We start from the raw sequence: 57,671 nt of genomic DNA on the forward strand, positions 1-57,671 counted from the left end.
AAAGGCGCGTTTCAGGCCATCCGGTGCGGGCAGGCCAAAACCGCCCTGCGACATTTTTGCACATTATACATTAGACTAAAGTCATAATCCGAAAGCATCGCTCTTATTGGGGTTAATTTTCTGTCACTCTGACATCACGCGCATTGCAGCCGTAAGGTTTGCCCGGAGGAGAGAGATGGGCTCCGCAATGCGCCGATTGGGACATCTGTGGAGGACAGACAATGGCAAATGTTGCAGCCGTAAGCGGCGCAGCCCGTCCGATGACGGGTGAAGAGAAGAAGGTGATTTTCGCCTCTTCTCTCGGAACAGTCTTCGAATGGTACGATTTTTATCTGTACGGCTCGCTCGCGATCTATATCGGCGCGAACTTCTTCAGCCAATATCCGGAAACGACACGTAACATCTTCGCGCTTCTGGCTTTTGCCGCCGGCTTCCTCGTGCGCCCCTTCGGCGCGCTGGTATTCGGGCGTCTGGGCGATATCGTCGGCCGCAAATATACCTTTCTGGTCACGATCCTCATCATGGGCGTCTCGACCTTCCTCGTCGGCGTGCTGCCCAGCGCATCGCAGATCGGCATTGCCGCTCCGATCATCCTGATCGCGCTGCGCATGCTGCAGGGTCTGGCGCTTGGCGGCGAATATGGTGGTGCCGCAACTTACGTGGCTGAACACGCGCCGAACGGCCGCAGGGGTTATTACACCTCGTGGATCCAGACGACGGCGACGCTCGGCCTGTTCCTGTCGCTGGTCGTCATTCTCGGCGTGCAATTCGCACTCGGCAAGGAAGCCTTCGCCGCCTGGGGCTGGCGCATTCCCTTCCTCGTATCGGTCCTGCTGCTCGGCGTATCGGTCTGGATTCGTCTGAAAATGAACGAATCCCCCGCCTTCAAGAAGATGAAGGAAGAGGGCAAGACCTCCAAGGCCCCGCTCAGCGAAGCCTTCGGCCAGTGGAAAAACGCCAAGATCGCCCTGCTTGCGCTCGTCGGCGCCGTCATCGGTCAGGCCGTCGTCTGGTACACCGGCCAGTTCTACGCACTGTTCTTCCTCCAGAGCATTCTGAAGGTGGACGGGCAATCGGCCAACATCATGGTCGCGGCAGCGCTCATCCTCGGCACCAGCTTCTTCGTGATCTTCGGCTGGCTTTCGGACAAGATCGGCCGCAAGCCGATCATCATGGCCGGCCTGGTTCTCGCCATGCTGACCTACTTCCCGCTGTTCAAAGCGCTCACATGGGCGGGTAACCCGGCGCTTGCGCAAGCGCAGGCCAGCGTTCGCGCCACCGTGACTGCGGCTCCCGGCGACTGCAAGTTCCAGTTCAACCCGACGGGTACTGCGAAATTCACCACATCCTGCGATATCGCCGCCTCGTTCCTGACGCGCAACTCCGTTCCCTATGACGTGGTTGCCGGAGCGGCCGGCGAACCGGCGAGCGTCAAGATCGGCGACGCCACCATTGCCAGCTACGACGCCATCGCAGCCGGCGCAGATGCATCTGCAAAGGACAAGGCCTTCCAGAAGCAGGTCAATACCGCGTTGCACAACGGCGGCTACCCGCTGGTGCGCGGTGCGGCACAGGTGCCGGATGCGAAACTGGACGCCTTCATCGCAGCCAACCCGGAACTCAACCTCAATGCGGTAGCCGTTCGTGCCGCCGACAAGAAGATGGTCGCAACCGACAAGCTGGTGGCGGACAAGCTGCTGACGCCGGCCGAGACCGCCGGAGCGACTGAGATGGCCGTCTACACCATTGCCGGCGGCGGCGCCTTCGCCATGGTGGCCGATCCGGCCGCCGTGAACTGGGTCGTCATCATCGCGGTCCTGACCGTGCTCGTCATCTATGTGACGATGGTCTATGGCCCGATCGCGGCCCTGCTGGTCGAACTGTTCCCGACCCGCATCCGCTACTCCGGCATGTCGCTGCCCTATCACATCGGCAACGGCTGGTTTGGCGGCCTTCTGCCTGCCACCGCCTTCGCGATGAGCGCGGCGAAAGGCGACATCTATTACGGCCTCTGGTATCCGATCGTTTTCGCAGGCATCACGCTCGTCGTCGGCCTGCTGTTCCTGCCGGAAACCAAGGATCGCGACATCCACACCATGGATTGAGCCACATCCTCACGGACATTTTCGGAACCCGGCGCGCAGGCGCCGGGTTCTTTTATTGCGCCACGAGCCGCAATATCGAACGAACTGTCGCAGGGGGCTGTCATTCCGTCGCAGGCAAGACAAAATCAATATGGAGACAAAGCCCCCCTGAATGGGTTATGACCCCCCCTGTATTTTCAGGCAGAGGGAGAGCCATTTTGAAGATCGGGACGCCTAAGGAATTATATGAGGGCGAAGCGCGCGTCGGCATGACGCCCGACAGCGCCCAGGCATTGCAGAAACTCGGATATGATTGCATCCTCGAAACCGGTGCAGGCAAGGCGGCGGGATTTTCCGACGACGCCTATCGCGCAGCCGGTGTGACAATCGTCGACAGCGCCGATGCGCTTTACGCCGGCGCTGATATCATCGCCAAGGTTCGTCCGCCGGAAACGTCGGAGATTGATCGCCTGTCTTCGGACAAGACGCTGATCTCGTTCTTCTATCCCGCCCAGAACAAGGACCTTCTGGAGCAGGCCAAGGAAAAGGGCGCAAATGTCATCGCCATGGACATGGTGCCGCGCATTTCCCGCGCCCAGAAGATGGACGCCCTGTCCTCCATGGCCAACATCGCCGGTTATCGCGCGGTCATCGAGGCCGGCAATAATTTCGGCCGCTTCTTCACCGGTCAGGTGACCGCCGCCGGCAAGGTGCCGCCCGCCAAGGTGCTGGTCATCGGCGCTGGCGTTGCCGGTCTTGCCGCCATCGGCACGGCCACCTCGCTCGGCGCCATCACCTATGCCTTCGACGTTCGCCCTGAGGTAGCCGAACAGATCGAATCCATGGGCGCCGAATTCGTCTATCTCGATTTCGCCGAACAGCAGGATGGTGCCGCCACCGGCGGTTATGCCGCCCCCTCCTCGCCGGAATTCCGCGAGAAGCAGCTCGAAAAGTTCCGCGAACTCGCTCCGCAGATCGATATCGTCATCACCACCGCGCTCATTCCGGGCCGCGACGCCCCGAAACTGTGGCTCGCCGATATGGTAGCGATGATGAAGCCGGGTTCGGTCATCATTGACCTCGCGGCAGAACGCGGCGGCAATTGCGACCTGACGGTTCCCGACCAGCGCGTCGTCTCCGACAACGGCGTCATCGTCATCGGCTATACGGATTTCCCGAGCCGCATGGCGACGCAGGCCTCGACGCTCTATTCCACCAACATCCGTCACATGATGACCGACCTGACGCCCGCAAAGGACGGCAAACCGGTTCACAACATGGAAGACGACGTCATCCGCGGCGCGACCGTCACCTATCAGGGCGAGATCACTTTCCCGCCGCCGCCGCCGAAGATCCAGGCCATTGCCGCGCAGAAACCCAAGGAAAGAGCAAAAGAGCTTACGCCTGAGGAAAAGCACGCCAAGGAGCGGGCCGAGTTCAAGGCGCAGACGAAAAGTCAGGTCGGGCTGCTGGTCGCTGGCACGGCGGTTCTGCTTCTCGTCGGTCTTTATGCCCCAGCAAGCTTCATGAGCCATTTCATCGTCTTCGTGCTCGCCTGCTTTATCGGCTTCTCTGTCATCTGGAATGTCAGCCATTCGCTGCACACGCCGTTGATGGCGGTGACAAACGCGATTTCCGGCATCGTCATTATCGGCGCGCTGCTGCAGATCGGTTCCGGCAACTGGCTGGTGGTGCTCCTTGCCTCGCTTTCCGTCCTGATCGCGACGATCAACATCGTCGGCGGTTTCCTCGTGACACGGCGCATGCTCGCCATGTTCCAGAAGTCCTGAGCCGTGTAGGGGACACTTTATGACCATTGGTATCGTTTCCGCGGCCTATGTTGCCGCAGCCGTTCTTTTCATCCTTTCCCTCGGCGGCCTTTCCGGACAGGAAAGCGCCAAACGCGCCGTGTGGTACGGCATAACAGGCATGGGTCTTGCCATTGTCGCCACGGTCTTCGGACCTGATGTCGGCAACTGGTTCATCGTACTTCTGATGCTGGCGGGTGGTTCCGTTCTCGGCTACTTCGTCGCAAACCGCGTGCAGATGACCGAGATGCCGCAGCTTGTTGCCGCACTCCACTCCTTCGTCGGTCTTGCCGCCGTCTTCATCGGCTTCAATGCCCATATCGAGGAAGCGCATGTCGCTTCGCTCGATGAGACGGCGCGTTCCCTGTTGACAGGCTTTTCCGCCCTCCTCGCCCACAAGACGCCGGTAGAACTGGCAATCATGAAGGTCGAGGTCTTCCTCGGCGTCTTCATCGGCGCCGTCACCTTCACCGGTTCCGTCGTCGCCTTCGGCAAGCTTGCCGGCAAGGTGGACGGCAAGGCGAAGAAGCTTCCGGGCGGACACGTCCTCAATGCCGGTGCCGCGATCCTGTCGCTCGTCCTGCTCATCATGTATTGCAACGGTGCTGGCGCATGGACGCTGGTGCTGATGACGCTTGCCGCCTTCTTCATCGGTTATCACCTGATCATGGGTATCGGCGGTGCAGACATGCCTGTCGTCGTCTCGATGCTGAACAGCTATTCCGGCTGGGCGGCGGCCGCCATCGGCTTCACGCTCGGCAACGATCTCCTGATCGTGACAGGTGCGCTTGTCGGCTCCTCGGGTGCGATCCTGTCCTACATCATGTGCAAGGCCATGAACCGCTCCTTCATCTCGGTCATCCTCGGCGGCTTCGGCGGCACGACGGGTCCGGCGATGGAAATCGAGGGCGAGCAGGTGGCGATCGACGCCGAAGGCGTTGCTTCGGCGCTGAACGATGCCGACAGCGTCATTATCGTGCCCGGTTACGGCATGGCGGTGGCACAGGCACAGAGCGCGGTCTCCGAACTGACCCGCAAGCTGCGCGCTGACGGCAAGACCGTGCGTTTCGCCATCCACCCGGTGGCGGGCCGCCTTCCCGGCCACATGAACGTGCTGCTGGCCGAAGCCAAGGTGCCTTACGACATCGTGCTGGAAATGGACGAGATCAACGACGACTTCCCCAATACCGACGTCGTCATCGTCATCGGCTCCAACGACATCGTCAACCCGGCGGCACAGGACGATCCGAACTCACCCATCGCCGGCATGCCGGTTCTGGAAGTGTGGAAATCCAAGCTGGTCATCGTCTCCAAGCGCGGTCAGGGAACGGGTTATTCCGGCATCGAGAACCCGCTGTTCTACAAGGACAATACCCGCATGTTCTACGGCGACGCCAAGAAGTCGATCAACGATCTTCTGCCGCTGATCAAGTAACGGAAAGGGCGTTTCCGGGAGACCGGAAACGTCCTTTTACTGACAGGGACGCCAGCATTCCTTCCGTCATGCCGGACTTGATCCGGCATCCAGCCACGGCGCGTCTGCGCCGTGAGAAGACTCTTACGCGATCAAGGACTTGATCGCACTGGACCCCGGATCTAGTCCGGGGTGACGGTGTGCGGATGATACGTCTTCGCGAATAGTAGGCTGCTCAAAGCACCCGGTAGCGCCGGTTGAAATACAGCAGCGCTTCTTCGCCCTCATTGATCTTCATATCGACGACATCGCAGATCAGGATATCGTGCGTGCCGCCATCATGCGCCTCGCGGATGCGGCAATCGAAGGAAACGAGCGCGTCTTCCAGAACCGGAGCGCCGGTTTCGAGCACACCCCAAGTACCGGCGGCGAAACGCTCTTCCGCCGGCGTCTTGCCGCCGAAAAGCGTGCTCAGCACCTCGTGATGGGCGGCAAGTGTGTTAACACAGACAACGCCATTAGCCTTCACCACCTTGTAGGCGGAAGAATTGCGGTTGAGGCAGACGAGAAGCGTGGGCGGATTGTCGGAAACGCTGCAAACGGCCGTCGCTGCAAAACCCGCACGTCCAGCCACCCCGTCAGTGGTGACGATGTTAACCGCCGCACCGAGCCGCGCCATGGCGTTTCTGTATTCGAGGCTGCGCTGCTCAGCAGTCTTCGTCTCCATTTCCGCTTCCTTTTCAAGAGACATCATCCGCATCTAACCCATCCTTCCTTAACAGGCCATCAAGCCAGTACACAGGCGTCTTCAAAGCCAAGGCGTGGCAGGCGGCCAAAGAGCTTGGACGGATCGCCGTAACCGAGATTGATCAGGAAGTTGGACTTCCACGTCGTGCCTGCGAAAAACGCCGCATCCACCTTGCCTTTGTCAAAACCGGACATCGCCCCGGTATCCAGTCCCAACGAGCGGGCCGCAATAATGAGATAACCCGCCTGCAAAGTGGCATTGCGGAAGGCCGTTTCCTCGGCAACGGCCGGGCTGGAGGTAAACCACGAACGCGCGTCGGCATGTGGAAACAGCACCGGCAGTTTCTCGTAAAATTCGCGGTCGATAGCAGCGATCACCGTCACCGGTGCAGCCATGGTCTTTTCGAGATTGCCCGAAGAAAGCGCGGGCCTCAGCTTTTCCTTGGCTTCCGGGCTGCGCACGAACACGAAACGCGCCGGCGAGCAATTGGCCGAGGTCGGCCCCATCTTCGTCAGATCGTAAAGTGCTCTCAGTGTCTCGTCGCCGACCGGCTTGTCAGCCCAGCCATTATGGGTGCGTGCCGCGGTGAAAAGTGCTGCAAGTGCCTTGTCGTCGAGTGCTGTCGTCATTGTCTTAAAAATCCTGTCAGAATGGCCGTGTTGCCGGCAGCAGAAACCGCAAAAGCCGCGCGTTGAAAAGGTCAGTCTCGGTGATATTGACCGCATGCGCCCCGAAATCGAGGAGGCAAAGTTCGCTTTGCGGCAAACCCTCCGCAAGACGCAGCGACCGGGTATAGGGCACCAGAAGATCGTCTTTCGTCGCCACCAACAGCACCGGATTGTCGATCTCGCCAAGATGGGTATCGATATCGAAGGCCCTGAGCGCCGCGATGCGCCGAAGCACATTTGCCTTGCCCTGAAAATGCGCGACACCATGCGCGTCGTCCCGCGCCAGCCTCTCCTGATGGTCCGACATCCACGCCGCCGGATAAAGAAACAGCGGCTGGGCTTTCACGAAAGCCTCGACGCCGGATTTTTCCAGAAGCTCGATCCGCACATCGAAACAACGCCCCGAATGCGGATCGGCCTTGCTCCATGAATTGATAAGAACAAGCCTGTCGATGAGGCCGGGCTGGCGCAGCGCGATATCGAGGCCGATCAGACCGCCAAGCGCATGGCCCATGAAGTGAAATTTTTCGAGGTTCAGCGCCGAGACGATCTCCAGCACATCATCCGCCATCGCCGATATGCCGCCATCCGCCGGCACCTCGCCGCCGGTCCTGCCGGTTCCGCGATGGTCGTAGGTAACGATCCGGAAATTACCGGAAAGAGCCTCGATCTGCGGCGCCCAATAGGCGCCAGATCCGCCCAACCCCGATGATAGCAGGATGGTGGGTGCCTCAGGATCGGTGCGACCATGAACCTCGAAATGCATCATCTTGCCGTGTCGTCCCTATTTGCCGATATGGGCGACGGTGGCGATTTCCACCAGCGCGTCAGGCTTTACGAGGCCGCACTGGATGCAATAGCGCGCCGGCTTGTCGCCGGGGAAATATTCGGCGTAGACAATGTTGACGGCCTGGTAGTTCGCCCAGTCGGTGATGAAGATGTGGTTCATCGTCACGTCCTCCATCGTGCCGCCAGCGGTTTCGATGACTGACTTGATGGTTTCGAGAACATGACGGGTCTGCGCGCTGGCATCGCCCACATGCACGACATTATTGTCCTTGTCGAAGGGCAGCGTGCCGGAAACGTAAACCACGCCATCGGCAAGGGTTCCCGGCGAAAAGGGAGCGATGGGTTTGCTGGTACCGGCAGGCACCACGATCTTCTTCGGCATTTCATTCTCCTCTTTGTGTTTCTCAATCAATCGGTGACGGGTGCGGCCTGCGAAATCACGCCGCAGAAATCATTGACGGTTGCCACCCAGCCGAAAAATTTCTCGACATTGTAGACCGTCGCCTGCTGGATATAGTCCGGCCCCAGATGATGCGTGGCATCCTCCAGCATCACCCCGAAATATTCGAGATGGAAGGCGTCGCGCAGCGAGCTTTCGACGCAGACATTGGTGGCGATGCCGACGAACACCAGATTGCGGATGCCGCGGGCACGCAGGACGCTGTCCATATTGGTGTTGAAGAAACCGCTGTAACGTGTCTTCGGCACCAGAATATCGCCGGGCTGCGGCTGCAACTCATCGACGATGGCATAGTCCCACGTTCCCTTGGCCAGCAGCTGGCCCTGCAGTTCCGGCCTTTTGCGCATCGTCTTCAGCGCATTGGACTTGTGCCAGTTGGGCGAACCCGGCCCGCCCGCCTCGACATAATCCTTGTCCCAGCCGTTCTGGAAATAAATGACCTGAACGCCCGCCGCCCGCGCCGCATCCAGCGTCTTCTTGATGTTGGCGATGGTGCCCTTGGCCCCGGAAATATCGAACCCGGCAAGGTCGACATAACCGCCCTCGGTCGAATAGGCGTTCTGCATGTCGACCACGACAACGGCGGTCTCGCTGGGCTTCAGGGTAATCGGCTCAGGCCTTGCGGGAAGCGTCACGCTTTCCGAACGGCTTTCCGGCCCCTTGTAACCCGCCACGACGGCTTCGCTCATTCCGCAGCCTCCAGTTCGGCCTGAACATGCGCCCGGCTCTTCATCAGCGGCTGCACATATTTGCCGAATTTTTCGACGCCTTCGAGGAAGTCGTCAAAGGTCAGCATCACGCCGCCCGTTCCCGGCACCTCGCTCATTTCATCCAGCATGGCTGCCACTTCCTCATAGGAGCCGATCAGCGTTCCCATGTTGATGTTGACCGCCGAGACGGGATTGGACATGTGCCGGACATTGGTATCCGAGCCGGATTTGGTGTCGACAGAACTCTGCAGGCCGAGCCACTTGATCGCCTCCTTATCCGCGCCCGCCTTGTAGTGCTCCCACTTCGCCCAGGCATCCTCGGATTTTTCCTCGGCAAGGATCATGGTCAGCACAACGGATTTAACATCCCGGCCGGTCTTTTCCGTTGCCGCCAGCAGCCGCTCATTGGTGGGCGCGAAGGCCTTGGGCGTGTTGACGCCAACACCGAAGCAGAAGCTGTAGTCGGCGAACTTGGCCGAGAACGCCATGCCGGAATTGGAGGAACCGGCGCAGATGAGCTTCACGTCACCCTGCGGCACTGGCTTCATGCGGCAATCCTCCATCTTGAAGAACTTGCCGTTGAAATCCGATTGGCCGTCGGCCAGAAGCTCTTTCAGAACGGTGGTGTACTCGCCGAGATATTCATAGCGATCACCGAAATAATCATCGCCCGGCCAAAGCCCCATCTGGCTGTATTCAGGACGCTGCCAGCCGGTAATCAGGTTGATGCCGAAGCGGCCGCCGGAGATGGAGTCGATGGTTGTCGCCATGCGCGCGACGATGGCCGGCGGCATGACCAACGTCGCGGCCGTGCCGAACAGCTTGATCTTGGAGGTGACGGCAGCGAGGCCCGCCATCAGCGTGAAGGATTCCAGATTATAGTCCCAGAATTCGGTCTTGCCGCCGAAGCCGCGCAGCTTGATCATCGATAGCGCGAAGTCGAAACCATATTGCTCCGCCTTCAGCGTGATCGCCTTGTTCAAGTCGAAGCTCGGCTTGTATTGCGGCGCGTTTTCGGAGAGGAGCCACCCATTGTTTCCGATCGGTATAAAAACACCAACTTCCATTTTGCTGTTCCCTTTTTAGCGTCAGGTGTCTCCTGACTTGACAAAAGAGTAGCAGGTTCTGTGCCAGACCAAATAAAATAATTTTATCAAATGGATAAAATTTTGGGACACATTGAGCCTTGACCAAAAGATAAAAAATTTATCATTTGGTCAAAATATTTGCCTGTTTATTCGGCAGTTATAAATAGAAAAAGGACGGCCCTCGAGCCGTCCCCAATATACGCGACGAAAAAGGTCCAACCTCTCCGCCGTCATCCTCGGGCTTGACCCGAGGATCCATAACCCACTGAAATCAATGGATCCCCGGGTCAAGCCCGAGGATGACGTCGAATGCTGAGCGAGTTCTGTCGGCAAATTTTAGCTAACCTACCGGCCGCCATTTTCAATCACGGAGCTATGCCAAAACCTCAGACGAGACGCTGCTGCGCATAGGCATGCACGGCGCGGAAGGCAGCCTCGGCGCCTGCGACAACACGCTCTTCCTCTTCGACCGTCAGCGAAATTTCATCGAGCGCGGCGGTGAAGGTGCGCCAGTGTAGGCCACGCCCTTCCGGAGCGCCGGCCAGATGGCGCGCGCCGAATTCTTCGCTGAGGCCAAGCTTCGCCGCATCTTTCAGGAGGAAAGCCGCACCGAGATTGGAACCTTCGACCACGTAAAGCCAGCCCATGGCCTCCGGCAGATCGAACGGCGTTTCGTCAGTAAAGCGTGGGGCTTCCGTTTCGGGAATAGCGTGACCGAGATCGGCAAGGTCCTGCTCGATCATGGAGAGACGGCGGCGGCCTTTGAGATCGGGCAGCAGGCCATCAAGCGTTTCATTGGAGAAAAACGCATCGAGGTCGCGATGGAAAAGATATTGCGTTTCCACGAATTTGCCGAAGTTCTCCCGGCTCTCGAACGGCTTCGCTGCCATGATGAAGGTATCGAGACCACCATGCGCGCCACGCGTTGCAGCCCTCAGGCGCTTCACGCGGCTCTGCTCGATCTCTTCCACAGGCGCTGATGGCTCCACAATGGTCATGACGCTTCCCTTTATCCCATATTCAGATTGCCTGATAAAAATCTTTACTTAAACAGTCAAATTTATTTTAGCATTTTTCCTGTGCATCGCTAAAAAATGGCATTCGCGTAAACCGGTGTAAACATTCCATGCCCCACCGGACGCAACACCGATCCTGAGGCAGCTTTAGAAGCCAATTCCCCCCATTCCAGCCTCCCGAACAATCATTCTGTAATTACCGCTTTACAACTAACATGTCAGTGTGCCATCAATCTGCAGCCATCTTGGAGGAGCATCTTAATTGACCCAGAAATTCGGCCTTTCGGCAGCACTGACGACCCCTTTCAAAACTGACGGAACCGTCGATACAGACGCCATGATCGCGCATGCCCGCCGTTGCCTTGCAAATGGTTGCGACAGCGTGACACTCTTCGGCACCACCGGCGAGGGATGCTCCGTCGGCAGCCGCGAACGGCAGGTCATTCTCTCCCGCTTCATTGAGGCAGGCATTGCGCCTTCCCGTCTGGTCACCGGCGTTCTCGTGGATTCCATCGAGGATGCAGCCGACCAGTCCGCCGAGGCCCTGAACGCAGGTGCCCGCAATATTCTTCTCGCCCCACCATCCTATTTCAAGAATGTCAGCGATGACGGCCTGTTTGCCTGGTTCTCGGCGGTTTTCGAAAAGATCGGCAAGGGCGCGCGCGACATTCTCGTCTATAACATCCCTTCCGTGACCATGGTAACACTGTCGGTCGAACTGGTGGGGCGGCTGAGACAAGCGTTTCCGGGCATCGTCACCGGCGTGAAGGACTCCTCAGGCAACTGGAGCCACACAGAGCGCCTGCTGAAAGAACACGGCGATCTCGCCATTCTGATCGGCGATGAGCGTGATCTGGCCAAGGGTGTTCGCCTGGGCGGTCAGGGAGCCATCTCCGGCGTTGCCAATTTCCTGACGCAGGAAGTCCGCGCCATGGCCGTTGACGGCAAGGACGATGCGCGCATCGTCGATCTTGTTGCGGAACTTCTGAAATTTCCGGTTACGCCCGCCGTCAAGGTGCTGGTATCACACACGACAGGGGAAAATATCTGGTCTGACGTGCGCGCGCCGCTCGTTGCCATTTCACCGGAGGGCCGGCGGCAGATCGAAGGCGCATTCGACGCGCTGTTTCGCAAACAGGCCGCCTGAACAGACCTTGAAAGGTTGAGCATGGACGATACCGGCGAACAGACATTGCGGGAACGGGCGTATGAAAGCTTTACGCATCACCTTCTCTCGCGCGACGTTCGCCCTGGCCAATTCATCTCGCAACGCCGCCTCGTGGAATTGACGGGTCTGCCGCTGGGCGCGATCCGGGAAGCAATTCCACGGCTGGAGGCGGAAGGTCTGATCAAGACCGTGCCGCAGCGGGGATTGCAGGTCGCCCATATCGACATCAACCTCATCCGCGAGGCGTTCCAGTTCCGGATCTTTCTCGAGAAGGAGGCCGTGGCGCTCTTTACGCGTTCGGCCTCGGACGAGACCATCGCCAAGCTGTTGAAACAGCACCGCGATATCGTCGAGGCGACGGAAAACGGTGGGGAATCGCCAGAGCTGGACCAGCACGCGCAGCAGGTGGACTGGGGCATGCACGACGCCTTCATCGATAGTCTCGGCAATTCGATCATCTCGAACGCCTACAGGGTCAATTCCATCAAGATGCGCCTCATCAATCAGGAGCGCTTTCGCATCGCAGGCCATGTCAAATCGGTGATGAAAGAACACCTCGCCATTCTCGAAGCCATTGAGAAGCGATCCGTCGAAGACGCCGTGGAGCGGCTGACCGCCCATATCCGCAACGCAAGGGACAGGGCGCTGGCAGTATAGGGCAATTCCGGTAGGGCAGAAGAAAGGTCCTGCCCGGAATTGCATGAAAATAAGCAACAAGCCGGAGGTGAGGAGAATTTCCGGCTAACTGGAGGAGAACTGACATGACGCATTCATTGCTCAACCCAACGCGTCGCGCCTTTCTGGCAGGCACGGCAGCGATCGGTGGCAGCGCGGTGCTCGGCATCCGCCCCGCATCGGCGGCGGTGAACTGGAAAAAACACGCCGGCACCACGCTTGAAGTCAACCTGGTCAAAAGCCCGCGCAGCGAAACGCTGATCAAATATCTGAGCGAATTCGAGGAACTGACCGGCATCAAGGTCAATGCCGAAGCAACGCCTGAACAGCAGCAGCGCCAGAAGGTGGTAATCGAGCTTTCCTCCGGCAAGCCGAGCTTCGACGTCGTTCATCTGAGCTACCACGTGCAGAAGAGACAGTTCGAAAAGGGCAAGTGGCTGGCCGATATCAGCGGCTTCCTGAAGGACCCGTCGCTGACCGATCCGTCCCTCGTCGAAAAGGATTTTGCCGAAGCCGGCATGCTGTTTGCCAAGGATAGCGACGGCGTGCTGCGCTCGCTGCCATTCTCGGTGGATTACTGGATCGTCTACTGGAACAAGGAACTCTTCGAAGCCAAGGGCCTGAAATACCCTGAGACCTTCGAGGAACTGGTGACGGCAGCGGAAAAGATCACCGATCCCGCAACCAACACCTACGGTTTCGTCGCCCGCGGCCTGAAGAACGCCAACACCCCGGTCTGGACTTCGTTGATGCTGGGTTACGGCGCAAAGCCGATCGGCGCGGACGGAAAGGTCGACACCGAATCCAAGGAAGCGGTCGAGGCAGCGAAACTCTATCAACGCTTGATGACCAAAGCCGCCCCTCCCGGCGTTTCCGGCTTCAACTGGGCCGAAGCGCAGTCTGCCTTCCTTCAGGGCAAGATCGGCATGTGGTTCGATGGCGTCGGTTTTGCACCGCCGATCGAAAACCCGGAAAAATCCCGCGTTGTCGGCAAGGTCGGTTACGGTGTCATGCCGAAGGGCCCGGCAGCACAGGCGGCCGGCACCTTCGGCGATGGCCTCGGTGTCGTCGAAGCCAGCAGCAAGAAGGAAGCGGCCTACCTCTTCTGCCAATGGGCGATTTCGCACGACATGGGTGCGCGCCTGCTGCAGGCAGGTGCGGGTGTTCCATTCCGCCAGTCCATCCTCGAAGACCAGAAGGTGCGGGAAGGCGTGAAGATGCCGGCCGCCTGGCTGGATGCGGTCGTCGGTTCCGGCAAGGTCTCGCAGCTTGCCCTGCCGGTCATCATTCCGGTCACGGAATTCCGCGACATCTACGGCGTCGGCCTCACCAACATGATCGGCGGCGCGGACCCGGCAGCTGAGCTGAAAAAAGCGACGGAACAGTTCGCACCCGTTCTGGCGCGTAGCGAGGGATAATGGCCTCCGTGAGCATCGAAAACACCAAAACAAGCGTCAGCCGGAAAGAAGGGAGCAGGCCCGCAAGGCTTGCTCCCAACTACTGGCCTTTCGTCATACCGGCACTTGTCGTCATCTCGGCGGTGATCGTTTTTCCGTGGGTCTTCACCCTGTGGATGAGCGTCCATCGCTGGACGCTCGGACAGGAGCAGAGCTTTATCGGTTTCGATAACTATATAAGGCTCGCAAGCGACGTGAGGTTCTGGGAATCGCTCTGGCACACCCTCATCTATACCGTGCTGTCGGTCGTCGCTCCGCTGTTTCTGGGAACATTGGCGGCGCTGGTTTTCGATGCGCAGTTTCCGCTGCGCGGTTTTCTGCGCGGCGTGTTCGTGATGCCGATGATGGCGACCCCGGTCGCCATCGCGCTCGTCTGGACCATGATGTTCCACCCGCAGCTCGGCGTTCTGAACTATCTCTTGTCCTTCATCCATATCGGACCGCTGGAATGGATCTACAACCAGTCCACCGTCATCCCCTCGCTGGTGCTGGTGGAAACCTGGCAATGGACGCCGCTCGTCATGCTGATCGTGCTCGGCGGACTGGCTGCAGTACCCCGCGAACCCTATGAGAGCGCCGAAATCGATGGTGCCAACGCCTGGCAGAAGTTTCGTTACCTGACCATGCCGATGATCGCGCCGTTCCTGATGATCGCCGTCATCATCCGTTCCATCGATGCCGTCAAAAGCTTCGACATCATCTACGCGATGACGCAGGGCGGCCCTGGCACGGCCTCGGAAACCATCAACATCTACCTCTACAACACGGCGTTTTCCTACTACGACATCGGTTACGGCTCGGCCATGGCCGTCGTCTTCTTCATCATCATCGTGGCGCTGTCCTTTGTGCTTTTGATGGTGCGCCAGAGTGCGCAATGGAACGAGATGGAGGATCGCTGATGGCTCGCCAATTGCTCAAACGTAAAAACCTCGACCGCATCGGCCTGTTTTTCGTGGCGCTTGTGATGATTTCGCCTGTTATCCTGTTCTTCATCTGGATGATCTCGCTGTCGCTGAAATATGAAATCGACAACGGCGCCTATCCACCGATCCTCATCCCCGAGCGTTTCGCATGGTCGAACTATGTGAAGGTGTTCGAGGAGAATAATTTCTTCCTCTATTTCTGGAATTCGGTGCTCGTCACCGGTGCGGCCACTATTCTGGCGCTGGTGATCGGCGTGCCTGCCGGTTACGGCATCGCCCGGCTGAAGGCGGAAAAGTCGGCTGTCGTCATCATGATCGCCCGCATGACGCCCGGCCTCTCCTTCCTCATTCCGCTGTTCCTGCTGTTCCAATGGCTGAACCTGCTCGGCACACTCTGGCCGCAGATCATCATCCATCTCGTGGTGACGGTTCCGATCGTGGTCTGGATCATGATCGGTTATTTCGAAACCACGCCGAAGGAACTGGAAGAAGCGGCAAGCATCGATGGCGCATCCTCCTGGCAGGTGTTCCGGCTGGTGGCGCTGCCGATCGCCAAGCCCGGCATCGTCGTCTCCTTCATTCTGGCGGTCATCTTCTCGTGGAACAACTTCGTCTTCGGCATCGTGCTGGCCAGCCGTGAAACGCGTACCCTGCCGGTGGCGGTCTACAACATGCTGTCCTTCGAACAGGTGAGCTGGGGACCGCTTGCCGCAGCCGCGCTGATCGTGACGCTGCCGGTGCTGCTGCTCACCATGTTCGCGCAGAAACAGATCGTGGCGGGCCTGACCGCCGGCGCCGTCAAGGGCGGCTGAATCAACCAATTAAAAATACGGGAACCAAAAACATGGCACCGGTCAATATTCTAAACGTCCAGAAGCGCTTCGGCGCGGTCAACATCATCCATGGCATCGATATCGATATCAAGGATGGCGAATTCGTCGTGCTGGTCGGCCCTTCCGGCTGCGGCAAATCCACCCTGCTGCGCATGATTGCGGGGCTTGAGGAAGTCAGCGACGGCGAAATCCACATCGGCGCGCGTGAGGTGAGCAACCTGCCCGCCCGCGACCGCGATATCGCCATGGTCTTCCAGAACTACGCCCTTTATCCGCACATGACGGTGAAGGATAATATGGGCTTCGCGCTGAAGCTGAAGAAGGTGAGCGCCGACGAAACCAAGGCCAAGGTCGACAAGGCTGCCGCCATTCTGGGGCTGGACAAGCTGCTGGACCGTTATCCGCGCCAGCTTTCCGGCGGCCAGCGCCAGCGTGTAGCCATGGGACGCGCGCTGGTGCGCGATCCGCAGGTCTTCCTGTTTGACGAACCGCTGTCAAACCTCGACGCCAAGCTGCGCGTGCAGATGCGCGGCGAGATAAAGGCCATGCACCAGCGCATCGGCACCACCACCATCTACGTCACCCACGACCAGGTGGAAGCCATGACCATGGCCGACAAGATCGTGGTGCTGCATGACGGCGTGATCGAGCAGATCGGCGCGCCGCTCGAGCTTTACGACCGCCCGGCCAACCTCTTCGTTGCCGGTTTCATCGGTTCGCCTGCGATGAACTTCATTCGTGGACGCGTCGAAGAAGGCGTGTTCCGCACCGTGAAGGGCTTAAGCCTTCCCCTGCCCGCCAACAGCGACATTGCCGCACTGGGCGGCCGCGACCTCGTCTACGGCGTGCGCCCGGAACATATCCGTGCAGCAAGCGGCGGTATCGAAGGCCGGGTCGAACTGGTCGAAGGCACCGGTTCGGAAATCTATGCCAAGCTGAACTGCAAGGGCGACGAGATCGCCTGCCTGTTCCGCGAGCGGCTGGACGTGCGGTTCGGCGATACGATCCATATCGCCATCGACCCGGAAATGGTTCACCTTTTCGACAAGGCAACCGGCAAGCGCATCTAAGGCGCATGCCGAGTAAAATTGCGTAAGACAAAGACATAGGGTGACGGGCATGGACAGCCAACACGAGAGCCGCAAACATGTGCTGTGCGTGGGTGCAGCCGTGCTCGACACCCTGTTTCGCGTCCATGACATGCCAAAGGGCGAAGGCAAGGTCCTGCCCTACGAAATGTTGCAGATCGCCGAGGGCATGGCATCCAGCGCAGCCTATGCGGTGCACCGCATGGGCGGGCGCGCCAGCCTTTGGGGTGCGGTGGGCGACGACGAGACCGGAACCCGCATCCTGCGCGATCTCGCCGAAAGCGGCATCGACACCACAGGCATGACAGTCGCCGCCGGCGCACGCTCCGCACTCTCCACGATCATTATCGATGATCGCGGCGAGCGGCTGATCGTGCCTTTTTATGATCACAGGCTGCATGAGAAGAAGCGCTCCTGCACACCAGCGGACCTCGCCGCTTACGACGCCGTGCTGGTGGATGTGCGCTGGCCGGAACTGGCGCTCGATGTTCTTGATGTGGCACGCGCACTCGGCAAACACGCCATTCTCGACGGCGACGTCGCGCCGGTCGAAACCCTCGAAAAGCTCGCACCCGCCGCAACCCACATCGTTTTTTCCGAACCCGCCGCCGCCCGGCTGACGGGGCTTGAGACGGTAGAGGACATGCTGCCGGTGCTGCACGCCCGCTACCCGCAAACCTTCATCGCCGTCACCGCCGGACCGGCAGGCTGCTGGTGGACGGAAGCTGGCGATCCAACTGTCTATTTTCAGGAAACGATGCAGGTCAAGGCGGTGGATACGCTGGCGGCAGGCGACATTTTCCACGGCACCTTTGCGCTTGCCATAGCCGAAGGCATGGAAAGCCGCGCCGCCATCCGGCTCTCCTCCGTTGCCGCTGCGCTCAAATGCACGGTCTTCGGCGGCCGCATCGGCGCACCCACACGCGAAGAGACCGAAGACGCGATGCGGCAATGGCTGGAGCGTGAACGGGGACCGGCGCTACGCGCCTTCTGAGCGCATCCATTGCCCGCATAAAACTATTCCATTTTTGCGATGCCGTTTCCCGGCGAACTAGGCTAACGTCAAGTCAGAGCAAAGCTTTTCGCAAGCCGCGCTTGTTCCACCTTGAGCCTGCATTCCGCAAAAGTGATCGCCCGATGCATCAGACGACCCGCCCGAGACTGCGCGATATCGGCTTGCCGCCCGGCCATTTCGAGACCGGCCCGCTCAATGCCATCACCGATGTCGAAGGCGTGACGATCGGCCATTCGACCGTCATCGAAGGCGACACGATCCGCACCGGCGCAACCGCGATCCTGCCGCATGGCGGCAATCTTTTTCAGGACAAGGTGCCTGCGGGTTTTGCGGTCTATAACGGCTTTGGCAAATTTGCCGGCTCGACCCAGATCGAGGAACTCGGCGAACTCGAAACGCCTGTCATCCTCACCAATACGCTTGCAACCGGCCGGGCAATCGAGGCGATCAACCGCCATACGCTGTCGCAGCCAGGCAATGAGAAAGTGGTATCCATCAATGCGGTCGTTGGAGAGACCAACGATTCCCGGCTCAACGACATCCGCGCCGGTCGCCCGGCCGTCGAAGAAATTTCGGCCGCGCTGAAAAACGCTGCCACAGGCCCGGTGGCCGAGGGCGGCGTTGGAGCCGGAACCGGCACGGTGGCTTTCGGCATGAAGGGCGGCATCGGAACTGCATCCCGCATCGTCACCATCGCCGGGGAGGCCTACACGCTCGGCGTTCTCGTGCAATCCAATTACGGCGGCCATCTGCTGGTCTGCGGCAAGCCCTATGTCAGCCCTGATCATAAAGACAAGGACGGCTCCATCGTCATCGTGGTTGCAACCGATGCGCCGCTGTCGTCACGCAATCTGAAGCGCCTGGCCGCCAGAAGCTTTGGTGGGCTGGCCCGCACCGGCGCAGCACTCAGCAACGGCTCCGGCGATTATGCCCTGGCATTTTCCACCGACGAGCGCCTTCGCCGCACGCCCGCACGCCGCAAGGCCGTCACAGACTATCCCGAGCTTTCCAACGATGCGATCTCGCCGCTCTTCGAAGCCACAATAGAGGCAACCGAGGAGGCGATCCTCAACTCGCTCTGCACGGCCACAACGACATCAGGTTTCAATCCCGGCGCCGGCAAGGCCGCAACGGTCGAGGCCATTTGCATCGATACCCTTAAAACCCTTCTTTCAGCCTGACTTTTCCAGACGGAGTTTTCATGACTAGCCCATCCGGTCGCATCGTTTACGTCAACGGCGAATTCCTGCCCGAAGCGGACGCCCGCCTTTCCATCTTCGACCGCGGTTTCCTGTTCGGCGACGGCATTTATGAAGTCACCTCGGTTCTCGAAGGCAAGCTGATCGACAGCGACCTGCACATGGCCCGGCTGGAACGCAGCGCCCGCGAAATCGACGTGGCCCTGCCGGTTACCACGAAAGAGATCGTCGAGGCCGAACGCCGCCTGATCGCCGACAACAACCTCGTTGAAGGCATGATCTACCTGCAGCTGACGCGTGGCGCCGAAGACCGCAACTTCCTGTTCTCCGCTGATCTGAAGCCAACGCTTGTCATGTTCACCCAGGCGAAAAAGCTGATCGGCACCCCGGTCGAGGAAGCCGGCATCGCCGTCAAATCGGTGCCCGACCAGCGCTGGGAACGCCGCGATATCAAGACCGTCTGCCTGCTGCCGCAGGTCATGGCAAAACGCATCGCCAAGGCAGAAGGCTGTGACGAGGCGTGGATGATCGAGGATGGTTTCGTGACCGAAGGCGCTTCCTCGACCGCTTACATCGTCACCGCCGATAAAAAGATCATCACCCGCGGCAACAGCAACAAGACCCTGCCCGGCTGCACCCGCCTCGCCGCCCTGCAACTGGCCAAGGAAGCCGGCTTCACGCTGGAAGAGCGGCCCTTCACGCTGGAAGAAGCGCTGAACGCTGACGAGGCCTGCCTGACCAGCGCCTCCAACTTCGTGGTTTCCGTGACGAAGATCGACGGCAAGCCGGTGGGTAACGGCAAGCCCGGCCCGATGGTGAGCCGCCTGCGCGCCCTCTACCTCGAAAACGCCCGCCGCACGGCGATCTGATCGAAAGCGTTTGTTTGTCGCATTTCCGGACGGAAAACCGGGGTCCACTTTTCCTGGAAATGCTCTAACCCTCAAGAACCGCCCATATGCGCTCGACAACGGGCCGGCGGTTCTCCTTCGAACGATAGAGCCTGATATCGACGGCGATATCGAAGGTGGGATCGGCGGCGCGAACCAGCGTGCCGGTATCCAGCTCGTGCCGCATCAGGCTTTCCGGCACCCAGGCGACACCCCAGCCGGCCATCGCCATGGCTTTCAGCCCCACCGACATGCTGCCTTCATGCACCCGCTCGAATTGCGGCAGGCGCGCGCTCAGGAGATCGCGCAGCAAAGGCCCGAAGAACGAGGCCTTTTCATAATCGAGATAGGCGAAGGGTTTTCGCGCATTTTCCACCAGCGCATGCAACGGCGAACCATCTTTCGCCGGCGCGGAAACGGGAATGATGTTTTCCGCGCCGAGCACGCGGAACTCGAAGGTCTGCGCATCGAGCAACATCGGCACTTCGGGGTGCGCATAGGTCAGAAGAAAATCGCTTTGCCCGTCCACCAGCGAATTGAGGTTTTCCTCCATGCTGCCGGAATCGGGGCGCAATACTGAAAATAGCGGCCCGGCCGTCTCGTTCACCCGTTTCAGCCAGTCGGGAAAGAAAGTGAAGGACAGGGTATGAAGGGCCGTCAGCCGAACAGTCCTGGCATCGGCCCCTTCTTCCTGCAGCAGGGTGCGCCGCGCATGATAAAGCTGCTTCAGCGTTTCCTGCGCCACTGGCACGAACTTCACGCCCGCCTCGGTCAGCCGCGACGGATAGGAGGCGCGATCGACCAACGTCGCGCCTACCCAGGCTTCAAGCTGCTTGATACGCCGGCTGAAGGCGGATTGCGTGACATGCCGCTCCTCCGCCGCTTTCGAGAAATTGAGCGTTCCGGCCAGCGCCAGGAAATCCTCGAGCCATTTGACTTCCAAGGGCCTGTTCTCCCACAAAGATGTCGTCCCGGCCTTCAACCGGAACATGGGGTCTTTATTAGGAGCAATAAGGGCTGATTGAAACCCTTTTAGGAAGGCCGAAAATGCGGATAAACGGCCACGAAACTCTCTTCCGTCATCCTCGGGGATGACCTGAGGATCCACAACCACGCGCGACAATGGATCCTCGGGTCAGGCCCGAGGATGACGTCAAGTTTGCGGGACGCGATGGGGATCGGTTTCAGACCGTTAGCGGCCTCTGGAATATTCGATCATCCGCGCGCGGCTGGAAACCAGCTCGATCCGATTATCGCCCAGACGATTGAGACAGACACGCTTCGTCCATGGCCCGTCAATCAGCGTGAAAAGGAAACGGCCATTGCCGAGCGCCTTCAGAGGCATGCTGCGACGCGTCGGGCCGATGCCCATGGTCAGCGAGGAACCGTTGATCGTGAATTCGGCTCCCTCATCCGAGCACCACGACCCCGACAGATCATCGGGCACGGCGTGGTTGCCCACCGGCAGGAAACGGCGGGCGGCGTGGCCTGCCTCACCGACGATCGCATCGCCTTCGAGCTTGAGACGCATTGGCGAAGATGCGGAGCGCGACGACACCCAGCCATCGGCATCTTCATAAAGCGTGTCGTCGCCATCGATGAAAGTCGACGTGCTGCCTTTGATCTCCAGCCACCACGGTCCGCTTTCGGTAACATAGAGGCCTTCCGGCAGGCTGGCGGCGGGTTTGGGCAGCGGCAGGCCGGTCAAAGCCGCCATGCTTTCCAGCGCGATCTTGAAGCCGTTGGTATCCTCGCGATTGGACACCACAACGAAGCCTGTACCGTTTTCCGGATCGAGCAGGAAGTAAGTCTTATATCCCGGATGCGAACCGCCGTGACCGATGAAGCGCCGTTCGCCGAGGTGGGACCAGCGCAGGCCGAGGCCATATTCGCTCATCCGTCCATCGGCGAGTGGCCGCTCAGTGGAAAGTCCGTCCAGAACACCCGCAAAGCTGCCCTCGCCGCGCATCAGCCCCTGCAGCCACCGGGTCAGTGCTTCCGCACTACCGGCAAGATTGCCGGAAGCGGAAATATGCAGGCCGGCCGCCGAAAGCTGCCAGCTGCTTTCCGCCTTCCAGTAGCCGGGTACCAATCCATCGACCGGATCGTTCCAGACATCCGGCGCCTTCAGGAAAACGCCGAACGGGCGGGCAATTTGCGCCTGCACGAAATCGTCGAAACGGAAACCGTGGCGCTCCAGCGCCGCTTCCACCAGACGATAGCCGGTATTCGAATAGGAAACCTCGCTGCCGGCATCGAAGTTCAGCCGGGTCAGCCGCGCCAGATAGTCGAGAAGCGGACCGGCCTTTGTTTCGGTGTAGACGGAAAGGCCAAGCAGAGAGAGGCATTCGCGCGTGTCCGGCAGGCCGCCGCTCATATCCAGCGCCTGCCCCACTGTGACGTCGCGGAGCGGCGATTGCAGCTCCGGCAGATGCTTGCCGAGCAGATCGTCAAGCCCGATCAGATCGGAATGGGCAAGCACCATGGCGCAGAAGGCATGTTTGGTGACGGAGGCATAACGCACCACGCTTTTCGGCGTGAATGGCGCAAAGGTCGAGAGGCTCTCGACACCGCCGGCATGGGCGAAACGGATGCCACCGAGATCGAAACCAATCACCGCCCCGCCCGGCTCGTTGCCCGCCCATTGCGAGACGAAGCTCTCGGCAAGCGTTGAAGCGGCGTTCCAGTCGAGTTGCTGTGACATTGTTCGGTCTCGTGTCTTTGTTTCGACGCCGATAACCTCGACGTCACCGCTTGTTTCTTCTCCCCGCCGGGGAGAAGGTGGCCCGAAGGGTCGGATGAGGGGGCGACGTTGCCGGATTTCGGAGAGCTTGCCCCCTCATCCCGCTGCCGCGACCTTCTCCCCGGCGGGGAGAAGAAGCGAGCCGCGCCCGCTCGATCTATGCGCAACGCAGGCTAGGGGCTGGCCCTCAGGCCGGCTCTTCCAGTCGGATGCTCAGGCTGCGCAGCTCTTCCGTATGCGGATGTTTGATACGGCCCTCGCGCAGATCGCCCGCGCTCAGCTGCTCGACCATTTCACCGTTCAGCATCACGCCCACCTGCGGGCAAAGATGCGCAATGACCGCGAGATTGTGGCTGACGAGGATATAGGTGAGATTGCGCGCCGCACGCAAATCCTGCAACAGGTTCAGGATTTCCGCCTGCACCGAAACGTCGAGCGCCGAGGTCGGCTCATCGAGCAGCAGCACCTGCGGATCGGCGATCAGGGCGCGCGCGATGGCGACACGCTGGCGCTGGCCGCCGGAGAGCTGGTGTGGAAACCGGAAGCGCACCGCCTGCGGCAAGGCCACGTCAGACAAAGCCTGCTGGATGCGTTTTTCGATATTGTCCATGCCATGAACCAACGGCAATTCGCTGAGGATACGGTCGATGGTCTGGCGCGGATGCAGCGAACCATAGGGGTCCTGAAACACCATCTGCACCTGCCGGAAGAATTCCGGCGTGCGCTTCAGCGGCGCATCCTTGCCGGCAAAGGCGATGCGGCCTTCCCAGCTTTCATTAAGGCCAGCCATAGCGCGCAGGATGGTGGACTTGCCCGAGCCGCTTTCGCCAACGATGCCGAAGCTGCCGCCCTTTTCGACCGAAAAGGACACGCCCTTCACCACTTCACGGTCGCCGAACTTGATACGGAGATTTTCGACGTCGATCATAGGCTGGACCACGCTGCATCACGGTTGAGAACGGGAAGACGCTCGCGCGGATGCGTCAGCGAGGGAATGCAGTTCAAGAGACCCTGTGTGTAAGGATGCTGGGCTTTCAGGAGTTCGGAAGCCTTCAGTTCCTCCATCACCCGGCCGGAATACATGACAGCCACGCGGTCGCAGAAATGCGAGACTAGCGGCAGGTCGTGGCTGATGAGGATGAGACCCATGCCGCGTTCCGATACCAGCTCCTCGATCAGCCGCAGGATTTCCGCCTGCACCGTGGCATCGAGAGCACTCGTCGGTTCGTCGGCGATCAGAAGCTCGGGATCGGGCGCCAGCATCATGGCGATCATGACACGCTGGCCCATGCCGCCGGAAACCTCGTGAGCGTAGGACGAAGCGACCTGGCGCGGATTGCGGATCTTCACCTGATCGAGCAGAGCGATTGCCGCCTCCATGGCCGCACGCTTGCTTCCGCCCTTGTGGGCGCGCCAGGCTTCCGCGATCTGTGCACCCATGGTCTTGACCGGGTTCAGCGAATATTTCGGATCCTGAAGGATGAAACCTGCCCGTTTTCCCCGGATCTGGCGCATCTGCTTTTCACTGGCGGAAAGCACGTCGATACCGTCAAAGGAGAGCTTGTCGGCCCTGATATCGGCATTGGAGGGCAGAAGCTTCATCAGCGCGCGCGCCGTGAGGCTCTTGCCCGAACCGGATTCACCGACGATGCCGAGCTTTTCTGTTCCGAGCTTCATGGAAACACCGCGCACCGCCTCGAAGCGGCTGGTGCGGGTCTGGAACGCGATCTTCAGATTTTCGATTTCGACCAGCATGGCTCAATGTCCCTTCGGGTCGAGCACGTCGCGCAGACCATCGCCAAGGAAGTTAAAGGCGAGCGAGACGAGGAAAATGGCGATGCCCGGAATGGTGGCGACCCACCATTGTTCGAAGATGAAGCGCTTGGCCGTCGCAATCATCGCACCCCATTCCGGCGAAGGCGGCTGCGCGCCCATGCCGAGGAAGCCGAGGCTTGCGGCGGTGATGATGATCGAGCTCATGTCGAGCGTGATGCGCACGATGAGGCTCGGCACGCAGAGCGGCGCGATGTGACGGGCGATGATGCGCCAGGCGGAAGCGCCTGTCAGCCGGTAGGCCGCAACGAAATCGCTGCCGCGAACCGTCATGGTTTCGGCGCGAGCGAGACGCGCATAGGGCGGCCAGGCGGTGAGCGCGATGGCGAGAATGGCGCTTTCGACGCCAGGCTTCAGCGCCGCGACGAAGGCAAGCGCCAGGATGAGGCGCGGGAAGGCCAGGAACACATCGGTCACCCGCATCAGCACCGTATCGACGATACCGCCGAAATAACCGGCGATGCAGCCGATGGCGAGACCGATCGGCGCAACGAGAACGACGACGGCAATGACCATGCCGAGCGTGACGCGACCACCATAAAGAATGCGGGAAAGAATGTCGCGACCCAGCTCATCCGTGCCGAACCAGTGCTCGGCACTCGGGAAGGCAAGGCGGTTGCCGAGGTTCTGCGCGGCCGGATCGTAAGGCGCAATGAACGGCGCCAGCAGCGACAGCGCAATGAAGACGATAATGATCGTGAGACCGACCACCGCCAGCGGATTAGACTTGAGGTTCAGCCAGATGCGGTACCGGTTTCCCCAGGCAGCCTGCCTGCGGGAATGCGGCGTCTCATCCAGAGCCCAGTTTCTGAAAGTTGCTAACATCATCGAACGCGGGGATCCATTACTCGGTAAAGTACGTCTGCGAGCAGGTTGAGGCCGACATAGATCAGGCCGATCAACAGGGTCGCTCCGACGACAGGGTTCATGTCCGCGTTCATGAGCGAGACGGTGAGATATTGGCCAAGGCCCGGCCAGCTGAAGACGGTTTCCGTCACCACGGCACCTTCCAGAAGGCCGGCATAGGTGAGTGCGAGAACCGTGACGAGCTGTACGGCAACCGTCGGGAAGGCGTGCCCCCAGATAACGGTCATTGCCGAAAGCCCCTTGGCACGGGCGGTAATGACATATTCGCCCTTCAGCGCATCGATCATGAAGGCGCGTGTCATGCGGGTGATATAGGCCATGCTGAAATAGGCAAGGATGCAGACGGGCTGCACCATATGGGCGATGGCGTCGTAAAACGCGTCCCAGTCGCCGGCAAGCAGCGTATCGACCGTCATCAGGCCGGTGACCGGCGAGATCATGCCGTCATAGATAATGTCCTGCCTGCCCGGTCCGGGTGCGACGCCAAGCGTGGCGTAAAATACCAGCAGCGAAATCAGCGCCAGCATGAAGACGGGCACGGAATGGCCGGCAAGGCAGACGACGCGGATGATCTGGTCCGTCAACTTACCCTGCTTCACGGCGGCCCATACGCCGAGCGGAATGCCGATCAGCGCAGCGAGAATGAGTGCTGCCGTAGCAAGCTCGAAGGTGGCGGGGAAAACGCGCTTGATATCGATCCAAACCGGGTTGCGGGTCAAGATGGAATTGCCGAAATCACCGTGCAGCACCTGCGACACATAGTGGAAAAACTGAACGACTAGTGGCTGGTCCAAGCCCATTTCGGCCCGAACCCGCACAATGACGTCTTCAGGCGCGTTGTCGCCGACTGCCGCAATGACGGGATCGACAGGCATGACGCGCCCGATCAGGAAGGTGATGATCATCAAACCGAACAGCGTCAGGATGACGCTGCCCAGTATCGACGATATGCTTTTAACGCGCTTGTTCAATGTCACGCTTTCTTCGCATCGTGGTAGGAATTGCCCTCGGAGAGAACGCCGAGTTCGAAACCGGAAACACCCTTGCGGAAGGCCGCCGTCTTGGTGGTCTGGAACATGAACACGAAGGGGCTGTTTTCCATGTGCTCGCGCTGCAGGGCTTCATAAAGCTCCACGCGCTTTGCCGGGTCCTTCTCGTCACGGGCGGCTTCCGCCTTGGCGGCGAAATCGTCGTTCTTGAAACGCGAACGCCACAGGAAGGGCTTCGACTTGGCGTCGTCGCCATTGTCCTTGTTGATGTTGAAGACATCGGCGTTGGAATGCGGATCGAAATAATCCGTGCCCCATGCGGAAAGCGCCATCTGGTGTTCGCGGGCACGCATCTTGGTCAGGACCTGACGGTTCTCAGCAGACTGCAGACGCACCTTAATGCCGATATCGGCAAGGTTCGCCTGAATGGCCTGCGCCAGATCCGGGTAAGGCTGGGCGGAATAATGATCCATGGTGATCTCGAAACCATCGGCAAGGCCGGCTTCCGCCATCAGCGCCTTGGCCTTTTCGACATCGCGCTGGAACGGCGTGTCATCGACGGCGCCGGGGAAACCTTCCGGCTCGAAGCTCTGGTGGACCTTATGGGACAGCGGCACGATGTTTTCCTGCATACCCTTGTAGTCCAGCGCCCACTTGATCGCCTGCCAGACCTGCGGCTTGGCAAGGTTCTCATTGCCCTGATTGAGCGAGATCAGCACCAGCGAGGCAATGCTCTTGCGCTCCAGCTCAATGTTCGCATCTTTCTGGGCGCTGCGCAGCTGTTCCGAGGTGAGGTCGCGGGCAATGTCGATATCGCCCTTCTGCAGCATGAGAAGCTGGGAAGACGGATCTGTGACGTGGCGCAGGATGACGCGCTTGATGTTGCCCTTGTAGGGGCCGTTCGGGTTGACGGTGAGTGCTACGCTTTCGCTAGGCTTCCAGGCCTGCAGTACGAAATCGCCGGAACCGGCACTGTTCTTCTGCAGCCAGCCATTGCCGAGGTCTTCGCCCGAAGCATTGGCGAGAACCGCCTTCTTTTCGACGATCGCGCCGATATTGGCAGACAGGCAATAGAGCAGGAAGGAGATGGCGGTCGGCTTTGCCGTCGTCAGCTTCACCGTCTTGTCGTCGGCGGCAACGATGGTCGTCTCGGCATTTTCAGGCGTGAAACCGAACTGGCTGATGATGAAGGCCGGGCTCTTGTTCATCTTGATGGCGCGCTGCAGCGAGAAGGCAACGTCTTCCGCCGTGACTTTCGCACCGCTCGAGAAGGTCGCCTCGTCACCGATCACGAAGGTGAAGACCTTGCTGTCCGCATCGGCTTCCCAGGATTTCGCGATGACGGGATCGACCTTGGTGGAGTCTTCGCGGTTTGCACGCACCAGCTTCTGGTACATGTTGGAGATGATTTCACCGCCCACGGCTTCGAAACCTTCATGCGGATCAAGGCTCGTCATATTGTCCAGCTGCTGGGCGACCACCAGAATATCCTTGGGCGTCGCGGCAAAGGCCGGAATGCGCGCATAGGACAGGAACGGAACGGCAGCGCCGGCAATCAGCAGGTTGCGTCTTGAAATCATCGAAAATCCCCTTTCGGACCTTATTTTTCGGAAACGGTGTGGGTTTGCCCCAATCCAGTCATTTTTTTTATGTTTTCCCGCGATTACCACGAGCAAACGAGGCCCGACCAATTCCAAATTTGGCAGAGCCTATGCACGGATTGCATTTGCTCCCGCCTTGACCTTTCCTCTACCAATTCTCAAAACTCTGAATAGGTGCGCGCCCGCGCCCTCCCCCTATCCGAAGGTGAATGACCATGACCGATCAAAAACCCGTACCCGTCTTCGACGGCCACAACGACGTGCTTCTGCGGTTATGGCGATCGGGCAATGCCTCTCCCGAAACGCTCCTCATCGAAGGGGATACCGTCGGCCACATCGATCTTCCGCGCGCGAAGAAAGGCGGCCTCGCCGGCGGCCTCTGCGCCGCCTATGTGCCCTCACCCAGCATGGACAAGGACGCTAACGGCGACTATCCGACACCCACCGAGGCGGACGCGCTGAAGGTGACGCTCGCCATGGCCGGCCTTTTGTTCCGCGCCGAGAAACAATCAGCAGGCGCGCTCAAGGTCTGCCGCACAGCCGCCGATATCCGCGACGCCATGGCGAAAGGCGTTTTCGCCTCCGTCTTCCATATCGAGGGCGCGGAAGCGATCGGCGCTGATCTGGATGCGCTTTACGTTCTCTACGAAGCGGGCCTTCGCACGCTTGGACCGGTCTGGAGCCGCCCGAACATCTTCGCTTACGGCGTGCCCTTCCGTTTCCCCTCGACGCCGGATATCGGCCCCGGCCTGACGGAGGCCGGCAAGCGGCTGATAAAGACCTGCAACGAACTGAAAATCATGGTCGACCTGTCGCACATGAACGAGCAGGGTTTCTGGGATATCGCCAAGATATCGGATGCGCCGCTGGTGGCATCCCATTCCAACGCCTATGCGCTCTGCAATCACAGCCGTAACCTGACGGATCGTCAGCTGGACGCCATCCGTGACACGGGCGGTCTCGCCGGCATCAATTTCGGCGTTCTGTTCCTGCGCCAGGACGGCGTGAAGAACCCGAATACCGATCTGAACGAGCTGGTGCGCCACGTAGACTACATCGTCAACCGTATCGGCATCGATCATGTCGCACTCGGCTCGGATTTCGACGGCACCACCATTCCCGCCGCCATGAAGGATGCAGCCGACCTGCAATTGCTGGTCCAGGCCTTGCGAAACGGTGGTTACGACGACGAGGCGCTTGCCAAGATCTGCCACGGCAACTGGATCCGCGTGCTCGAAAAAACCTGGGGCGCGTGAGGCGTAAATTGCAATTCGTCTCCGGCGCTGAGCGCCGGAGACAGGAAGCGGCAGGCCCTTAAGCCTTTGCCGCTTTTTTCTTGCCGCTCGCCCGGAAAGCCAGAAGCCCGGCGACAACACCGATCATCGCCCATTTCATCGGCAGCACATCCGCCGTCTCGCTGCGGATCGGCAAAACGGTCACGGTGCCCGGACGGGATTCATAACCCATCTGCCCTTTCGCCTTGGCCTCCGCAATCTGCTGCGGCGAAACGACCCATTCGGCACCGCGCATCTTGTCCACCGCCATGTATCCGCCACCGGCCACGAGGGCGACGACGAGTGAAACAACTATTCTTGTGGGCATGTTCATTGGCATCTCCTTCAATCGAAAGGAGCGTGTAATCGCATCAAACGGCACCACCAAGCAACCACAACGGTCAATTTGCCGCCTTTCGGAACAATCCCGCAAACCATGCATTCTATAGTTGCATTTCTCACTCCAGACTTGTTGAAATTCGCGCATGATCGGACACAAACTTCACATCGACACTTCATGCTTTTCTGCTAATCACATTTCCGCAACAGAAACGAATTAGCGACACAATCCTATGGTTCGCCAACAGGAACGGGCGCTGGGCAAAGTAAATGGCAGACAAGAGCGAAATTACACAAACCGATGTTACTGAATCCGCGGTTGAAAGCTTTTTTGCCAGAAACCGTCCTTATCTGACCGCGATTGCCATCACGCTGGTCTTCGTGATGATGACCTTCGCCATCTATCACCTGACCTCCGAAGTCCGTTATGACGACGTCATCGATGCGCTGACGCAGACCTCGGCTTCGGCGGTGCTGCTCGCCATCGTTTTCACCGCGCTCAGCTTTCTGGCGCTGATATTCTATGATGCCAATGCGATCGAATATATCGGCCGCAAGCTGCCCTTTCCGCCCATGGCGGCAACAGCCTTTGCGGCCTATGCCATCGGCAATACCGCCGGTTTCGGCCCTTTGAGCGGTGGCGCCATCCGCTTTCGCGCCTATTCCCGGCTGGGCCTGTCGCCCGGCGAAATCGCCCGCGTCATCGCCTTCGTCACGCTGTCCTTCGGGCTTGGCCTGCTTTCGGTCAGCGCCCTCTCCACCTTCATCGTTGCACCGCGCATCGCCGCCATTATCGGCGTTGATGCCGTCATCCTCAGAGGTGCGGCGCTCGCCATCATCGCGGTTCTCGTGGTGGCGGCCTATGTCGGGCGTAACGGGCACGCGATCCGGCTCGGCAAATGGCGGCTGCGCCTCCCGGACAGCCGGACATCGTCGCGCCAGTTCCTCGTCTCCGCCTTCGATATCGCCGCCTCCGCCTCCGTGCTTTATGTCCTCCTGCCCGACACGCATCTCGGCTGGCCGACATTCTTCGCAATCTACGCCACCGCGGTCGGCCTCGGCGTCCTCAGCCATGTGCCGGCCGGTCTTGGCGTCTTCGAAACCGTGATGGTCGCAGGGCTTGGCAATGCCATCAGCGTCGACCAGCTGCTCGGAAGCCTCGTTCTCTACCGCGTGATCTATCACGTCCTGCCGCTGGTGGTGGCCATTCTGGTCATGCTCGTCTCGGAGATGAAGCAGTTCGCGGCAAAGCCTGTTGTCTCCGATATCAGCCAGCTTGCCGTGCGGCTCGCGCCGCCGCTGTTATCAACCTTCGCGATGATCCTCGGCACCATGCTGATCTTCTCAAGCGTGACGCCGACACCCGACAGCAATCTGGATTTCCTGTCCAATTTCGTGCCGCTGCCGATCGTTGAGGCGGCGCATTTTCTGACCAGCATTCTCGGCCTCGTGCTTGTCGTCGCCTCGCGCGGCCTCGGGCAGCGGCTGGATGGCGCCTGGTGGATTGCGCTGGTCGCCGCCTCGCTGGCGCTGGTTCTCTCCCTCCTCAAGGCCATTGCCGTGTTCGAAGCCGCCATTCTCGGCGTCTTCATTGCGGCACTTTCCGTCAATATGCGCAGCTTCAACCGTCATGCCTCGCTGGTGAAACAGGCGCTGGGCCCAAGCTGGCTCGCCGCCATGGCCGTCATCATTGCCGGCGCAGCGACAATCCTGCTCTTCGTTTACCGCGACACGGATTACAGCCAGACATTATGGTGGCAGTTCGAATTCTCAGAGGAAGCGCCGCGCGGATTGCGCGCCCTTTTAGGCCTCGTGCTTGCGTCCTCCACCATCGCCATTTTCAGCCTGATGCGGCCGGTGGCCTTCCGGCCGGACGCCATCAAGGCCGACGACGTCACGAGTGCAACCGGCATCGTCATGACACAGGATGCGGCCGACGCCAATCTGGTGCGCATGGGCGACAAGCATGTGATGTTTTCCGAAAGCGGCAACGCCTTCATCATGTACGGCATTCAGGGCCGCTCCTGGATCGCGTTTGCCGATCCGGTCGGCGATGAGGATGATTTCCCGGATCTGGTCTGGCAATTTGTGGAAGCCGCCCGCGCTGCCGGTGCACGCGCCGCCTTCTATCAGATTTCACCTTTCCTCCTCTCCCATTGCGCCGATGCGGGCCTGCGCGCCTTCAAGCTGGGCGAACTGGCGCTGGTCGATCTCACCGCATTCGAGCTGAAGGGCGGCAAGCTCGCCAATCTTCGCCAGTCGCTGAGCCGCGGCGCGCGCGACGGACTGACCTTCGAGGTGATCGAGCAAGCGCAGGTGGCGGATATTATGGATGAGCTGAAACAGGTCTCCGACGGCTGGCTCGCCCACCACAATACCCGGGAAAAGCGCTTCTCGCTCGGCGCTTTCGAGCCGGATTACATCCTGTCGCAACCCGTCGCCGTGCTGCGCAAGGATGGAAAGATCACCGCTTTCGCCAATCTGATGGTGACCGCCACGAAAAAGGAAGCCACCGTCGATCTCATGCGTTTTTCGCCGGATGCGCCACGCGGCTCGATGGATTTTCTCTTCGTCAGCATCATGCAATATCTGCGCGAGGCCGGCTATGAGAGCTTCAATCTCGGCATGGCTCCGATGTCCGGCATGTCGAAGCGCGATGCGGCACCCGTCTGGGACCGCATCGGCAGCACGCTTTTCGAACACGGCGAACGTTTCTACAACTTCAAGGGACTTCGCGCCTTCAAGGCAAAGTTCCACCCGAAATGGGAACCGCGTTACCTTGCCGTGCAGAACGGCGCAGACGCCGCTCTGGCGCTGATGGACGCGACGGTTCTGATTAGCGGCGGCGTCAGAGGAGTGATCGGAAAATGAGAAAATCCAGCATGTTGAAAGCGGTCCTTGCCGCCTCCGCCCTGTTTGCCTCCACCGCAGTTTTTGCTGAGGACAAGCCCGCTTACGAAACCGGCATGATCCCCGCCGAGCACATCATGGTGCCGGATGGCGAAATTCTCGCCAGCGTCTTCCTGATTTCCGACGCGGACGGATGGACGAGCACCGACGAGACCCGCGCCAAGGCGCTGGTGGAAAAAGGCGCCGCCGTGGTCGGCATCGACTTCAGGGAATATCTGAAGGCGCTCGAGGCCGATGAAGACGAATGCATCTATATGATCTCGGACATCGAGTCGCTGTCGCAGCAGATCCAGCGCACCGCCGGCACCAGCAGCTATCGCCAGCCCATTCTCACCGGCATCGGCAAGGGCGGAACGCTGGCGCTGGCGATGATTGCGCAGAGCCCGGTCTCGACCATCAGGGAAGCCATAGCCGTCGACCCCAAGGCCGGCCTGCCGCTGGAAAAGATCCTCTGCACCCCCGCCACCAAGGACAAGGCGGATGGCGAAACGGTCTATGGCCTGACCGATGGCCCGCTGCCCGCCCCCGTGAGCGTGCTGTTCACGCCGGCTGCGGACCAGAAGGGCCGCGATCACGTCAACGCACTCGTCAGGCTGCATCCCGATATCGACGTGACGGATGTGGATGACAAGGCGGACGAGGTTCTGACCCAGACCCTGTCCGACCACATCGACGCCGCAGGCGACACCGACAGCCCGCTCGGCCTGCCGATCAAGGTTCTGGAAACCAGCCCGGTGATGGACACCATGGCGGTGATCTATTCCGGCGACGGCGGCTGGCGCGATCTCGATGAAGAGGTGGGCGGCGCATTGCAGAAGCAGGGTATTCCCGTGATCGGCGTCGATGCGCTGCGTTATTTCTGGAAAGAAAAACAGCCGCAGGAAGTGGCGGGCGACCTTGCACGCATCATCGACACCTATCGCAAGGAATGGAAGGTTCGCAACGTCGTGCTGATCGGCTATTCCTTCGGTGCCGACATCATTCCCGCCACCTATAACCTCCTGCCGGAACGGGCGAAATCACATGTCGTGCAGCTCACTCTCATGGGCCTGTCCACGGAAGTGGATTTCGAAATTTCCGTTCAGGGCTGGCTCGGCGTTGCCGGAGAGGGCAAGGGCGGCAAGACCGTGGATGATATCGCCAAGATCGATCCGAAACTGGTGCAGTGCATCTATGGTACGGAGGAAGAGGATGAAGACCCCTGCCCCGGCCTGAAGGCGAAGGGCGTGGAAACGCTCGGCATCGAAGGCGGCCATCATTTCGACGAGGATTACGAGGCGCTTGCCAACAAGATCGTGGCAGCGCTGAAGACCCGACTGCCGAAGTAAGCCGGCCAATCGCGGCAGGCTTGGCAGACATTCCGAAGCCGGCTGAATAATGCCGCTGGATTTTACCGGTATGAACCATGGAAGCCGGCAGCATTTTCCAGCTTCCTGGGCGAGCGACGCCGCTCGGAAACCGTTTCCCATATTTTCCTAAATCACCGCCATGCTTGCGGAATCGGTCAAACTATTATTCAAAAGAAATCGGCCTGCGGCGAATGTTCATCATATTCCCGCAACCATGCTGTTGTTGATCGCCAAAGATGGATTTTATATTTCCCGACCGGTTCAGGGAGCCGCCGCATGCCCGCCTTAAAACGAAAAACAAAAACACCGGTCCTCGTCGAACGCATCGATCAATTCGTTGGTAAGGTCAGGGAGGCGATGAAAAGCGATGAGACGCTGCGAAACAGAAAAATCCGTGATCTGTGGGATGCCGAGGTCCGCTATCATTTCGACAATGGCCGCACCGAAAAGACGCTCGAACTCTACATCATGAAATACCGCTATGCCCTGAAGGCTGAATTCGGCCCAAAGAGCACCCCGCTTGCCATCTGCAACATGAAGAAGCTGCGCGAGCGGCTGAAAACCTATATCGAACGGGCCGACTATCCGAAAAACGGCGTCGCGACATCGATTGTCGAAAAAATCGAGCGGGCGGAATTCAATACCGCCGGCCGCAAGCCGACCGTTCTTCTGCGCATCGCGGATTTCATTTCGGCGATGAATGGCATGGGAACGAAAGACGAGATGCAGACCCTGTGGAATGCTGAAATCAGCACCATGAAGGGCAGAGCCCAGACCACGATTATCTCCTATATCACCAAATATCGTAACGCCATCCGCGAGGCCTTCGGCGACGATCACCCGATGTTGAAGATCGCCACCGGCGATGCCGCGATGTATGACGATGCACGCCGGGTGAAGATGGAGAAGATCGCCAGAAAGCACGGCGCACTGATCACCTTCGAGAATTATCGGCAGGTTCTGAAGATTTGCGCCGATAAACTCCTGTCCGCCGATCCCCTGATGATCGGCATCGGCCTGATCGGCATGACCGGACGCCGCCCCTATGAGGTCTTTACCCAGGCGGAATTTTCACCTGCCCCCTATGGCAAGGGCGTTTCCAAATGGAGCCTCCTGTTCAACGGCCAGGCCAAGACGAAGCAGGGTGAGGGAACGAAATTCGGGGTGACCTATGAAATCCCGGTGCTTGCCCGCTCGGAAACCATTCTGGCTGCCTATAAGCGCCTGCGCGAAAGCGGGCAGGGAAAATTGTGGCATGGCATGTCGATAGATGATTTTTCGTCGGAAACCCGCCTGCTGCTCAGGGATACGGTTTTTAACCTGTTCGAGGATCTCTGGCCGAAGGAGGAGCTTCCCAAGCCGTATGGCCTCCGGCATCTCTATGCCGAGGTGGCCTTTCACAATTTCGCGCCGCCGCATGTGACCAAGAACAGCTATTTCGCCGCCATTCTCGGACACAACAATAACGACCTCGAAACGTCGCTTTCCTATATGACCTATACGCTGCCGGAAGATCGCGACGATGCGCTGGCACGGGCCAAACGCACGAACGAACGGACGTTGCAGCAGATGGCGACGATCGCACCGGTTTCCCGTAAGGCATGATGAGTTAGAGTTTTCTAGTATTCTCCGGGCGTAAAACCGCTCCGCAGCTTTGCCGGAAATGCTCCGGCCGCGGATTTCAGTCCTCCGCGGCCAGCCGTTTCATTCATCAAACCCGCGCGTCACCGGAGGTGCGGTAAAGCAGGGTCAACACCGTCAGCATCAGCCCCACGAGTGCGACCGACCCGAAAATGTAGAAATTCCATTCGGGCGCCAGACCACGCTGCAGCACGAGGCCGCCGATCATCGGGCCGGCAATGCCGCCGAGCCGACCGACCGCCAGCGAAAAGCCGAGACCCGTACCGCGAATATGGACGGGATAAAGCCGCCCGACCAGAACATTGGCGAGAATCTGCGTTCCGATGGTGCCCGCTCCCGCAAGGGCGACGAAGGCATAAAGAAGCGGACCCTTGTTCACCGTCAGGGCAAAGATCGAGGCGGCGCCGATGGCAAACAGGATCGCCACGACCACCTTGACGTTGCCCTTATCAGCAAATCGCCCGCCGATGAGGATGCCGATCGCGGCCCCGACATTGAGCATGACGGAAAAGCTGAGCGCCGAACTGATGTCATAACCCATCCTGTTCATGATGGTGGGCAACCAGTTGACCATGCCGAAGGTGAGAAGCAGCGAGCAGAAGTGGATGCCCCAGGCATTCAGCGTCGAGAGCAGCCGGCCTTCCGAGAACAGCGCGCCGACACCGCCCTTTTGAATTTTCGCATGCGGCGCGATGCGTTGCAGACCGTAGCTGTCGCAAATGCCGTCAGCTTCCGCCTGCCGGCCCTTGCTTGCCAGCCATTCCGGCGATTCCGGCAGAAACCGCATGAAGATCGGCAGAAGAACAAGCGGCAGACCGCCTATCAGCATCAAAGGCCGCCAGCCATAGGTCTCCAGAAGGAGGATGCCCATGACGCCGGAGATGATGCCGCCGATAAGATAACCGAGGAAGGACAGGGAATTGGCCTGCGCCCTGCGCTGCGGCGGCGAAAATTCCAGCACCAGCGCGGTAACCGTCGGCAACAGCGCGCCCAGCCCGAGACCGGCGAAGAAGCGCGTGATTTCGAAGGCGAGAAAATTCGGCGTCATGGCCGAGGCGATCATCATCGCCGAAAAACCGGCGAGGCTGAGAAGAACCACCTTCCGGCGGCCGATGCGATCGGCCATGGTACCGGCAAAAAGCGCGCCCAGCAGCATGCCCACCAGCGTCAGCGCGGCGGCGCGCCCGACCATGGCGGGGTTGAGCGCCCATGCGCTTTCTTTCAAGAGCGCCGGTGCGACCGCGCCATAAACGACGAGATCGTAACCGTCAAACATGATCATCAGGCCGCATGTCGCGATAACGCCGGCCGGGTTCTTCGTCCGCACTGACGCGGCGCTCAGATAATTCGTGGACATGTTCCTCCCTTTCACGCATGAACGCGCCATCCGGAATGGATAAGCGTCTTCCCGTCCCTGCGATATCCTCCGTGAGTGCCCGGCATGCTCCACCCTGATATGTGTCCCGCTCCTGTCAAGCCACATATCGCCGGCATCACCCGCCTTCGATTAAATGTTGCATTTGCAAAAATTGCAAATGAAATATTAACAAATGCCAAGCTTCACGCGCCGACGAAAATTCAGCCGGTTTCCAGCCCGGAAATGATCGACAGTGTCGGCGTCCAGCTCGAAATATGAATGCGCTTATAAACGCCGTGAATGACGAAGGGATCGGCATCGCTGAAGGTGATGACGTCTTCGATCGAGAGCGCCTCGGCAATGATGAGTGCAGCGGATGAGCCGCCGGCAACGGCGCTCATCGGGCCGGAAGCAAGAATTCTAAACCCTTCGACCATGGCTTCGCCATTGCGCAGATGGGCCTTGTGAGCGCTCAACTGCGCCGCGCGCTCAACCGCCGCAGCGGGATCGCTCTCGGCAAAACGCACGTAAAGCCCGGGTCGATTGCTCCCGCCGCTCATCGGGCGAGCACGAAATCATGGTTCACCGACCAGAACCAGTCGCTGACGAAACCCAGATCCCGCGCCTTCTTAACATCCTCCACCCGCTGGAAATCGGCGAGCAGACTTTCCTTCACGCCGAAGACCGCATCCGAACGGATATAGGGGTCATCGGGATCGAAAATATGCGTGACGAGCGTGGTAAAGCCTTCGGCCGAAACGATATAATGCAGATGCGCCGGCCGGTAAGGATGACGCGCCATGGCCCGCAGCAGCTGCCCGACAGGGCCATCATCCGGGATAGGATAATATTTCGGCTTCGCCGCCCGGAACCAGTAGCGCCCGTCTTCGCCGGTGATGAAAACGCCGCGCAGGTTGAAATCGGGCTGGATGCCCTTCTGCTGCACGTCATAGAAACCTTCGTCATTGGCCTGCCAGACATCGATACGCGCACCGACGACCGGCGCTCCCCCGGTATCGAGGATGCGGCCCGTGACCACCATGTCCTCGCCCTTGCCATCGAGGCAGATGTTTGCACCCATCGGCATTTCCGGCGCATCGGCCACATGGAAGGGGCCGAGAACGGTCGATTCCGACGCACCGCTCGGCTTGCGATGGTTGATGGCGTCGACCAGCATGGAGACGCCGAGAATATCGGAAAACAGGATCCATTCCTGCCGCCATTCATTGCAGATCTGGCCGACCTCGGTGAGGAAATGAATGGCCTTCATCCACTCCTCCTCGGTCGGTTCGATTTCCTTCACCGCCTCGTGCAGCTTGCGCGTCACGACCGCCATGATTTCCATCAGACGCGGATCGTCACAATCGCGCATCCGCGCGATCACGGTTTCAGCCGAACGCTCCTCGACGAAGTAGCCGTCATCTCTGGTCATCTTCATATCCATCGTCTCCTCCCATTACTCCGGCCGCGCGCCCTCGAAGGCGCGTTGCAAAAGGTCGCGGATCGCAGTTTTTTCGATTGGCCGCGGGCACCAGTAAGGATTGGCCGTCGCCAGCTCTGCCATGGGGTCGAGATCGTCCGACCGGACCCCAAGAGCCGCAAGGCTTGCCGGCGCGCCAAGCCGGGCGGCAAAATCATAAAGCCCGGCCCCTGCCCTGCCGCCGACAAGAGCGGCGAGCGGTGCGAGCAGATCCGGCACCGCCTGTTCCACATAGGCGATGGTGTGTGGCAGAAGCACCGCATGGGTTTCCGCATGCGGCAGGTCGAGACTGCCGCCCAGCGTGTGACAAAGCTTGTGATGCAGCGACATGCCGACGGCGCCAAGCACCGAACCGCACAGCCACGCACCATAAAGCGTGGTTTCGCGCGCCTTGATATCCCGCGGCTCGGCCTTCACGCCGGGAAGGGCCTCGATCATCGCCCGCAGCCCCTCGACCGCCATCAGGCTGGCGATGGGATTGCGATCCCGCGCATAGAGCGCCTCCGCCGCATGGGCCATGGCGTTGAGGCCGCTCGTCATGCTGATGGCGACAGGCAACCCAAGCGTCAGTTCCGCATCGTAAATCACCACTTCCGGCAGGATTTCCGGCCCGCGCATGGTGGTCTTCACCCCGTTTTCCGTCTGGCCGAGAATGGGCGTCACCTCGGAACCGGCATAGGTGGTCGGAATGACGATCTGCGCCGCATCGGTGCGCAGCGCAATGGCCTTGCCGAGACCGGTGGTGGAACCGCCACCGAGCGCCACGACGCAATCCGCACCGGCGGTGCGATAGGCTTCGACCGCGTTTTTCGTCACCTCGACCGGCGTATGCATGGTTGCATCACCGAAGACACCGGCAGCAAGCCGGCCAAGCCGGGCGGCAAGCGCCTCCGCGTCGCCCTTCTGCTGCGGCGTGGAAAGCACCAGTGCCCGCGACAGGCCAAGGCGGCGGATTTCCTCCGCCACGCCCGCCGAGCTGCCCGCGCCGAAAACGATGCGGGCGGGAGCGGCCGTATAGACGAAAGGCTGCATGGTTCAGTGTCCGTCGAGCTTGAACAGGCGGCGCGCATTGGTGCGGCCGATCTTCACCCGGTCGGCTTCGGCAATGGTTGTCGCATTAAACCAGTCGGAGGCGTGGTCGATATTCTCGAAGGGCCAGTCGGTGGAAAACAGGATGCGATCCGCACCGATTTCCAGAATGGCGTCGATCAGCGTCTGGGTGCGGAAATTGCCCGAGGTGGTAATATGGAAATTCTCGTTGAAATAATCCACGAAACGACGCTTGGCCGGATAACGCGGCGGCAGCTTCACCCAGGCATTACGATGGTCGATGCGCCACATCATGTAAGGCAGGCCCTCGCCCATATGGCCGAGAATGATGTTGAGGCGCGGATATTCGTCAAACAGGCCTGAGGCCATGAGACGCAGCGCATGGACCGCCGTTTCCTGCGCGAAAGCCCAGGTGGGGCCGAGCAGCCAGGGATGGCCGTCATAGATGCGCGAATCCTGCGGCAACGGATTGCGCGGATGCAGGTAGAAAGGCACGTCGAGCTTTTCGACTTCACCCCAGAACGGGCGATATTGCGGCAGATCGTAATAAAGCGGCGTCTGGCCATCGCCCTCCTGGCTGAAGCCGTTGACGAGCGCGCCGACGAAGCCGAGATCGTTGACGCAGCGCTGCAATTCCTCGGTTGCCGCATCGGGATCCTGCAAAGGCAATGCTGCGAAGGCAAGGAAGCGATCCGGCCGCTTGGCGCATTCTTCGGCGAGAAAGTCATTCGCCCGCCGCGCGATTTCGATTGCCTTGCTGGTGTCGGGAATAGCCTGCACCGCCGGCGCATTGAGCGACAGGATCATGGTTTCGATGCCGTGCGCATCCATCAGCTTCAGGCGCGTATCCTGAATGTCGAGCAGGCGGTGCTGCAGTTCCTTCCAGTAATCGCCGGGCACGAACCCGGCCGAATCCTGGAGCGTTTCCGGGATAGCGAAATGCTCCTCGAGAGCGACCTTGCCTTGCATGTAGTTTCCTCCAAATTCGCTGTGTGTTCGTCGCCCGAGAGGCGATCAATATTGACCCTTGGGTTCCAGCCCGAGCATGCTCTGGCCGATCATGGTGCCCACGGCATCCCAGTTCATGCTGATATGGCGGCCGACCGCGTTCGCATCCCGCCAGGCCCGCTGCACGGGGTTGGAAAGATCGAGCCCGACGCCGCCGGTGGAATCGTTGAGCGCCTGCACGGCGCGAAGTGACAGAGACACCGCAAAGGACTGGCCGCGACGGCTCAGAAGCCGGTCATCCACCGTAAACTCCGCCCGGCCTTCGATCCTTGCCTGCGAGAGCGCCTGTGCCCGGGAAACATCGCGCAGCAGAATTTCGCACGCCGCATCAACGCTCGCGGCAGCTTCCGCGACGCGCAGCTGAATGGTCGGGAATTCGGCCATGCGATTGTTGCCGCCCGCCACCGCGCCGCGCGTGACCCGGCCGCCGACGTGATCGACATAGGCGGCAAGCGCCCCCTTGGCCGCGCCGACACCCGCCGCTGCGAGACAGGAGGGGATGCCGGTCAGAAGCGGCATGTTGAACAGGCCTTCCTCCGCATAATAATGCCCGCCGGGTGTCTTGCCACTGGTGGCGTCGGGGAAGGTCAGAACCCGGTGTCCGGGAATAAAGACATCATCGAGAACGAGCGTCTTGGAACCCGTGCCGGCCAGGCCTACCACATGCCAGGTGTCTTCAATCACATATTGCCCGGCAGGAACGAGCAGGAAGGACGGAACCGGTTTTCCTTCGCCCCGCGGCGGCAAGATGGCGGCACAGAGGGACCATTGCGCGTTTTCGCAGCCGGAGGCGAAGGCCCATTTGCCGCTCAGGCGGTAACCGCCATCGGCGAGCTCTGCCATCTTCACCGGCGCATAGGAACCGCACAGAAGCGCATCGGGGTTTTCACCCCAGACATCGGCCTGCGCCTCTTCCGGAAACATCGCCAGCAGCCATTGATGGGCCGACAGCAGGCCGGCGACCCAACCGGTCGACGCACAGGCGGCCGAAAGCTCGATATTAGCCTCGACCAGTTCGGCGAAATCTCCACCCTTGCCGCCGAAAGCGCGAGGTTTGACGATATCGAAATATCCAATGCCGCGCAGCGCCTCGATATGGCTTGCGGGAACACGCCGGGCCTCCTCCGTCTGTCTGGCGCTCATCCGGAAAAGATCGGCTATGCCGGCGACGCGGCTTGCGAGGCGGACACGCGGGTTCGTTTGCGCCGGCAGCGGCGCATGGCTCATATCGTTCATGATTGTCTCCTTCCGGACGTTACTGGCCGGACGTTGCTGGCCGGCGGTTATCCCGCCGGAATTGTCTGAGCGGTAATGATCAGGCGGGCAGGCTCGCGGGGCTTGCGGCGCAATATTGGGCGTTTTCGTAAAGCAGCGGCCGCGTCGTCTCGCTGACATCGGCCGAAACCACCTGGCCGATAAAGACGGTATGGGTTCCATAGGGCATGGCAGCAACCCGACGGCAGGCGATTGCGGCATGGGCCGTCGGCAGATAGAGAACGCCATTGTCATGGCGCTGCCATTGACCGTCGCGGAAACGCTCTTCCGGCGGCACCTTGCCGCTAAAGGCATCCGACAGGGCCATCTGGTCCTGCGTCAGCACATTGACGATGAAATCAGGCCGGCACAGCAGCAATTCATGCAGCAGGGTGCGATTGTTCAGGCAAACCAGCAGAGACGGCGGCTCCATCGAGACTGAAGTGACAGCCGTCACCGTCATGCCGTGGTCGCGCTGATCACCCGAAGCACAGGCCGTAATGACGGTGACGGTGGCTGGAAAACGGCGCATCGTCGAACGAAAATTCTGGCCGACGCCTTCGGGTGCAAGGCCGCTCAGGCCAAACAATGCTGATGTCATGAGATCCTCCCAAATCCTGCGTTCTTATTTATTTGCGTTTGCAACATTTGTCAACGCAAATGTTTTTCGTCATTTATTGAGCGAGCGAGGACCTCGCATTCCCCGTCTTGTGGGGCGAAGCTATTGAAACCGATGGATTGTGCCGGTACAGCCGATAGGCGCACATCAGCATTTGCGCAAATGGTTCTCAAACGGGGATTTGCTCGTGTCTTATCAATTCACCGACTCGGTACCCTACCTGCTCAACTGGGTGGGCGTTCGGCTTGGCGAGCGCTTTTCCGTGAGACTGGCCTCCTATGACATCACCCTGCCGATGTACCGCGTGCTGGCGACGCTGCGGCAGCAGGAGAGCAAGACGCTGACCGAGCTTTCGGACATGGTGTCTGTGGAAATTTCCACACTGTCCCGGCTCGTTGGGCTCATGGTCCGGCGTAACCTCGTCAGCCGTGAACGGCCTCTCGACAATGCCCGCATCGTGCGCATCACCCTCACCCCGAAGGGTGAGGAACTGGCCGATGAACTCATGCCTATCGCCGCCATGTTCGAAAAAACCGCCATCGAAGGTCTCGATCCCACTGAGGCAAAACTTTTCAAAAGCATCCTGCGCCATATCGGCCGCAACATCGCCGGCCTCTGACACAGATAGCCGGCGAACTAGCTCTCCAGCTGAGACCGATCGGCAGTCACGGCCCGCCCAACGATCTTCCCGTGCAATGTACTTGCAACAAGCTGTTCCTATCCCTGCGGTATGTTCCCGCAGCTGAAAGGAATTTCCATGTCCAGCAGAGCATCACTCACAGTCCCGACAGCAATCATCCTTATCGCCGGCGCGTCCATGCTGCTCACGGCCTGCGCCTCGACCGTCATGAAAAGCTATATCGGCGCGCCGATTACCAGCGTGATGCTGGACTATGGGCCGCCGGACAATATTTACAGCCTGGGTCCCGGCCAGCAGGCCTTTCAATGGCGGAAGAAAAAGACACAGGTTGTTTCCGGGTCATCGAGTGGCGAGGTGCGGACAACGCGGCGCGGTGAGCAATATGAAGTGACGGAAACGCCAGGTTATGTCGAACGCATCGATTGCTATTACACGTTCCATACGCGCAGTTCCGGCAACGAGTGGTACGTAACAAGTTTCCGGCAGCCGTCGCTTGAGTGCGAATGATCATGTCCGGATTTCATCCGGCGCCGCATATTTTGCGGTAAATGTTATTGTACCGCCGCCTTCACGCTGAAAGCGGCGGTTTTCTTTCGAAAATTCTCCCTGGGCCTGTCATGGGGCGGGCCGATCAGAAACGATAGTTCAGGCCGGCCTTGATGACATGATCGCTGACATCGGTCTTCGACCTGCCGCTTGAAGTCGTCGTGGCCACATTTCCTGTGCTCACATAATTATATTCGAACTTTGCCGACAGGCCGCCGCCGAAGCTCTGTTCAACGCCTGCCCCGACCAGATAGCCCTGTTTCCAGCCATCGGGACCCGTCACGCCATTGCCGTCCTTGAACTTCGTCGTGGTCAGGCCGGCAGTGCCGTAAATGAGCGTCTGGTCAAGCGCCACGCCGGCCTTCATCTTGGCCGCGCCGCGGAAACGCTCCCGCAACCGGCCGTTGGGCACACGCGCCTCATTTCCGAGATAGGAACCTTCGAGTTCCGCGCCGACCACGCCCGAACCGAACTGGAAGTTATAACCGGCCTGAACACCGCCCGTCAGGCCGCGGCCGCTGGCCAATGGGTTGAATTTCGGGGAAGCGACGCCACCATGCACACCGACATAGGCCCCGCCCCAGGAGAAGGCCTGCTGACTGCCATAATCGAAGGACTGCTGCGTATTATAGTTCGTAAGATCGGCGGAATAGGCATTGCCTGCAACCGCAACAGCGACGGCCGCGGCGACAAGCGATTTCTTGATGATCGACATGAATGACTCCAGACGAAACCGATGCGCCGTCTTCCGGCGCAGCCAAGTTTCAGTTCGCGTTGAAGAACCGGAAATCCGGCTCCCGTTTGTCTGCTGCGCCGGCCGACATGACGTGCGGATGCGTTCAGCAGATAAGGAGATTTTCCCCGCGAGAATTGCGCTTGCATTGCATGGAGCGCGCATTATTCAAAATAATTTATTTATTTAAACAAGTTAGAGGAATTTCCTTAACCAAATCGCAAGTAATTTCGTCATCGGAGCTCGTTCGCTGAGAATCTCATCAGCTAAACGGTGCCAGCCGCAATGCCTTTTGAGGCGATCGAGCGAATTTCGAGCCGAACACAAAAGCCGGGATCGAGATCGAGGAACAAGACACGGCCGCAATGAAGCTCCGCTGCCTTCTGGACCAGATTCAACCCAAGGCCGGCTCCGGGCGAGTTGGTGTTGATCCGATGAAACGGCTCGAATACCTGCTCACGTTCGGAGACCGGGATGCCCGGCCCTTCATCACGGACCTCAATCGCACCTGCCGGGTCGACCCGGATCGTGATTGCGCCTCTGCCGCCCGCATGATCGATTGCATTGCGCAGGAGGTTGACGACCGCCATCTCGATAATTGATGCCTGCACCGTAAAGATGGCCGCATCCGCGCTTGGCTCGAAATCGAATTCATATCCGGCATCCATTGCAATCGGGGCAAGGTCTGTTGCGATGCGTTCGACAAGCTTATTGAGATCCCGCGGCTCCGCCGGCAGTTCCACCGCACCCACAGCCTGCATCTCCAGCAACTGATGCGCAACGCGGGTGAGGCGATCGATATCAGCCCTGATCTGATGGCTCAGCGCGTCATCGGGCAAGAGGTCGGCTCTGGTACGTACAATTGCAATCGGCGTCCTGAGCTCATGCGCCGCATCGGCGAGAAAGCGGTTACGGCGATTATACCCGTCATCAAGCCTCGACAGCGCGACGTTGAAGGCATCCACCAGCGGGATGATTTCAAGGGGAACTTTCGAACGGTCGATACGCTCGGACCGGTTCTCGAAATCAATGGACTGCGCCTGCTTCACGGTTTCCATCAGCCCGCTCAGGGAGCGCCCGACCGCCCGCGGGGTCACGAGCAATGTCGCGATACCCGTCAGGATCAGCATGGGCACGACGGCGATGAGAATGATGAAACCCAGCGCCGGCAGCACGGTCAGCCAGCGGATGGCGCCCTCGGCATCCTTTTCCAGGTCCAGCTGAACATTGATCCAGATACTCAGACCGTCGTTGGGAATTCCTTCCTCCGTCCCGGCAATGAACTGAAGCCGCCCGGCGGCTGTATCGCGGTTTTCCACGGTGGCGCGGAGCGTTCCGGCCGCCTCCAGGCGTGCGCGGTCAAAACTCGGGGGAAACACCGCCGACAGGGCGGGCGGCGGGACAACCCCATATTGCAATACGATGTCATCGGCGTCGCGCACCACAAACCAGAGATTTGGATAACGCCGTTTCAGCTCCGCCAGCTCCGGCGTCGCCGACAATTGCGGCCTGCCCTGTCCATCCTTTGTCACGCTCTCCGCGACGATGCGGGCGGTCTCTTCATTCGCACCTTCCAGCCGCGGATCGATGATCCATATCCAGCCGATGAGAAGGATGACGAAAAGGACGAGCAGGAATGCCTGCAGTGCAAAAAGGCGCTTCATCAGCCCCCATCGCAGGGATCGATCGGGCGCTCTCTTCATGTCTTCGACCGGATGAGGTAACCGATATTGCGCACGGCTCTTATTTCCACCGTGGCTTCAGCCTGCGCCAGTTTCTTCCTGATACGGGAAATGTGCGCATCGAGAGCGTTGGACTCGATCTCGTCATCGAGCGTATAGACCGCCTCGATCAGGTTCGACCGCGTGACGATGCGGTTCGGACGCCGCATCAGCGCTTCAAGAACAAGATATTCCCGACGCCGCAACTCGATGATGGAGCCGGCAATGCTGACTTCATTGGCGCGCGGGTCAATGCTCAGATTTCCGAAATGCGCATATTTGTCGGAAAGAGAAGGGCCGCGTCTGTGGAGCGCCCTGAGGCGGGCGAGCAGCTCCTCGATCGCAAAGGGTTTGGCAAGATAATCGTCCGCCCCGGCATCGAGCCCATCGACACGATGATCGACACTTCCGAGCGCCGTCAAAACAAGGATGGGCACGGTATGTCTGCTCCGGCGAAGCGAAGCCACGAGGTTAAGCCCTTCGCCATCGGGAAGGCGGCGATCCAGAACCAGAACATCGTAAGACCCGTCCCGCGCAAGGGCGTCAGCGTCGCTGATGGTGCTGACATGATCAGCAAGCACATCGCGCCGGCGCAGGGCTTCGAGAAGTGCGCGCGCCATTTCGGGTTCATCCTCAAGAAGCAAGATTCGCAATGACGTTCCCCAGATGAATCCTTGCCATCCCCCATCACTGTTCGGTGAATGTTGCAGCTACATTGCAGGAGGACGGGCAGACAATTCGTCTTGTATCACCTTGCCCGTCACAATCCGACGGCATTGCGTGTGTTTTCGCGACGTCGTCGCGTCAGGTTCACGAACCCGGCCGGTACCCATGCCTCGCATAAAACCGGTCAAGCTCACGCTGCTGTGGCGCCTCGCCGGTATAGATGGCGATATAGTCCGGAATTCTCTGCATCCGCACCGACACATCTTCCTCGGACTGCATGGAAATGTAGCCGATCTGCACCAGATAGGTGGTCCGGGCACGCACATCCGCTGTGTTTTCATTGTGGCCGAACCGCACGAACATGCGGGAAAGCGCCGCCATTCTCATCTCGTCAGCCTTGCGAACCTCCGCAAGAATCTCGTCGGACTGAAGGGCCCAGCTTCGAACCGCAAATTCAAATCTGCTGTCGAAAAGCGAGGAATCCAGCCAGCAATCGAAAACATTCAGCATGGCTTCGGCCAACGTCTCGGCATAGGCTTCCGACTGCCTGACGATGTTCCCGGTATTTTTTTCCCGCCAGCGGGCGACGAGCGCGGCCAGCAGTTCCTCCCGGTCCTTGAAAAACCAGTAGAAGCTCGTGCGCGACAGATTGAGCTTTTTCGCCAATGGCAGGATTTTGACGGAATCCACGCCCGATTCCAGCAAAGCCTGATAGGCGGCCTCAAGCCACCCCTCCTGCGATCCACGCCAACCGGTTTCGTTCAATGTCGCTTCCATGACGAATTCGTAGCAAATTGGTCTCTGCGCGACAAGCGGGATGTACACTCATGTCAAAAAGAAAGACAATTATGTTTTGTAAATTGACACAAGTGTACATTCGCGCTTAGCCTTGGGACAGAAACCCTTTTGGAGCAGGCTATGTCGAGTGATCCCCTTCTTCAGCCCTACCAGCTAAAACACCTCACGCTGCGCAACCGCATCATCGTCACGTCGCACGAACCCGCTTATCCCGAGGACGGCATGCCGAAGGGGCGTTACCGCGCCTACACGGTGGAGCGGGCGAAGGGCGGCGTTGCGCTCACAATGACGGCCGGCTCCGCCGCTGTCTCCAGGGACAGCCCACCCGTCTTCAACAACCTGCTCGCCTACAAGGATGAAATCGTCCCGTGGATCCGGGAAATGACCGACGCCGTGCATGAACAGGGCGCGGCGATCATGATCCAGCTCACGCATCTCGGCCGCCGCACCCGATGGGACAAGGGCGACTGGCTGCCGATCCTTGCCCCGTCCCATCATCGCGAAGCGGCGCATCGGGCTTTTCCGAAGAAGATCGAAGACTGGGATATCGAGCGTATCATCAAGGACTTCGCCGACGCCGCGGAACGCATGAAGGCGGGTGGGATGGACGGTGTGGAGCTGGAGGCCTATGGCCATCTGATCGACCAGTTCGTCTCGCCGCTGACCAACGAACTGGACGGCCCCTATGGCGGCCCGCTTGAAAACCGCATGCGCTTCTGTCTCGACGTTTTCAGGGCGATGCGCGAACGCGTGGGCGACGATTTCATCCTCGGCGTCCGTTATACCGCCGACGAATGTCTCGAGGGCGGCACCGGAAAGGCTGAGGGCATCGAAATCGCCAGACGATTGAAGGACAGCGGCCTGATCGATTATCTCAATGTCATCAGGGGCCATATCGACACCGACCCGGGCCTGACCGACGTCATCCCCATTCAGGGCATGGCCAACGCGCCGCATCTCGATTTCGCCGGTGAAATCCGCGCCGCGACCAGCTTCCCGACATTCCACGCCGCCAAGATCCCCGATGTCGCCACCGCCCGCCACGCCATCGCTGCCGGCAAGGTGGACATGGTGGGCATGACCCGCGCGCACATGACCGATCCGCATATCGTGCGCAAGATCATGGAAAAACGGGAGGACGATATTCGCCCCTGTGTTGGCGCCAATTACTGTCTCGACCGCATCTATCAGGGCGGTCTCGCCTTCTGCATCCATAATGCGGCAACGGGCCGTGAGGAAACCATGCCGCACGAGATACCCAAAGCGGCAGAACGCCGGAAGGTGGTGATTGTCGGCGCAGGGCCGGCCGGGCTCGAGGCCGCACGCGTCTGCGCCGAGCGCGGCCATGAAGTCGTCGTTTTCGAGGCCGCCAACAATCCCGGCGGCCAGATCCGGCTGACGGCGCAAAGCGAACGCCGCCGTGAGATGATCAGCATCATCGACTGGCGCATGAGCCAGTGCGAAAGACTGGGCGTCACCTTTCACTTCAACAACTGGGCGGAGGCGGACACGGTTCTCTCGGAGAACCCAGAGGTGGTCATCATCGCCACCGGCGGCTTGCCGCATACCGATGTGCTTTCCAGAGGCAACGATCTCGTGGTCTCGGCCTGGGATATCATTTCCGGCGACGTCAAGCCGGGAACGAATGTGCTGGTTTTCGACGACGCTGGCGACCATGCCGGCCTGCAGGCCGCCGAATGTCTGGCAAAGGCCGGGGCGAAAGTGGAGATCATGACGCCTGACCGCGCCTTCGCCCCGGAAGTCATGGCCATGAACCTCGTTCCCTATATGCGCTCCCTGCAAAATCTCGATGTCACCTTCACCGTTACCTACCGGCTGGAAGCCGCGGAAAGAAACGGCAATCAGCTTATTGCCCATGTCGGCAGCGATTATGGCGGCGTGACAAAATCGAGGACCGTCGACCAGATCGTCGTCAACCACGGCACGATCCCGCTGGATGACCTTTATTTCGACCTCAAGCCCGGCTCGAAGAACCTTGGCGAAATCTCCTACGACGCCCTGCTTGCGGGAACCACCCAAACGGTCGAGCGCAATCCTGATGGCGCCTACCGGCTCTTTCGGATCGGCGATGCGGTCGCCGCGCGCAATACCCATGCGGCAATCTACGATGCGCTTCGTCTGGCAAAGGACATTTGAGGCTGGCGTTCCCGACACACAGAGGCAGACCAAAGCTGCCTCTGTCGCAATGAAATCCTGAATGCGGGACCGGCGGCATCAAGCCTCAATCAAGGCGATACCCCGGTTCCTGAACCCCAGCGTCACGTCGCTCGCCGCCGGCAGGCTGGTCTCCACGGCATGATCGACGATGAACAGCGTACCGATATCGGTTTCCACCTCATATTCGACGTGACCGCCGAGATAGGCGCTGTGCAACACCCGCCCGGCCAGCCCCTGCCCACCCGGCTGTCCGATGGAAATCGAGCCGGGACGAACCGCGAGTTTGGCCGGGCCTGGCCGGGCATTGCGGGCCGAGACCCGATGATCGATCCCGCCGACACGGATCAGCGCATCGGCGCCCTCAACGCCGATGACCTCGCAACTGACGACATTGGCCTCACCCATGAAATCGGCGATGAAGGCGGAGGCCGGCGCTTCGTAGAGATCGCGTGGCGCACCCGACTGGGCGATCTCGCCATCCTTCATCACGATGATCCGGTCGGAAACAGCCAGCGCCTCATCCTGATCATGCGTGACATAGACGGCAGTAAAGCCAAGCCGCTGCTGCAACTCGCGGATTTCGGTGCGGACCCGGCGGCGAAGGCGGGCATCGAGGTTGGAAAGCGGTTCATCCAGCAGCAGCACCTGCGGCTCCAGCACCAGAGCGCGGGCGACCGCGACACGCTGCTGCTGGCCGCCGGAAAGTTCGGCCGGAAGACGGTGCCCCATGCCGGCAAGGCCGACAAGCTTCAACCCCTCTTCCGCCTTTCCCCGCGCCTCTGCCTTGCGCAGCCCGGAGGATTGCAGACCGTAGGCGACGTTATCGAGCGCCGTCATGTGCGGGAAAAGCGCATAGGACTGGAAGACCATCGAGACATCGCGCTCATTGGCGGGCAGCATGGTCACATCCTTGTCGCCGATCAGGATGCGTCCGTTGGTCGGATGTTCGAGGCCGGCCAGCATGCGCAGCGTCGTCGTCTTGCCGCAACCGGAGGGGCCGAGCAGCGTCACCAGCGTGCCGGGCTCGATGGTGAGCGACAGGTCGGGAATGGCGGTGAAAGCGCCGAAGGTCTTGCGGACATTCTCGAAGGTGACGGAACCGGGCTTTACGGAAATCATGCGGTTTTCTCCTGGGCAAGAGGAACGGAGGAAGGGGCGGGCAGGCCGGCGACGCGGTTTTCGCGCCGCAAGCGACGCTCGCCGACAATGAGCTGGAAGCCGGTAATGACAGTGATCATCACCACGATCAGCATGGAGGAATAGGCAATCGCCACCCCATATTCGCCGTTCTCGACAAGGCCGACGATGTAGGAGGTCGCCATGTTGTATTCGGCGCTGACGAGGAAGATGACGGCGCTGATCGAGGTGATGGCGCGGACGAAGGAATAGACCAGCGCGGCCGTGATCGCGGGCCTGAGCAGCGGCAGAATGACCTTGCGGATGGTGCGGAAACTATTGGCCCGCAGCGTCAACGAAGCCTCGTCGAGGCTCTTGTCGAGCTGGCTCATCGCCGCAATGCCGCCGCGCACGCCGACCGGCATGTTGCGGAACACGAAGCAGGCGATCAGGATCAGCGCCGAGCCCGTCATTTCCACCGGTGGCAGGTTGAAGGCCATGATGTAGCTGACGCCGATAACCGTGCCGGGAATGGCGAAGCTCATCATAAGCGCGAATTCGAAGAGGTTCCGCCCGGCAAATTTCTGCCGCACGATGATATAGGCGGTCAAAAGACCGACGGCAGCGGTCAATGGCGCAGAAACCAGCGCGATCTTCATGGTCGTCCAGAACGAGTTCCAGGCTACACCGGTCCAGGCGATCGAGCCATTGGAGAAGCTGACGGAAAAGGCGCGGATATAGTGGTCGAAGGTCAGGGAATTGTCGAGACCCCAGGTCTTCACGAAACCGCCCACAAGGATCATGCCATAAACAACGATGGTGAAGATCATCCATGGCACGACGACGGCGTGGACGCCGATGGACAGCCCGCGCGGAAGCGCGATATGCGCGCCGCTGTCGCCCTTCCCCGTCACCGTCGCGAAATTCTTGCCTGCCAGCCAGAAACGCTGGGCAAGGAAGGCCGAAAGCGTGAAGCACAGCAGGATGATCGCCAGAACCGCGGCGCGGGACGGATCATTCTGTGAGCCGACAACGGCAAAGAAGATTTCCGTCGACAGAACACCATGGGTGCCGCCGAGCACCAGCGGATTGCCGAAATCCGCCATGCTCTCGATGAAGCCGATCAGGAAGGCATTGGCGAGACCGGGCTTCATCAGCGGCAGCGACACCCGCCAGAAGGTGCGCCAGCGGTCGGCGCGCAGCGTCTGCGAGGCTTCTTCCATTGACGGGCTGACGCCTTCGACCACGCCGATCAGCACCAGAAACGAGATGGGCGTGAAGGAAAGGACCTGCGCAATCCAGATGCCGGTCATGCCATAAAGCCAGCGGCCCGGTTCGATACCGAAGAGATAGGAAAGCCATTCGGTGACGACGCCGGCGCGACCGAAAAGCAGCGTCAAAGCAAGGCCGATGACAAAAGGCGGCGTGATGATCGGCAGAACCGTCAGAAGCCGCAGGCCCTTCTTGAAGGGAAAGCGCGTGCGGGTGGCGATCAATGCAAAGCCAAGGCCGAGCACAGTCGAACCGAAGGCCGTCATCAGGGCCAGGAACAGCGTGCGCCACGCGACACCGCAACGCTCTTCACCCACTACGCAACCGAGGCTCCAGATGCCGGGATCCTTGATATTGCGGATGAAGCCATCGGCGTTGAAGGAGCCGTCGAAATCCTGAACGGACGCAACCAACATGCTGCCGATCGGATAGAAGACAAAAACCGTGACGAGGAAAACCAGAACGGAAATGGCGCCGACGACGAAGGCGTCGCCCTTCATGACGCCGCGTTCGGCAAGGCCGAAGGCAAAAAGAAGCACGAAGACGAACGACATGACGACGGCGCCGGCACCCATGGACGGCTGGCCATCGGCAAGCATGCCGAAGAGGTTTTCGCTCACCGTCCAGCTCCAGCCGGTAAAGCCGATGGCCAGCCCCTGCAAGGCGAGGAAAACAAGTCCGATGGCTCCGATAATCGCAAGAAGCCTGCCACGTCGCATCGGATCACGGATAGGCCGGACAAGGCATGCGGCGAGGAAAAAGACAACCACGCCGACAAGCCATGGTTTGCCATAGGACAATATCTGCAGCACACCGGGCGCATTGCTGGCCGACGAGAAAAATCCGGATAGCCAGCGGAAGCTGAAAAAGCCGCCTTCGATGCGATACCAGGGAAGAAAGACCAGAGCAAAAGCCCCGAGCGCCAGGACCATGTCCAGCCTGCGATTGCCACGTGTCATGGCCGACCTCGCTTATTTCATGCCGATGAAAGAATGGCGGACACCCCGGCTTTAAAAGCCGGGATGCCGATCGCCGGAGTTTAGATCAGTTCGCGACCGCACCGACCTCACGGTCCCAGCGTTCCAGCAGCGCCTTGCGCTTGGCCGGATCGCCATAGGTCTTGAAGTCGTAGTCGATGAGCTTGATGTCTTCGAACTTCGGCGCTTCCTTGGGCACTTCCGCCGTCTTGTTGGAGGGAAGCTGGAAGGACTTGGCGTCCTTCATGCGCGACTGCACTTCCGGCTTCAGCGCCCAGTCGTACCAAGCCTTCGCATTGTCGAGATTGCGGGCGCCCTTGATGATCGACATGGAGCCGATCTCGTAACCCGTGCCTTCGCAGGGCGCGATTGATTTGACCGGGAAGCCTTCCGCCGTCTGCGCCACCGCATCATGCATGAAGACGATGCCGAGCGCGGTTTCGCCACGCGCCGCCGCCTTGACCGGTGCCGAACCGGACTTGGTATATTGCGAGATATTGGCGTTGAGCTTCTTCAGATAGTCGATCGCCTGATCCTCGCCCATGATCTGCACGAGCGACGCCAGCGCCGTATAGGCGGTGCCAGACGAATTCGGATTGGCGATCTGGATTTCGCCCTTCAGCTCCGGCGCCAGCAGATCGGCCCAGCACTTCGGCTCCTTGTAGCCCTTGGACTTGAAGATTTCAGTGTTGTAGCCCCAGCCCAGCGCGCCGGCATAAACGCCGACAGTCCTGTAACCGGTGCTTTCCGCCTGTTTTACGGCCCAGTCCTGCAGCTGATCCAGCATCGGCGATTTGTATTCGAGCGTCAGGTTCTCGGATGCCGCCTGCATGTGCGGATCGCCGGTGCCGGCCCACCAGATGTCGGTCTTCGGGTTGCGGGCTTCCGCGCGCACCTTGGCATAGGTCTCGCCCGAAGACAGGCGCACCATATTGACCTTGATGTCGTGTGACTTTTCGAAATCGCCCTTCATCTGTTCGCAGATGACGACATCGGCCGAGCAGATCAGGTTAAGTTCGCCTGCCGCCTGCGCCGATACGGCACTGAGCGCCGTACCGGCAAAAAGCAGGGTGGAAAGTATTGTCAGTCGCATGGTTATCCTCCTGTAGCTTGCGTCTGAATTCTTGGCAGTACGCAGACATGGCGCTGCCGGTCGCGGCACCTTGCGGCGCGCGCGCTGTCTTTTCGGATGTTGGTTTTCTGCCCTACTGGGTCGGGTGGATTTCGCTGTCGAAGCGGCTCAATAACCGACTTCGCTCTTCAGGCTGGCCGAAGGTGGCGAAGTCGTAATCCACCATCTTGATCATCGATATGTCAGGTGCGGTCAGTGGCAATGTCGCCCGGGCATTGGAAGGCACCTGGTTCTGGCCGGCCGCGGCCCCGGTCGCCTGCCCTTGCGGGCTCAGCGCAAATTCCACGAAGCTTTGCGCAAGGGCAGGATTGCGATTGCCCTTGACGATGCTGACGGCCCCGATTTCATAACCGGTGCCCTCGCACGGCGCGACGATGACAAGCGGGAAACCCTCGATCTTCTGGGTCACGGCATCATGCATGAAGGAAATCCCGATCAAGATCTCGCCCCGCGCCGCCGCCTTGACCGGCGCTGCACCAACCTTGGTATAGCTCACGACGTTCTGGTTGAGCTTTGCCATGAAACCAAAAGCCTCCTCCTCGCCAAACAGCTGGACGAGAGTGGCCAGCATGGTGAAAGCCGTACCGGAGTAGTTCGGATTGCCAGTCAGGATATGGCCGCGATAAACATCCTTCGCCAAGTCCTTCCAGCAGGTCGGCGCCGGCAGATTGTTTTTCGCAAGCAGTTCCGAATTATAGGCAAAACCCAGCGCGCCGGCATAGATTCCGGCAGACCGAGACCCAGACATCACGGAGAAATTCTGCGCCCAGGGCAACAAATCTTGCTGATGGACAGGTCGGTATTCATCCAGCAACCCTTCCGAACCCGCCTGCAAATGGGTGTCGCCGGTACCACCCCACCAGACATCAACCGTGGGATGGGATCGTTCGGCACGGATCTGATCGAGGATTTCGCCAGTGCTCTTCCGCACCATTGATATCTCGAGACCGACCTTGGCTTCGAAAGCCCGCTTCATGGTCAAACACCAGGCCTCGTCGACGCCGCACAGGACGTTCAACTTCGGCTCGGCCATGCCATGCCCTGCGCCGCACAGCCATAGGACCATGCTCGCCGCAAGTGCGGTCAATGCTTTCAATTAAGCCTCCCTGCCTGGAACCTCCCCGTTCCAGTCTCCACCAACAGCATGTCACATCCAGCCCGCACCGCAATCGAAGAATGGTTACCAATCTTTCACCGCACCGCCGAACAAGATTACAGTTATTACAATTATGACAGGGGAGATAACCAGCGAACCTTTGAAGATCGTCGCCGCCGCGCCTATGATGACAGCGGGAGGAATATGCAGTGCTTAATCAGAAGGTTCGCATTCTGATCGTCGAGGACGATCCGGATATGGCCGAGCTCATCTCGGACCTCATCGAGGCGGAGGGCTGGCTGCCCACCTGCGCGCGCTCCGCCGAGGAGGCGAACGAGATATTGGCAAAGGACAGGATGGAGCTCGTCCTCGTCGACCACAATCTGCCCGGCACATCCGGGCGCACCTTTGCCCAGCGGCTGCGCAGCCAGATCGACATCGGTATCGTCATGGTCACCGCCGCCGGCAGTGCTGCCGATAGGGTACTCGGTCTTGAAACCGCCGCCGATGATTATGTGGTCAAACCCTTCGAACCGATTGAACTCACGGCGCGGATCAAGGCCGTCCTGCGGCGAACAATCCCGTCGCTGAAACAGGACAAGGACAGCGAGCGTGACCACGGCCGCACAGCGCTGCGCCTCGGCGACTGGGCAATCGATCTCGATGCGCGCCGCGCCGTCTGCCTCGCTGACCGCAGCCGCACCCTCACCAGTGCCGAATTCGCACTTCTGGAAATTCTCGCAGAAACACCCAACCAGCCCGTCAGCCGCTCCCAGATTCTCGACAGGCTGGGTTCGGAAAGCGACCGTTATATCGACCGAAATGTCGACGTGCTGGTGCTGCGGCTCAGGCGCAAGATCGAGCGTAACCCGGATCTTCCACGTCACATCAAGACGCGACGCGGCAAGGGTTATGTCCTGCATACCGATGAGGGCGAGCTTTCCCCGTGATCAGCCGCTCCTTCCTTTCCTCCATCGCCTTTCGCCTGCCCTTTGCGATCGTCTTTACCTGCATCCTCGTCTTCAGCCTTTCCGCCATCGCCATTTACGGCCTGCAGCGCGCCCGCGATGAAATGGCAGCCTACGGCTTGCAGGCCTTTTCCAGTCTCGCCAAGGCCTCACTGGTCTCGCGGCAGGTCTCCGATCTCGTCTCCAGCGCCCCGTTTCTGATGAATGCCGCCTCGCCCTATCGCGTTTCCAGCGAAAGCCGCTCCGTGGTCCAGCAGGTCGACCTGCTGTTGCAGATGACGGGTCCAGACAGCGGCGAACGGGCCGCACGCGGTTTTGCGAGCGAGCGTATCGTTGAACTGCTCCAGCTTATCAGGGCGCAGACACTGGATCTCGCAAAGGATGCCGACGCGGCGCAGGGGCACAAGGCGGAAGCGGCAGCAGCGCTCGGCGAAATCGCCACCGGTCAGGGCATCCTCGATCCGGAACTGCGTCGAAGAATGAACGGCATCGTGCAGGCCGCATCCGCATCCGACAGCCTTTTCCAGCTTGGCGAACTGCGCCGCCGCTACGTGGCGGAAACAACGGCGCGCCAGCAGGGTTATCCGGGCGAGCGCCTGCCCTTGGCCGAACTCCAGCCCTATGAGCGGGTATTCGAGGCCCAGAGCCGTTACCTTCTGGAAATGTTCGCGATCCGCGCCTCTGTCTCCCGGCTTCACACCGTCTCGCGCGATCTTTCCCATGTGACCGAAACCCAGGGTGACGCTGTTGCGCGAAGCCTGAACGAAGACCTGATCTCGACGTCCGATGCTCTCAACCGGCTGCTGATCATTGTCGCCGTCGCCTCCCTTCTGGTTCTCATCGTGGCAATCTTCTCGATCCGCTCAGTGATGCGTGTCTCGCGCGGGATCGTGACGCTCTCCAACGGCATGAATGCCCTCGCCAAGGGGGAAAAGGACGTCGGGCCGCCCTCCTATACGGGTCCCGAGACGGAGTTGATCCGGCTGCTCGATGCATTCCGCGCCTTCCACGACAGCGTCGATCGCGTCTCGCGCCTCAGGCGCACGGCGGAAGCGGCGGCCCGCACCATCCGCTCGACCTTCCGCAACATGAATGAGGGAATAGCGCTGTTCGATCCGGCTGGCAGACCAATCACCATGAACCGCCGCATCATCGAACTCGTCGGACGCTCCGGCTCGTCGCGGAAACTGCCGCTTCGCCGGTTTGTCGAACCCATCCCGGAAATCGACCCGGCTCTACTGCCCTTCGATACAGAGCCGGGGGAGTTGCTCGACCGCGCAGTCGTGCGCCATCGCACTGACGATCAGCGGGTGATCGAAGTCTCGATGTCGCGCCAGCCGGATGGCGGCATCGTGCTGCTCGCCCGCGATGTGACCGCTCTCGATCGCCAGGAAGCGGAAGCCGTGAAGGCCCAACGGCTTGATGGCATTATGCGCATGACCCACCAGCTCAGCCATGAGGTGGGCAACATGATCGGCATCATC

General features: G+C 60.0%; 52 protein-coding genes (2 of these 52 running past the window's edge). 21 read left to right on the forward strand and 31 right to left on the reverse strand.

All coding sequences use genetic code 11. The features are described from left to right. Positions 1-54: the beginning of a hypothetical protein gene (locus QRN60_RS12300; RefSeq protein ID WP_003504036.1), read on the reverse strand. It extends 177 nt beyond the left edge of the window; 54 of the gene's 231 nt are visible here — the first part of the coding sequence; its start codon is at positions 52-54; its stop codon lies beyond the left edge, outside the window. 167 nt (positions 55-221) lie between these two features. Between QRN60_RS12300 and QRN60_RS12305 the strand changes: the two genes are divergently transcribed. The 3 genes from QRN60_RS12305 (at position 222) to QRN60_RS12315 (ending at position 5,327) form a co-directional block, all read left to right on the forward strand. After that, positions 222-2,105 carry an MFS transporter gene (locus QRN60_RS12305; RefSeq protein WP_165000631.1) on the forward strand — a complete coding sequence of 628 codons (1,884 nt, stop codon included), beginning with the start codon at positions 222-224 and terminating at the stop codon, positions 2,103-2,105. 197 nt (positions 2,106-2,302) lie between these two features. Further along, positions 2,303-3,874 (forward strand): Re/Si-specific NAD(P)(+) transhydrogenase subunit alpha, encoded by a 1,572-nt coding sequence (locus QRN60_RS12310; protein WP_129565102.1) that lies wholly within the window; start codon positions 2,303-2,305, stop codon positions 3,872-3,874. A 19-nt stretch (positions 3,875-3,893) separates the two neighbouring features. Then, positions 3,894-5,327 (forward strand): NAD(P)(+) transhydrogenase (Re/Si-specific) subunit beta, encoded by a 1,434-nt coding sequence (locus tag QRN60_RS12315; RefSeq protein WP_129565103.1) that lies wholly within the window; start codon positions 3,894-3,896, stop codon positions 5,325-5,327. A gap of 214 nt (positions 5,328-5,541) precedes the next feature. Here QRN60_RS12315 and rutF read toward each other — a convergent pair whose 3' ends face one another. The 7 genes from rutF to QRN60_RS12350 all read right to left on the reverse strand — a co-directional run bounded on the left by rutF (position 5,542) and on the right by QRN60_RS12350 (position 10,767). Further along, a complete protein-coding gene (rutF, locus tag QRN60_RS12320; RefSeq protein WP_129565104.1) occupies positions 5,542-6,066 on the reverse strand; it encodes an NADH-dependent FMN reductase RutF in 525 nt (174 codons plus the stop codon). A gap of 26 nt (positions 6,067-6,092) precedes the next feature. Beyond that, positions 6,093-6,683, reverse strand: a complete 591-nt coding sequence (locus QRN60_RS12325; RefSeq protein ID WP_003504025.1) for a malonic semialdehyde reductase — start codon at positions 6,681-6,683, stop codon at positions 6,093-6,095. A 16-nt stretch (positions 6,684-6,699) separates the two neighbouring features. Then, positions 6,700-7,491: a pyrimidine utilization protein D gene (rutD, locus tag QRN60_RS12330; protein WP_162691872.1), complete on the reverse strand. Its 792-nt coding sequence runs from the start codon at positions 7,489-7,491 to the stop codon at positions 6,700-6,702. A gap of 15 nt (positions 7,492-7,506) precedes the next feature. Further along, a complete protein-coding gene (rutC, locus tag QRN60_RS12335) occupies positions 7,507-7,893 on the reverse strand; it encodes a pyrimidine utilization protein C (protein ID WP_020810423.1) in 387 nt (128 codons plus the stop codon). Between the two features lie 26 nt (positions 7,894-7,919). Continuing rightward, positions 7,920-8,660: a pyrimidine utilization protein B gene (gene rutB / locus QRN60_RS12340; protein WP_060723695.1), complete on the reverse strand. Its 741-nt coding sequence runs from the start codon at positions 8,658-8,660 to the stop codon at positions 7,920-7,922. Then, entirely contained in the window at positions 8,657-9,748 is a 1,092-nt protein-coding gene (gene rutA / locus QRN60_RS12345) for a pyrimidine utilization protein A (RefSeq protein WP_129565105.1), read from the reverse strand. Before rutA ends, rutB begins: the two co-directional genes overlap by 4 nt. Positions 9,749-10,155: 407 nt before the next feature. Continuing rightward, the gene (locus QRN60_RS12350) at positions 10,156-10,767 is read right to left on the reverse strand and encodes a biliverdin-producing heme oxygenase (RefSeq protein WP_111792389.1); all 612 of its coding nucleotides are present in this window, start codon (positions 10,765-10,767) and stop codon (positions 10,156-10,158) included. Between the two features lie 280 nt (positions 10,768-11,047). On the opposite strand from QRN60_RS12350, the gene QRN60_RS12355 reads away from it, so the two are divergent. From QRN60_RS12355 to QRN60_RS12395, 9 genes are all read left to right on the forward strand, one after another. Further along, complete coding sequence (locus QRN60_RS12355) at positions 11,048-11,932, forward strand: dihydrodipicolinate synthase family protein (RefSeq protein ID WP_129565106.1); 885 nt, start codon at positions 11,048-11,050, stop codon at positions 11,930-11,932. A gap of 21 nt (positions 11,933-11,953) precedes the next feature. Further along, positions 11,954-12,610, forward strand: a complete 657-nt coding sequence (locus tag QRN60_RS12360) for a GntR family transcriptional regulator (protein WP_003504009.1) — start codon at positions 11,954-11,956, stop codon at positions 12,608-12,610. A 104-nt stretch (positions 12,611-12,714) separates the two neighbouring features. Next, on the forward strand, positions 12,715-14,046 hold the full coding sequence (locus QRN60_RS12365; RefSeq protein WP_129565107.1) for an ABC transporter substrate-binding protein: 1,332 nt from the start codon (positions 12,715-12,717) through the stop codon (positions 14,044-14,046). Continuing rightward, a complete protein-coding gene (locus QRN60_RS12370) occupies positions 14,046-14,984 on the forward strand; it encodes a carbohydrate ABC transporter permease (RefSeq protein ID WP_129565108.1) in 939 nt (312 codons plus the stop codon). The genes QRN60_RS12365 and QRN60_RS12370 overlap by 1 nt, the downstream gene beginning before the upstream one ends. Beyond that, the gene (locus QRN60_RS12375; RefSeq protein WP_003504003.1) at positions 14,984-15,820 is read left to right on the forward strand and encodes a carbohydrate ABC transporter permease; all 837 of its coding nucleotides are present in this window, start codon (positions 14,984-14,986) and stop codon (positions 15,818-15,820) included. The genes QRN60_RS12370 and QRN60_RS12375 overlap by 1 nt, the downstream gene beginning before the upstream one ends. Before the next feature lie 32 nt (positions 15,821-15,852). After that, entirely contained in the window at positions 15,853-16,911 is a 1,059-nt protein-coding gene (locus QRN60_RS12380) for an ABC transporter ATP-binding protein (protein ID WP_013636780.1), read from the forward strand. 49 nt (positions 16,912-16,960) lie between these two features. Further along, positions 16,961-17,923: a sugar kinase gene (locus QRN60_RS12385; protein WP_065702590.1), complete on the forward strand. Its 963-nt coding sequence runs from the start codon at positions 16,961-16,963 to the stop codon at positions 17,921-17,923. Between the two features lie 143 nt (positions 17,924-18,066). Continuing rightward, entirely contained in the window at positions 18,067-19,125 is a 1,059-nt protein-coding gene (locus QRN60_RS12390) for a DmpA family aminopeptidase (protein ID WP_129565109.1), read from the forward strand. Between the two features lie 20 nt (positions 19,126-19,145). Then, complete coding sequence (locus QRN60_RS12395; RefSeq protein WP_003503995.1) at positions 19,146-20,012, forward strand: D-amino-acid transaminase; 867 nt, start codon at positions 19,146-19,148, stop codon at positions 20,010-20,012. A 64-nt stretch (positions 20,013-20,076) separates the two neighbouring features. On the opposite strand, the gene QRN60_RS12400 is transcribed toward QRN60_RS12395, so the two are convergent. From QRN60_RS12400 to QRN60_RS12430, 7 genes are all read right to left on the reverse strand, one after another. Next, positions 20,077-20,973 (reverse strand): LysR substrate-binding domain-containing protein, encoded by an 897-nt coding sequence (locus tag QRN60_RS12400; RefSeq protein WP_111834172.1) that lies wholly within the window; start codon positions 20,971-20,973, stop codon positions 20,077-20,079. Between the two features lie 249 nt (positions 20,974-21,222). Beyond that, on the reverse strand, positions 21,223-22,734 hold the full coding sequence (locus tag QRN60_RS12405) for a serine hydrolase domain-containing protein (protein WP_112293878.1): 1,512 nt from the start codon (positions 22,732-22,734) through the stop codon (positions 21,223-21,225). A 226-nt stretch (positions 22,735-22,960) separates the two neighbouring features. Further along, complete coding sequence (locus QRN60_RS12410) at positions 22,961-23,701, reverse strand: ABC transporter ATP-binding protein (protein ID WP_129565111.1); 741 nt, start codon at positions 23,699-23,701, stop codon at positions 22,961-22,963. Beyond that, positions 23,698-24,528: an ABC transporter ATP-binding protein gene (locus tag QRN60_RS12415; protein ID WP_003503986.1), complete on the reverse strand. Its 831-nt coding sequence runs from the start codon at positions 24,526-24,528 to the stop codon at positions 23,698-23,700. Before QRN60_RS12415 ends, QRN60_RS12410 begins: the two co-directional genes overlap by 4 nt. Positions 24,529-24,531: 3 nt before the next feature. Continuing rightward, positions 24,532-25,434 (reverse strand): nickel transporter permease, encoded by a 903-nt coding sequence (gene nikC / locus QRN60_RS12420; RefSeq protein WP_003514116.1) that lies wholly within the window; start codon positions 25,432-25,434, stop codon positions 24,532-24,534. Continuing rightward, complete coding sequence (locus QRN60_RS12425) at positions 25,431-26,444, reverse strand: ABC transporter permease (protein ID WP_165000633.1); 1,014 nt, start codon at positions 26,442-26,444, stop codon at positions 25,431-25,433. The genes nikC and QRN60_RS12425 overlap by 4 nt, the downstream gene beginning before the upstream one ends. 2 nt (positions 26,445-26,446) lie before the next feature. Further along, positions 26,447-28,042: an ABC transporter substrate-binding protein gene (locus tag QRN60_RS12430; RefSeq protein ID WP_111834168.1), complete on the reverse strand. Its 1,596-nt coding sequence runs from the start codon at positions 28,040-28,042 to the stop codon at positions 26,447-26,449. Between the two features lie 236 nt (positions 28,043-28,278). On the opposite strand from QRN60_RS12430, the gene QRN60_RS12435 reads away from it, so the two are divergent. After that, complete coding sequence (locus QRN60_RS12435; RefSeq protein WP_129565113.1) at positions 28,279-29,319, forward strand: dipeptidase; 1,041 nt, start codon at positions 28,279-28,281, stop codon at positions 29,317-29,319. A gap of 58 nt (positions 29,320-29,377) precedes the next feature. On the opposite strand, the gene QRN60_RS12440 is transcribed toward QRN60_RS12435, so the two are convergent. After that, positions 29,378-29,671 (reverse strand): hypothetical protein, encoded by a 294-nt coding sequence (locus QRN60_RS12440; protein ID WP_003503976.1) that lies wholly within the window; start codon positions 29,669-29,671, stop codon positions 29,378-29,380. 275 nt (positions 29,672-29,946) lie between these two features. Here QRN60_RS12440 and mprF point away from each other — a divergent pair, with 275 nt between their 5' ends. From mprF to telA, 3 genes are all read left to right on the forward strand, one after another. Continuing rightward, a complete protein-coding gene (gene mprF / locus QRN60_RS12445) occupies positions 29,947-32,547 on the forward strand; it encodes a bifunctional lysylphosphatidylglycerol flippase/synthetase MprF (RefSeq protein ID WP_099085869.1) in 2,601 nt (866 codons plus the stop codon). Beyond that, positions 32,544-33,914: a virulence factor gene (locus QRN60_RS12450; protein ID WP_129565114.1), complete on the forward strand. Its 1,371-nt coding sequence runs from the start codon at positions 32,544-32,546 to the stop codon at positions 33,912-33,914. Before mprF ends, QRN60_RS12450 begins: the two co-directional genes overlap by 4 nt. Before the next feature lie 297 nt (positions 33,915-34,211). After that, positions 34,212-35,540, forward strand: coding sequence for a telomere resolvase TelA (telA, locus tag QRN60_RS12455; RefSeq protein ID WP_003503970.1), 1,329 nt, complete (start codon positions 34,212-34,214; stop codon positions 35,538-35,540). A 106-nt stretch (positions 35,541-35,646) separates the two neighbouring features. On the opposite strand, the gene QRN60_RS12460 is transcribed toward telA, so the two are convergent. The 7 genes from QRN60_RS12460 to graD form a co-directional block, all read right to left on the reverse strand. Then, positions 35,647-36,933 (reverse strand): MFS transporter, encoded by a 1,287-nt coding sequence (locus tag QRN60_RS12460; protein ID WP_003503967.1) that lies wholly within the window; start codon positions 36,931-36,933, stop codon positions 35,647-35,649. Between the two features lie 221 nt (positions 36,934-37,154). Continuing rightward, on the reverse strand, positions 37,155-37,493 hold the full coding sequence (locus QRN60_RS12465) for a YciI family protein (protein ID WP_111792379.1): 339 nt from the start codon (positions 37,491-37,493) through the stop codon (positions 37,155-37,157). Beyond that, positions 37,490-38,377: a hydroxyquinol 1,2-dioxygenase gene (gene graB / locus QRN60_RS12470; RefSeq protein WP_111792378.1), complete on the reverse strand. Its 888-nt coding sequence runs from the start codon at positions 38,375-38,377 to the stop codon at positions 37,490-37,492. Before graB ends, QRN60_RS12465 begins: the two co-directional genes overlap by 4 nt. Positions 38,378-38,389: 12 nt before the next feature. Then, positions 38,390-39,445 (reverse strand): maleylacetate reductase, encoded by a 1,056-nt coding sequence (gene graC / locus QRN60_RS12475; protein WP_020810404.1) that lies wholly within the window; start codon positions 39,443-39,445, stop codon positions 38,390-38,392. A 3-nt stretch (positions 39,446-39,448) separates the two neighbouring features. Then, positions 39,449-40,432, reverse strand: a complete 984-nt coding sequence (tsdA, locus tag QRN60_RS12480; RefSeq protein WP_099085867.1) for a gamma-resorcylate decarboxylase — start codon at positions 40,430-40,432, stop codon at positions 39,449-39,451. Between the two features lie 45 nt (positions 40,433-40,477). After that, positions 40,478-41,707: an FADH(2)-dependent resorcinol hydroxylase oxygenase component gene (gene graA, locus QRN60_RS12485; protein WP_099085866.1), complete on the reverse strand. Its 1,230-nt coding sequence runs from the start codon at positions 41,705-41,707 to the stop codon at positions 40,478-40,480. A gap of 79 nt (positions 41,708-41,786) precedes the next feature. Beyond that, complete coding sequence (gene graD, locus QRN60_RS12490; protein ID WP_003503955.1) at positions 41,787-42,326, reverse strand: FADH(2)-dependent resorcinol hydroxylase reductase component; 540 nt, start codon at positions 42,324-42,326, stop codon at positions 41,787-41,789. 205 nt (positions 42,327-42,531) lie between these two features. Here graD and QRN60_RS12495 point away from each other — a divergent pair, with 205 nt between their 5' ends. Together QRN60_RS12495 and QRN60_RS12500 are read left to right on the forward strand one after the other, a co-directional pair. Next, positions 42,532-42,963, forward strand: coding sequence for a MarR family winged helix-turn-helix transcriptional regulator (locus QRN60_RS12495; protein WP_003503954.1), 432 nt, complete (start codon positions 42,532-42,534; stop codon positions 42,961-42,963). A 138-nt stretch (positions 42,964-43,101) separates the two neighbouring features. Further along, positions 43,102-43,491 carry a hypothetical protein gene (locus QRN60_RS12500; RefSeq protein WP_129565115.1) on the forward strand — a complete coding sequence of 130 codons (390 nt, stop codon included), beginning with the start codon at positions 43,102-43,104 and terminating at the stop codon, positions 43,489-43,491. Positions 43,492-43,615: 124 nt separating this feature from the next. Here the strand turns inward: QRN60_RS12500 and QRN60_RS12505 are convergent, their stop codons facing one another. From QRN60_RS12505 to QRN60_RS12520, 4 genes are all read right to left on the reverse strand, one after another. Continuing rightward, positions 43,616-44,245: an outer membrane protein gene (locus QRN60_RS12505; RefSeq protein ID WP_129565116.1), complete on the reverse strand. Its 630-nt coding sequence runs from the start codon at positions 44,243-44,245 to the stop codon at positions 43,616-43,618. A 284-nt stretch (positions 44,246-44,529) separates the two neighbouring features. After that, on the reverse strand, positions 44,530-45,927 hold the full coding sequence (locus QRN60_RS12510) for a sensor histidine kinase (RefSeq protein WP_284765574.1): 1,398 nt from the start codon (positions 45,925-45,927) through the stop codon (positions 44,530-44,532). A 35-nt stretch (positions 45,928-45,962) separates the two neighbouring features. After that, positions 45,963-46,637: a response regulator transcription factor gene (locus QRN60_RS12515; RefSeq protein ID WP_035212640.1), complete on the reverse strand. Its 675-nt coding sequence runs from the start codon at positions 46,635-46,637 to the stop codon at positions 45,963-45,965. 157 nt (positions 46,638-46,794) lie between these two features. Then, a complete protein-coding gene (locus tag QRN60_RS12520; RefSeq protein WP_162687331.1) occupies positions 46,795-47,427 on the reverse strand; it encodes a TetR/AcrR family transcriptional regulator in 633 nt (210 codons plus the stop codon). A 141-nt stretch (positions 47,428-47,568) separates the two neighbouring features. On the opposite strand from QRN60_RS12520, the gene QRN60_RS12525 reads away from it, so the two are divergent. After that, positions 47,569-49,605, forward strand: a complete 2,037-nt coding sequence (locus QRN60_RS12525) for an NADH:flavin oxidoreductase (RefSeq protein ID WP_129565118.1) — start codon at positions 47,569-47,571, stop codon at positions 49,603-49,605. Positions 49,606-49,683: 78 nt separating this feature from the next. Here the strand turns inward: QRN60_RS12525 and QRN60_RS12530 are convergent, their stop codons facing one another. From QRN60_RS12530 to QRN60_RS12545, 4 genes are all read right to left on the reverse strand, one after another. Beyond that, entirely contained in the window at positions 49,684-50,745 is a 1,062-nt protein-coding gene (locus QRN60_RS12530) for an ABC transporter ATP-binding protein (RefSeq protein ID WP_129565119.1), read from the reverse strand. Continuing rightward, positions 50,742-52,973 carry an ABC transporter permease gene (locus QRN60_RS12535; protein WP_129565120.1) on the reverse strand — a complete coding sequence of 744 codons (2,232 nt, stop codon included), beginning with the start codon at positions 52,971-52,973 and terminating at the stop codon, positions 50,742-50,744. Before QRN60_RS12535 ends, QRN60_RS12530 begins: the two co-directional genes overlap by 4 nt. Positions 52,974-53,058: 85 nt before the next feature. Next, complete coding sequence (locus QRN60_RS12540; RefSeq protein WP_020810392.1) at positions 53,059-54,084, reverse strand: ABC transporter substrate-binding protein; 1,026 nt, start codon at positions 54,082-54,084, stop codon at positions 53,059-53,061. 112 nt (positions 54,085-54,196) lie between these two features. Further along, complete coding sequence (locus tag QRN60_RS12545; protein ID WP_502871953.1) at positions 54,197-55,219, reverse strand: ABC transporter substrate-binding protein; 1,023 nt, start codon at positions 55,217-55,219, stop codon at positions 54,197-54,199. 209 nt (positions 55,220-55,428) lie between these two features. On the opposite strand from QRN60_RS12545, the gene QRN60_RS12550 reads away from it, so the two are divergent. After that, complete coding sequence (locus QRN60_RS12550; RefSeq protein ID WP_060726763.1) at positions 55,429-56,169, forward strand: response regulator transcription factor; 741 nt, start codon at positions 55,429-55,431, stop codon at positions 56,167-56,169. Continuing rightward, positions 56,166-57,671 carry the 5' portion of a sensor histidine kinase gene (locus tag QRN60_RS12555; protein ID WP_111834159.1) on the forward strand. It continues 600 nt past the right edge of the window, so 1,506 of the gene's 2,106 nt are visible here — the first part of the coding sequence; its start codon is at positions 56,166-56,168; its stop codon lies beyond the right edge, outside the window. Before QRN60_RS12550 ends, QRN60_RS12555 begins: the two co-directional genes overlap by 4 nt.

It is taken from the genome of Agrobacterium sp. CFBP2214 (assembly GCF_030209895.1).
In the GTDB taxonomy this organism is placed as follows: domain Bacteria; phylum Pseudomonadota; class Alphaproteobacteria; order Rhizobiales; family Rhizobiaceae; genus Agrobacterium; species Agrobacterium radiobacter.

Bases quoted from the DNA above. Each gene is read 5' to 3' on its own strand.
- QRN60_RS12305 (WP_165000631.1), top strand. From the start codon at position 222: ATGGCAAATGTTGCAGCCGTAAGCGGCGCAGCCCGTCCGATGACGGGT.
- QRN60_RS12430 (WP_111834168.1), bottom strand. From the start codon at position 28,042: ATGATTTCAAGACGCAACCTGCTGATTGCCGGCGCTGCCGTTCCGTTC.
- QRN60_RS12440 (WP_003503976.1), bottom strand. From the start codon at position 29,671: ATGAACATGCCCACAAGAATAGTTGTTTCACTCGTCGTCGCCCTCGTG.
- QRN60_RS12360 (WP_003504009.1), top strand. From the start codon at position 11,954: ATGGACGATACCGGCGAACAGACATTGCGGGAACGGGCGTATGAAAGC.
- QRN60_RS12410 (WP_129565111.1), bottom strand. From the start codon at position 23,701: ATGATCGACGTCGAAAATCTCCGTATCAAGTTCGGCGACCGTGAAGTG.
- QRN60_RS12395 (WP_003503995.1), top strand. From the start codon at position 19,146: ATGACTAGCCCATCCGGTCGCATCGTTTACGTCAACGGCGAATTCCTG.
- QRN60_RS12380 (WP_013636780.1), top strand. From the start codon at position 15,853: ATGGCACCGGTCAATATTCTAAACGTCCAGAAGCGCTTCGGCGCGGTC.
- QRN60_RS12525 (WP_129565118.1), top strand. From the start codon at position 47,569: ATGTCGAGTGATCCCCTTCTTCAGCCCTACCAGCTAAAACACCTCACG.
- QRN60_RS12500 (WP_129565115.1), top strand. From the start codon at position 43,102: ATGTCCAGCAGAGCATCACTCACAGTCCCGACAGCAATCATCCTTATC.
- rutF (WP_129565104.1), bottom strand. From the start codon at position 6,066: ATGCGGATGATGTCTCTTGAAAAGGAAGCGGAAATGGAGACGAAGACT.
- QRN60_RS12520 (WP_162687331.1), bottom strand. From the start codon at position 47,427: ATGGAAGCGACATTGAACGAAACCGGTTGGCGTGGATCGCAGGAGGGG.
- QRN60_RS12405 (WP_112293878.1), bottom strand. From the start codon at position 22,734: ATGTCACAGCAACTCGACTGGAACGCCGCTTCAACGCTTGCCGAGAGC.
- QRN60_RS12510 (WP_284765574.1), bottom strand. From the start codon at position 45,927: ATGAAGCGCCTTTTTGCACTGCAGGCATTCCTGCTCGTCCTTTTCGTC.
- QRN60_RS12315 (WP_129565103.1), top strand. From the start codon at position 3,894: ATGACCATTGGTATCGTTTCCGCGGCCTATGTTGCCGCAGCCGTTCTT.
- rutA (WP_129565105.1), bottom strand. From the start codon at position 9,748: ATGGAAGTTGGTGTTTTTATACCGATCGGAAACAATGGGTGGCTCCTC.
- QRN60_RS12435 (WP_129565113.1), top strand. From the start codon at position 28,279: ATGACCGATCAAAAACCCGTACCCGTCTTCGACGGCCACAACGACGTG.
- graB (WP_111792378.1), bottom strand. From the start codon at position 38,377: ATGGATATGAAGATGACCAGAGATGACGGCTACTTCGTCGAGGAGCGT.
- QRN60_RS12450 (WP_129565114.1), top strand. From the start codon at position 32,544: ATGAGAAAATCCAGCATGTTGAAAGCGGTCCTTGCCGCCTCCGCCCTG.
- QRN60_RS12325 (WP_003504025.1), bottom strand. From the start codon at position 6,683: ATGACGACAGCACTCGACGACAAGGCACTTGCAGCACTTTTCACCGCG.
- rutC (WP_020810423.1), bottom strand. From the start codon at position 7,893: ATGCCGAAGAAGATCGTGGTGCCTGCCGGTACCAGCAAACCCATCGCT.
- graA (WP_099085866.1), bottom strand. From the start codon at position 41,707: ATGAACGATATGAGCCATGCGCCGCTGCCGGCGCAAACGAACCCGCGT.
- rutD (WP_162691872.1), bottom strand. From the start codon at position 7,491: ATGATGCATTTCGAGGTTCATGGTCGCACCGATCCTGAGGCACCCACC.
- QRN60_RS12465 (WP_111792379.1), bottom strand. From the start codon at position 37,493: ATGAGCGGCGGGAGCAATCGACCCGGGCTTTACGTGCGTTTTGCCGAG.
- QRN60_RS12350 (WP_111792389.1), bottom strand. From the start codon at position 10,767: ATGACCATTGTGGAGCCATCAGCGCCTGTGGAAGAGATCGAGCAGAGC.
- QRN60_RS12535 (WP_129565120.1), bottom strand. From the start codon at position 52,973: ATGACACGTGGCAATCGCAGGCTGGACATGGTCCTGGCGCTCGGGGCT.
- QRN60_RS12365 (WP_129565107.1), top strand. From the start codon at position 12,715: ATGACGCATTCATTGCTCAACCCAACGCGTCGCGCCTTTCTGGCAGGC.
- rutB (WP_060723695.1), bottom strand. From the start codon at position 8,660: ATGAGCGAAGCCGTCGTGGCGGGTTACAAGGGGCCGGAAAGCCGTTCG.
- graD (WP_003503955.1), bottom strand. From the start codon at position 42,326: ATGACATCAGCATTGTTTGGCCTGAGCGGCCTTGCACCCGAAGGCGTC.
- QRN60_RS12390 (WP_129565109.1), top strand. From the start codon at position 18,067: ATGCATCAGACGACCCGCCCGAGACTGCGCGATATCGGCTTGCCGCCC.
- QRN60_RS12540 (WP_020810392.1), bottom strand. From the start codon at position 54,084: ATGCGACTGACAATACTTTCCACCCTGCTTTTTGCCGGTACGGCGCTC.
- QRN60_RS12460 (WP_003503967.1), bottom strand. From the start codon at position 36,933: ATGTCCACGAATTATCTGAGCGCCGCGTCAGTGCGGACGAAGAACCCG.
- mprF (WP_099085869.1), top strand. From the start codon at position 29,947: ATGGCAGACAAGAGCGAAATTACACAAACCGATGTTACTGAATCCGCG.
- QRN60_RS12415 (WP_003503986.1), bottom strand. From the start codon at position 24,528: ATGCTGGTCGAAATCGAAAATCTGAAGATCGCGTTCCAGACCCGCACC.
- QRN60_RS12505 (WP_129565116.1), bottom strand. From the start codon at position 44,245: ATGTCGATCATCAAGAAATCGCTTGTCGCCGCGGCCGTCGCTGTTGCG.
- nikC (WP_003514116.1), bottom strand. From the start codon at position 25,434: ATGATGTTAGCAACTTTCAGAAACTGGGCTCTGGATGAGACGCCGCAT.
- QRN60_RS12385 (WP_065702590.1), top strand. From the start codon at position 16,961: ATGGACAGCCAACACGAGAGCCGCAAACATGTGCTGTGCGTGGGTGCA.
- QRN60_RS12530 (WP_129565119.1), bottom strand. From the start codon at position 50,745: ATGATTTCCGTAAAGCCCGGTTCCGTCACCTTCGAGAATGTCCGCAAG.
- tsdA (WP_099085867.1), bottom strand. From the start codon at position 40,432: ATGCAAGGCAAGGTCGCTCTCGAGGAGCATTTCGCTATCCCGGAAACG.
- telA (WP_003503970.1), top strand. From the start codon at position 34,212: ATGCCCGCCTTAAAACGAAAAACAAAAACACCGGTCCTCGTCGAACGC.
- QRN60_RS12375 (WP_003504003.1), top strand. From the start codon at position 14,984: ATGGCTCGCCAATTGCTCAAACGTAAAAACCTCGACCGCATCGGCCTG.
- QRN60_RS12370 (WP_129565108.1), top strand. From the start codon at position 14,046: ATGGCCTCCGTGAGCATCGAAAACACCAAAACAAGCGTCAGCCGGAAA.
- graC (WP_020810404.1), bottom strand. From the start codon at position 39,445: ATGCAGCCTTTCGTCTATACGGCCGCTCCCGCCCGCATCGTTTTCGGC.